The 57,671-nt window shown below is 73.8% G+C and carries 50 protein-coding genes (1 of these 50 running past the window's edge); 24 read left to right on the top strand and 26 right to left on the bottom strand.

Annotated elements, in window-relative coordinates; translation table 11 throughout:
• The first annotated feature begins 37 nt into the window (after positions 1-37).
• Together BCD49_RS40800 and BCD49_RS19250 are read left to right on the top strand one after the other, a co-directional pair.
• Positions 38-1,714, top strand: a complete 1,677-nt coding sequence (locus BCD49_RS40800; protein ID WP_007515684.1) for an amidase — start codon at positions 38-40, stop codon at positions 1,712-1,714.
• Positions 1,715-1,841: 127 nt separating this feature from the next.
• On the top strand, positions 1,842-2,483 hold the full coding sequence (locus BCD49_RS19250; protein ID WP_007515685.1) for a helix-turn-helix domain-containing protein: 642 nt from the start codon (positions 1,842-1,844) through the stop codon (positions 2,481-2,483).
• 63 nt (positions 2,484-2,546) lie between these two features.
• On the opposite strand, the gene BCD49_RS19245 is transcribed toward BCD49_RS19250, so the two are convergent.
• From BCD49_RS19245 to BCD49_RS19220, 6 genes are all read right to left on the bottom strand, one after another.
• The gene (locus tag BCD49_RS19245; RefSeq protein WP_083401557.1) at positions 2,547-4,472 is read right to left on the bottom strand and encodes an ABC transporter ATP-binding protein; all 1,926 of its coding nucleotides are present in this window, start codon (positions 4,470-4,472) and stop codon (positions 2,547-2,549) included.
• Complete coding sequence (locus tag BCD49_RS19240) at positions 4,469-6,517, bottom strand: ABC transporter ATP-binding protein (protein WP_083401556.1); 2,049 nt, start codon at positions 6,515-6,517, stop codon at positions 4,469-4,471. The genes BCD49_RS19245 and BCD49_RS19240 overlap by 4 nt, the downstream gene beginning before the upstream one ends.
• A 137-nt stretch (positions 6,518-6,654) precedes the next feature.
• Positions 6,655-7,419 (bottom strand): imidazole glycerol phosphate synthase subunit HisF, encoded by a 765-nt coding sequence (gene hisF / locus BCD49_RS19235; RefSeq protein WP_007519111.1) that lies wholly within the window; start codon positions 7,417-7,419, stop codon positions 6,655-6,657.
• Complete coding sequence (gene priA / locus BCD49_RS19230) at positions 7,416-8,156, bottom strand: bifunctional 1-(5-phosphoribosyl)-5-((5-phosphoribosylamino)methylideneamino)imidazole-4-carboxamide isomerase/phosphoribosylanthranilate isomerase PriA (protein ID WP_007519113.1); 741 nt, start codon at positions 8,154-8,156, stop codon at positions 7,416-7,418. The genes hisF and priA overlap by 4 nt, the downstream gene beginning before the upstream one ends.
• Before the next feature lie 182 nt (positions 8,157-8,338).
• Complete coding sequence (locus BCD49_RS19225) at positions 8,339-8,947, bottom strand: choice-of-anchor P family protein (protein ID WP_007519115.1); 609 nt, start codon at positions 8,945-8,947, stop codon at positions 8,339-8,341.
• Positions 8,948-9,310: 363 nt separating this feature from the next.
• The gene (locus BCD49_RS19220; protein WP_007519117.1) at positions 9,311-10,423 is read right to left on the bottom strand and encodes a nucleotidyltransferase family protein; all 1,113 of its coding nucleotides are present in this window, start codon (positions 10,421-10,423) and stop codon (positions 9,311-9,313) included.
• Between the two features lie 380 nt (positions 10,424-10,803).
• On the opposite strand from BCD49_RS19220, the gene BCD49_RS19215 reads away from it, so the two are divergent.
• The 6 genes from BCD49_RS19215 (at position 10,804) to BCD49_RS19195 (ending at position 17,123) form a co-directional block, all read left to right on the top strand.
• Positions 10,804-12,693: an ATP-binding cassette domain-containing protein gene (locus BCD49_RS19215; protein WP_007519119.1), complete on the top strand. Its 1,890-nt coding sequence runs from the start codon at positions 10,804-10,806 to the stop codon at positions 12,691-12,693.
• Between the two features lie 78 nt (positions 12,694-12,771).
• Complete coding sequence (locus BCD49_RS19210) at positions 12,772-13,185, top strand: PqqD family protein (RefSeq protein WP_007519121.1); 414 nt, start codon at positions 12,772-12,774, stop codon at positions 13,183-13,185.
• Positions 13,182-13,715: a lasso peptide biosynthesis B2 protein gene (locus BCD49_RS19205; RefSeq protein ID WP_007519123.1), complete on the top strand. Its 534-nt coding sequence runs from the start codon at positions 13,182-13,184 to the stop codon at positions 13,713-13,715. The genes BCD49_RS19210 and BCD49_RS19205 overlap by 4 nt, the downstream gene beginning before the upstream one ends.
• Entirely contained in the window at positions 13,712-15,592 is a 1,881-nt protein-coding gene (locus BCD49_RS19200) for an asparagine synthase-related protein (protein WP_007519125.1), read from the top strand. The genes BCD49_RS19205 and BCD49_RS19200 overlap by 4 nt, the downstream gene beginning before the upstream one ends.
• 85 nt (positions 15,593-15,677) lie before the next feature.
• A complete protein-coding gene (locus tag BCD49_RS43625; RefSeq protein ID WP_007519126.1) occupies positions 15,678-15,836 on the top strand; it encodes a hypothetical protein in 159 nt (52 codons plus the stop codon).
• 207 nt (positions 15,837-16,043) lie between these two features.
• Positions 16,044-17,123, top strand: coding sequence for a hypothetical protein (locus BCD49_RS19195; protein WP_131803509.1), 1,080 nt, complete (start codon positions 16,044-16,046; stop codon positions 17,121-17,123).
• A gap of 21 nt (positions 17,124-17,144) precedes the next feature.
• Here the strand turns inward: BCD49_RS19195 and hisH are convergent, their stop codons facing one another.
• The 4 genes from hisH to hisD form a co-directional block, all read right to left on the bottom strand.
• Entirely contained in the window at positions 17,145-17,765 is a 621-nt protein-coding gene (gene hisH, locus BCD49_RS19190) for an imidazole glycerol phosphate synthase subunit HisH (protein ID WP_007519129.1), read from the bottom strand.
• Complete coding sequence (gene hisB / locus BCD49_RS19185) at positions 17,766-18,359, bottom strand: imidazoleglycerol-phosphate dehydratase HisB (protein WP_007519131.1); 594 nt, start codon at positions 18,357-18,359, stop codon at positions 17,766-17,768.
• 58 nt (positions 18,360-18,417) lie between these two features.
• Positions 18,418-19,659, bottom strand: coding sequence for a histidinol-phosphate transaminase (locus BCD49_RS19180; RefSeq protein WP_007519133.1), 1,242 nt, complete (start codon positions 19,657-19,659; stop codon positions 18,418-18,420).
• Positions 19,660-19,738: 79 nt separating this feature from the next.
• Positions 19,739-21,073: a histidinol dehydrogenase gene (hisD, locus tag BCD49_RS19175; protein ID WP_007519135.1), complete on the bottom strand. Its 1,335-nt coding sequence runs from the start codon at positions 21,071-21,073 to the stop codon at positions 19,739-19,741.
• 204 nt (positions 21,074-21,277) lie between these two features.
• Here hisD and BCD49_RS19170 point away from each other — a divergent pair, with 204 nt between their 5' ends.
• Genes BCD49_RS19170 through BCD49_RS19160 form a run of 3 tightly spaced genes read left to right on the top strand, consistent with a single transcriptional unit; the run spans position 21,278 to position 26,111 of the window.
• Complete coding sequence (locus BCD49_RS19170) at positions 21,278-23,458, top strand: bis-aminopropyl spermidine synthase family protein (protein WP_007519136.1); 2,181 nt, start codon at positions 21,278-21,280, stop codon at positions 23,456-23,458.
• Positions 23,455-24,426: a response regulator transcription factor gene (locus BCD49_RS19165; RefSeq protein ID WP_083401555.1), complete on the top strand. Its 972-nt coding sequence runs from the start codon at positions 23,455-23,457 to the stop codon at positions 24,424-24,426. The genes BCD49_RS19170 and BCD49_RS19165 overlap by 4 nt, the downstream gene beginning before the upstream one ends.
• On the top strand, positions 24,423-26,111 hold the full coding sequence (locus BCD49_RS19160; RefSeq protein WP_071041743.1) for a sensor histidine kinase: 1,689 nt from the start codon (positions 24,423-24,425) through the stop codon (positions 26,109-26,111). Before BCD49_RS19165 ends, BCD49_RS19160 begins: the two co-directional genes overlap by 4 nt.
• Positions 26,112-26,224: 113 nt before the next feature.
• Here the strand turns inward: BCD49_RS19160 and BCD49_RS19155 are convergent, their stop codons facing one another.
• A complete protein-coding gene (locus BCD49_RS19155) occupies positions 26,225-27,106 on the bottom strand; it encodes a DUF5336 domain-containing protein (protein WP_158072952.1) in 882 nt (293 codons plus the stop codon).
• A 359-nt stretch (positions 27,107-27,465) separates the two neighbouring features.
• Here BCD49_RS19155 and BCD49_RS19150 point away from each other — a divergent pair, with 359 nt between their 5' ends.
• Positions 27,466-28,155 (top strand): O-methyltransferase, encoded by a 690-nt coding sequence (locus BCD49_RS19150; RefSeq protein WP_051467436.1) that lies wholly within the window; start codon positions 27,466-27,468, stop codon positions 28,153-28,155.
• Positions 28,156-28,165: 10 nt separating this feature from the next.
• On the opposite strand, the gene BCD49_RS40795 is transcribed toward BCD49_RS19150, so the two are convergent.
• Genes BCD49_RS40795 through BCD49_RS19135 form a run of 3 tightly spaced genes read right to left on the bottom strand, consistent with a single transcriptional unit; the run spans position 28,166 to position 30,403 of the window.
• Positions 28,166-29,590 (bottom strand): MFS transporter, encoded by a 1,425-nt coding sequence (locus tag BCD49_RS40795; RefSeq protein ID WP_007510677.1) that lies wholly within the window; start codon positions 29,588-29,590, stop codon positions 28,166-28,168.
• Positions 29,583-30,125, bottom strand: coding sequence for a GNAT family N-acetyltransferase (locus BCD49_RS19140; RefSeq protein WP_007510676.1), 543 nt, complete (start codon positions 30,123-30,125; stop codon positions 29,583-29,585). Before BCD49_RS19140 ends, BCD49_RS40795 begins: the two co-directional genes overlap by 8 nt.
• A complete protein-coding gene (locus BCD49_RS19135; RefSeq protein ID WP_035931155.1) occupies positions 30,122-30,403 on the bottom strand; it encodes a type II toxin-antitoxin system TacA family antitoxin in 282 nt (93 codons plus the stop codon). The genes BCD49_RS19140 and BCD49_RS19135 overlap by 4 nt, the downstream gene beginning before the upstream one ends.
• A 316-nt stretch (positions 30,404-30,719) precedes the next feature.
• Here BCD49_RS19135 and BCD49_RS19130 point away from each other — a divergent pair, with 316 nt between their 5' ends.
• On the top strand, positions 30,720-31,727 hold the full coding sequence (locus BCD49_RS19130; protein ID WP_051467438.1) for a DUF3710 domain-containing protein: 1,008 nt from the start codon (positions 30,720-30,722) through the stop codon (positions 31,725-31,727).
• Here the strand turns inward: BCD49_RS19130 and BCD49_RS19125 are convergent.
• Positions 31,724-33,232: an amidohydrolase family protein gene (locus tag BCD49_RS19125; RefSeq protein WP_007510673.1), complete on the bottom strand. Its 1,509-nt coding sequence runs from the start codon at positions 33,230-33,232 to the stop codon at positions 31,724-31,726. The genes BCD49_RS19130 and BCD49_RS19125 overlap by 4 nt on opposite strands.
• Before the next feature lie 176 nt (positions 33,233-33,408).
• On the opposite strand from BCD49_RS19125, the gene BCD49_RS42315 reads away from it, so the two are divergent.
• The 7 genes from BCD49_RS42315 to BCD49_RS19090 all read left to right on the top strand — a co-directional run bounded on the left by BCD49_RS42315 (position 33,409) and on the right by BCD49_RS19090 (position 40,104).
• On the top strand, positions 33,409-33,618 hold the full coding sequence (locus BCD49_RS42315) for a hypothetical protein (protein WP_071041741.1): 210 nt from the start codon (positions 33,409-33,411) through the stop codon (positions 33,616-33,618).
• A 322-nt stretch (positions 33,619-33,940) separates the two neighbouring features.
• Positions 33,941-36,025 carry a molybdopterin-containing oxidoreductase family protein gene (locus tag BCD49_RS19115; protein ID WP_007510669.1) on the top strand — a complete coding sequence of 695 codons (2,085 nt, stop codon included), beginning with the start codon at positions 33,941-33,943 and terminating at the stop codon, positions 36,023-36,025.
• Positions 36,026-36,166: 141 nt separating this feature from the next.
• Positions 36,167-36,784, top strand: a complete 618-nt coding sequence (locus BCD49_RS19110; protein WP_241832358.1) for a hypothetical protein — start codon at positions 36,167-36,169, stop codon at positions 36,782-36,784.
• 142 nt (positions 36,785-36,926) lie between these two features.
• Positions 36,927-37,361 carry a MarR family winged helix-turn-helix transcriptional regulator gene (locus tag BCD49_RS19105; protein ID WP_007510665.1) on the top strand — a complete coding sequence of 145 codons (435 nt, stop codon included), beginning with the start codon at positions 36,927-36,929 and terminating at the stop codon, positions 37,359-37,361.
• A 2-nt stretch (positions 37,362-37,363) separates the two neighbouring features.
• On the top strand, positions 37,364-37,792 hold the full coding sequence (locus tag BCD49_RS19100) for a hypothetical protein (protein WP_198536239.1): 429 nt from the start codon (positions 37,364-37,366) through the stop codon (positions 37,790-37,792).
• A gap of 76 nt (positions 37,793-37,868) precedes the next feature.
• Positions 37,869-38,639: a 3-keto-5-aminohexanoate cleavage protein gene (locus BCD49_RS19095; protein ID WP_071041740.1), complete on the top strand. Its 771-nt coding sequence runs from the start codon at positions 37,869-37,871 to the stop codon at positions 38,637-38,639.
• 775 nt (positions 38,640-39,414) lie between these two features.
• Positions 39,415-40,104, top strand: coding sequence for a hypothetical protein (locus tag BCD49_RS19090; protein ID WP_232794382.1), 690 nt, complete (start codon positions 39,415-39,417; stop codon positions 40,102-40,104).
• An 801-nt stretch (positions 40,105-40,905) separates the two neighbouring features.
• On the opposite strand, the gene BCD49_RS40785 is transcribed toward BCD49_RS19090, so the two are convergent.
• From BCD49_RS40785 to BCD49_RS19065, 5 genes are all read right to left on the bottom strand, one after another.
• On the bottom strand, positions 40,906-41,388 hold the full coding sequence (locus tag BCD49_RS40785) for an HIT family protein (protein ID WP_083401553.1): 483 nt from the start codon (positions 41,386-41,388) through the stop codon (positions 40,906-40,908).
• Between the two features lie 631 nt (positions 41,389-42,019).
• On the bottom strand, positions 42,020-42,475 hold the full coding sequence (locus BCD49_RS19080) for a nuclear transport factor 2 family protein (RefSeq protein ID WP_007510658.1): 456 nt from the start codon (positions 42,473-42,475) through the stop codon (positions 42,020-42,022).
• 235 nt (positions 42,476-42,710) lie between these two features.
• A complete protein-coding gene (locus tag BCD49_RS19075) occupies positions 42,711-43,715 on the bottom strand; it encodes an esterase/lipase family protein (protein WP_007510655.1) in 1,005 nt (334 codons plus the stop codon).
• 296 nt (positions 43,716-44,011) lie between these two features.
• A complete protein-coding gene (locus BCD49_RS19070; RefSeq protein WP_071041739.1) occupies positions 44,012-45,595 on the bottom strand; it encodes an ArnT family glycosyltransferase in 1,584 nt (527 codons plus the stop codon).
• A 209-nt stretch (positions 45,596-45,804) separates the two neighbouring features.
• Complete coding sequence (locus tag BCD49_RS19065; protein ID WP_027141295.1) at positions 45,805-47,148, bottom strand: MATE family efflux transporter; 1,344 nt, start codon at positions 47,146-47,148, stop codon at positions 45,805-45,807.
• Positions 47,149-47,446: 298 nt separating this feature from the next.
• Here BCD49_RS19065 and BCD49_RS19060 point away from each other — a divergent pair, with 298 nt between their 5' ends.
• On the top strand, positions 47,447-48,616 hold the full coding sequence (locus BCD49_RS19060) for an alpha/beta hydrolase (protein ID WP_007510650.1): 1,170 nt from the start codon (positions 47,447-47,449) through the stop codon (positions 48,614-48,616).
• A 55-nt stretch (positions 48,617-48,671) separates the two neighbouring features.
• Here BCD49_RS19060 and BCD49_RS19055 read toward each other — a convergent pair whose 3' ends face one another.
• Positions 48,672-50,291 (bottom strand): sensor domain-containing protein, encoded by a 1,620-nt coding sequence (locus BCD49_RS19055; RefSeq protein WP_007510648.1) that lies wholly within the window; start codon positions 50,289-50,291, stop codon positions 48,672-48,674.
• Positions 50,292-50,538: 247 nt separating this feature from the next.
• On the opposite strand from BCD49_RS19055, the gene BCD49_RS19050 reads away from it, so the two are divergent.
• The 3 genes from BCD49_RS19050 (at position 50,539) to BCD49_RS19040 (ending at position 53,638) form a co-directional block, all read left to right on the top strand.
• Complete coding sequence (locus tag BCD49_RS19050; RefSeq protein ID WP_007510646.1) at positions 50,539-51,441, top strand: SDR family oxidoreductase; 903 nt, start codon at positions 50,539-50,541, stop codon at positions 51,439-51,441.
• Positions 51,442-51,542: 101 nt separating this feature from the next.
• Complete coding sequence (locus BCD49_RS19045; RefSeq protein WP_007510644.1) at positions 51,543-52,859, top strand: aminoglycoside phosphotransferase family protein; 1,317 nt, start codon at positions 51,543-51,545, stop codon at positions 52,857-52,859.
• Positions 52,856-53,638, top strand: a complete 783-nt coding sequence (locus BCD49_RS19040; protein ID WP_007510643.1) for a class I SAM-dependent methyltransferase — start codon at positions 52,856-52,858, stop codon at positions 53,636-53,638. The genes BCD49_RS19045 and BCD49_RS19040 overlap by 4 nt, the downstream gene beginning before the upstream one ends.
• A gap of 103 nt (positions 53,639-53,741) precedes the next feature.
• On the opposite strand, the gene BCD49_RS19035 is transcribed toward BCD49_RS19040, so the two are convergent.
• The 5 genes from BCD49_RS19035 to BCD49_RS19015 form a co-directional block, all read right to left on the bottom strand.
• Positions 53,742-54,872 (bottom strand): hypothetical protein, encoded by a 1,131-nt coding sequence (locus BCD49_RS19035; protein ID WP_071041738.1) that lies wholly within the window; start codon positions 54,870-54,872, stop codon positions 53,742-53,744.
• Positions 54,873-54,896: 24 nt separating this feature from the next.
• Entirely contained in the window at positions 54,897-56,042 is a 1,146-nt protein-coding gene (locus BCD49_RS19030; RefSeq protein WP_027141297.1) for an SPFH domain-containing protein, read from the bottom strand.
• A 234-nt stretch (positions 56,043-56,276) separates the two neighbouring features.
• Positions 56,277-56,789 (bottom strand): NADPH-dependent FMN reductase, encoded by a 513-nt coding sequence (locus tag BCD49_RS19025; protein WP_007510637.1) that lies wholly within the window; start codon positions 56,787-56,789, stop codon positions 56,277-56,279.
• A gap of 171 nt (positions 56,790-56,960) precedes the next feature.
• Positions 56,961-57,482: a flavin reductase family protein gene (locus BCD49_RS19020; protein WP_007510635.1), complete on the bottom strand. Its 522-nt coding sequence runs from the start codon at positions 57,480-57,482 to the stop codon at positions 56,961-56,963.
• A gap of 143 nt (positions 57,483-57,625) precedes the next feature.
• Positions 57,626-57,671, bottom strand: the 3' end of a protein-coding gene (locus tag BCD49_RS19015; RefSeq protein WP_071041737.1) for an LLM class flavin-dependent oxidoreductase. The gene runs 1,046 nt beyond the window's last position; only the last 46 of its 1,092 coding nucleotides appear in the window; the start codon falls outside the window, past its right edge; its stop codon occupies positions 57,626-57,628.

Here is a 57,671-nt window from a genome sequence, read left to right as displayed (position 1 = left end):
CCGCCGCCGCCTGTCGCCGTGGCCGAAGGAGCTGCCCGTGTCCCGCGACGTCCGCTTCTACGCGGTCGGCCAGTCCCCCGCCGCCTCCCACGGCACCGGGGCGCCCGTCGACGACCCAGCCTGGCCGGCGGGGCTGCAGGAGGCGTTCTGGCGGTACGAGCGAGCGCTGCTCGGCAACGACCTGGACGCGCTGGACGAGCTGTTCCTCGACGAGCCGGCGACGCTGCGGGCCGACGCCAGCGGCGTGCTCGTCGGGCACGCCGAGATCAGCGAGTTCCGCCGCACCAGGGGCACCCGGGGCGGGCTGCCCGGGCCGCGTACGGTCGATCGGCTGCACGTCCAGGCGCACGGCCCGGCCTTCGCCGTCCTCGTCGCCGAGATCACCCGTGCCGATGGCGGCCGCGGCCTGCAGACCCAGGTCTGGGTGGCGGTGCCCGACGACTCCGGACCCGGCCCGGGCGGCCAGTCACGGTGGCGGGTCGCGGCGGCGCACGTCAGCGGTTCGCCCCCGCCGGCACCTGGCGTGGAGGTCAGCACGGCGGCGGTCTGGCGGATACGGGGCGAGCCGCTGGTCGCCGGCGCGGACCAGGGGCCGCTGCGAGGGCTGACGGTCGCCGTCAAGGACCTGTTCGCGGTCGCCGGGCACCGCGCCGGGGCGGGCAACCCGGCCTGGCTCGCCGAGGCGGCGCCCGCGGCCGAGCACGCGCCAGCGGTGGCCGCGCTGCTCGCTGCCGGCGCCGACGTCACCGGGCTCGCGCAGACCGACGAGCTCGCGTACAGCCTGTCCGGGACGAACGTCCACTACGGCACGCCGCCGAACCCGACCGCGCCGGGCGTCATCCCCGGCGGATCCAGCAGCGGCCCGGCGAGCGCCGTCGCGCTCGGCCTGGTCGACGTCGGCCTCGGCACCGACACCGGCGGCTCGGTGCGGGTGCCCGCGTCCTACTGCGGCCTGTTCGGCATCCGGCCGACGCACGGGGCGGTCTCGGCCGCCGGGGTGGTCCCGCTCGCGCCGAGCTTCGACACCGTCGGGTGGCTCACCCGCGACGCGGCCACGCTCGCACGGGTCGGCGCGGTGCTGCTGCCGCCCGCCGACCCCGCGCTGCCAGCGCCGGGCGCGCTGCTCGTCGCCGACGACCTCGTCGCCCTCGCGGAGCCCGACACCGCCGCCGCGCTCGCCGGCGCCGTCCCGTCGCTCGCCGCGGCCGTCGACCTGCCGGTCCGGCGGGTGCCGGCGATCGCGGCCGGCCGGCTGCGCGACTGGTTCCTCGCCTTCCGCCACGGCCAGGGTTTCGAGGCGAACCAGGCACACGGGGCGTGGGTGGCCGCCCACCCCGGCGTCCTCGGCCCCGGCATCGCCGGCCGGTTCGCCGGCGCGGCGGCCGTCACCGACGAGGAGCTGACGACGGCCCGTGCGGTCCGCGCCCAGGTCCGCGCGACGCTCGGCGCCGCGCTCGGCACCGGTGCCGTTCTGGTCGTTCCCGCGACCAGCGGCCCGGCACCCGCGATCGACCTCGCCGTCGAGGCCAAGGACCGCCTGCGTGCCGCCACCCTGACCCTGACCTGCGCCGCCGGTCTCGCCGGCCTGCCGGTCGTCGTCCTCCCGCTCCTGCTGGTGCGCGGCCGCCCGGTGGGCCTGGCCCTCATCGGCGCGCCCGGCACCGACCACGCCTTGCTCGCGCTCGCCACCCGCGTGACCGCTGCCCAGGCCTGACCGGCGGTACGCCGGCGAACACGCTCCGCCCAAAGGGGCCATGCCCGCATCCCTCACGGGACGGCGCACCGCCGCCCGACGGTTCGTCGCGGGCCGAAGTGCCGGCGCAAATGGGACGATGGCGCCCATGTGCACGGATGAGGTCGGCCAGCAGGCCCGGGCCGGGACGAGCGAGCGGGAGGTGCGCGAACGGATCGGGCGGTCGATCCGGACGCTGCGGCAGCGCAGAGGGCTCACGCTCGTGCGGCTCGCGGCCCTCGCGGAGCTGTCGCACCCCTTCCTCAGCCAGCTGGAACGAGGCCTCGCCTGGCCGAGCATGGTCTCGCTGCACAGGATCGCCGAGGCGCTCGGCACGACGCAGCTCGAGCTCATGTCGATGGGCACCGCCGACGAGGCCGCCGACGACGCCGACGCCGACGGCCCGTCCGCCGGGCGGCGGGTGAGCCTGGTGCGGGCCGGCGGCGGCGTCCTGGCGCAGAACCCGGTCGGCGTCGCGCGCTCGCTGGTGTCCGGCACGCGCGCGATGTACCCGGTGCTCTTCGAGGGCGCGCCGACCGAGTTCGGCGACGCGTTCACCCACCCCGGCGACGAGTTCGCCTTCGTGATGACCGGCCGGATCGAGGTGGAGGTCGCGGGCGAGGGCCTGTTCGCCCTCGGCCCGGGCGACACCCTCTACTACCCCGGCGTCGTCCCCCACCGCTGGCGCCAGCTCCCCGGCCCCACCAGCCGCGTCCTGCTCGTCCAGGAGAGCCGCGCCCCCACCCACTGAGCGGGGAGCGGGGACCTCGCCGAGCCTGGCTGGTAGGGCCGGTAGGGCTCTGTTAGGGCCGCGCTACAGGGCGGCGATGCCGGCGGACCAGGAGGCGTGCAGGCGCTGGTAGACGCCGGGCTGGGCGACCAGGTCGGCGTGGATGCCGCGCTGGACGACGCGGCCGGCGTCGACTACGAGCACCAGGTCCGCCGTCTCGGCGGTGGACAGGCGGTGGGCGATCGTCACGGACGTGCGGCCGTGGGTGAGCTCCAGCAGCGCCTGGCCGATGCGGACCTCGGTCGCCGGGTCGACGGCGGAGGTCGCCTCGTCGAGGACGAGCAGGTCGGGGTCGGCGAGCTCGGCGCGGGCGAGGGCGACGAGCTGGCGCTCGCCGGCCGACAGCAGCCCGCCGGACTCGCCCACCGGGGTGCGTACCCCGGCCGGCAGGGCCGCGAGCCAGTCGGCGAGGCCGAGCCGCGTGAAGGCCGCGCCGATCTGGGCGTCCGTGGCGCCGGGCCGGCCGTAGCGGACGTTGTCGGCGACCGTCGCGTCGAACAGGAAACCGTCCTGCGGCACCATGACCACCCGGCCGCGCAGCGACGAGAAGCGCACCTCGGTCAGCGGCACCCCGCCGATGCGCACCTCGCCCCCGGTGGGGTCCATCAGCCGGGTCAGCAACTTGGCGATCGTCGTCTTGCCCGACCCGGTCTCGCCGACGACGGCGACCCGGGCCAGGGCCGGGATCCGCAGGTCGACGCCGTGCAGGACCGGCGGGCCGGTCCGGTACCGGAAGGTGACCTCGTCGAAGGTCACGTCGAGCGAGCCGGCCGGCAGGTCCCGGCCGCCAGCGCCACGCGAGTCGCCAGCGGCGTCCGAGCCCTCGGAGACGCCAGCGACGTCGAGCTCGGCCGGGTCGCGGACGTCGCTCGGGGTGTCCAGGATGTCCAGGACGCGGCGCAGGCCGGCCAGCGCGTTCGCGCCGTCGTTGAGCACCTCGGTGAGCATCTGCACCGGCATGACGAACAGCGTCATCAGGAACAGGAACGCCACCAGCCGGCCGGTGGACAGCTGCCCGCCGACGCCGAGGCCGACGCCGAGCAGTACCACCCCGCCGAGCGCCACGGCGCTGACCAGCTCGCCCGCCGAGAACACCACCGCGACCAGCACCTGTGCCCGGCTCTGCGCCGAGCGATAGGCCTCGACCGTCTCGTCGACCCGGGTGGCGGTACGCCGCTGGGCACCGTAGGCACGCACCACGTGGGCACCCACCACGGACTCGGACACGGCGCCGAGCATGTCCCCGACCCGCCGGCGCACCAGGGCGTACCGGGTGGCCAGCCGGCGCTGGAAGCGGCGGGTCGCGAACACCATCGGGACGAAGCAGACGTAGACCAGCAGCGTCAGCGGCCAGGAGTAGACCAGCATCAGCACGGTCGCGACGACCATCTGGCCGACGGAGACGACCAGCATCACGCCGCCGAACTGCAGGAACTGCGACATCTGGTCCACGTCGGTGGTCACCCTGGCGGTCAGCCCGCCGCGGGCCTGGGTCGCCTGGGTGAGCATCGACAGGTCGTGGATGTGCCGGAACGCGCGCACCCGCAGCGTCGCCAGCGCCCCCTCGGAGACCTTGTAGAGCCGCACGTTCATCACGTACGTGGCGGTCGCCGTCACCACGATCGCGACCGCCGCGATCGTGACGGCGGTGCGCACCAGACCCAGGTCGACGCCGTCCGAGCCGGTGACGCCACGGTCGAGCGTCTGCTGCACGGTCAGCGGGATGACGATCTTGCCGACKGTGGCGATCAGGGCGAGCAGCAGCGTCACGCCGATCCCGTTCGTCGCCTGCGGAGCGAGCCGGCGCAGCCGCCGGGCGGTGCTCCACAGCCCCTCCCTCGTCGCCGGCGCGTCGGCACCGGGCGGCGCGGCGGCGGGCCGCCCGGCCGGCGGTGCGGCCGGCGGAGCGCCGCGCTGCGGCGGGACCGGGCCCGCCGTGGCGGTCGTCACGACATAACCTCCTCGTCGAGTCCGTCGCCGTGGCCAAGGTCGTCGGCGTCCAGGCCAACGGTCCTGGACGCGTCCAGCCCGGGCCGTGCGTCGAGGTCGGCGGCGGCGCGCTCGTAGGCCGTGAGCAGCTCGGCGTAGCCGGGTGAGCCGACGAGCAGCTCGTCATGCCGGCCGTGCGCCGCGACCCGGCCGGCCTCCAGGTAGACGACCTCGTCGGCGAGCGCGATCGTCGCCCGGCGGTGGGCGACGACGACCACGGTCGACGACCCCGCCGAGCCGAGCGCCCGCAGGCCGGCGAGGATCGACGCCTCGACCCGCGGGTCGACGCTGGAGGTCGCGTCGTCGAGGACGAGCAGCCGGGGGCGGCGGACCAGCGCGCGGGCGAGCGAGATCCGCTGGCGCTGGCCGCCGGACAGGGTGGTGCCGCKCTCCCCCACCTCGGTGTCCAGGCCGCCTGGCAGTGCCTCGACGAACCGGTCCGCCTGCGCGAGGCGCAGCGCGTCCCACACGGCGTCGTCGGGCAGGTCCAGGCCGAGGGTGATGTTCGCGCGGACGGTGTCGTCGAACAGGAACGCCTGCTGGGCGACGAGGGCGACCGCGGAGGTCACCTCATCGGCGGCGAGGTCACGCAGATCGGCGCCGTCGAGGCGGACGGTGCCCGTGTCCGGGTCGACGAGGCGGGCGAGCAGGCTCACCAGCGTCGACTTCCCGGCGCCCGTGCGCCCGGTGACCGCGAGCACCTTGCCCGGACGTGCCTCGAAGGTGACATCCGCGAGTGCCACGCCCGACACCGCCGCCTCGCCGCCGACGCTGTCGTTGGCGCGGCCGCCGTCGTCCTCGCTGTCGCCGTGGTCCTCGCTGTCGGCGTCGACGGGTGCGGGGTAGCGGTAGCCGACGCCGTCGAGGCGCAGCGTGGCCGGGCCGGTACCGGCCAGGCGCTCCGTGCCGAACTCCTGCTCGCCCTCGGCGGTCAGCACCGCGGACACCCGGCCCCAGCCGACCACCGAGCGGGGCATCTCGCTGATCACCCAGCCGATCGCCCGGATCGGGAAGGCGAGCAGCGTGAACAGGTAGGCCACCCGGACCAGGTCACCGACCGACAGGTCGCCGGAGCCGATCCGGTGCGCACCGACGACGAGCACGGCGAGCACACCGAAGTTGGGCAGCGCCTCCATCAGCGGGTCGAACACCCCGCGGACCCGGCCCGCGCGGATCATCGCGTCTCGCAGCTGTTCGGCGGACCGGCGGAAGCGGGCGGTCTCGTCGGCCTCCCTGCCAAGGGTCTTGATGACGAGCGCGCCGTCGAACGACTCGTGCGCGACGGTGCTCACCTCGGCGCGCAGCTCCTGCACCCGGGCGAACAGCGGCGAGACCAGCCGCGAGTAGGTGAGGTTCAGGACGCCGACGAGCGGGAAGACGACGAAACCGACGGCGGCGAGCAGCGGGTCGGTCGCGACCAGCAGCCCCACGGCGGCGGCGAGCATCACGACCACGCCGACCGCGAACGGGAACGGCGCGATCGGCGCCCACAGCGCCTCGACGTCGGCGTTCGCGTTCGACAGCAGCGCGCCGGTGGAGTGCCGCTGGTGCCAGGCCAGCGGCAGCCGCAGGTACTGGCGGGTGACGCGGCGCCGGTAGTGGGCCTGCATCCGGTACTGCAGCACACCGGCCGCGAACCGGCGGAAGAACATCCCCACGGCGCGGGTCGCGCCGACCGCGAACACCAGCAACGCGGCGGTCACGACGCTCCCCCAGGCCGCGTGCCCGTCGCGCAGCGACGGGACGATCACCCGCTGGGTCACCTCGCCGAGCACGTAGGAGCTGGCCACCGTCGCGAGGCCGAACAGCGCGCTGCCGAAGACCGACAGCGCGAACAGCCGGCGCTCCTCGCGCACGGCCAGCAGCAGGATCCGCAGCCCGCGCCGGATGAMCGAGCGGGTCTCGTCGATCGCGCGCGCCGACTGGGCGAAACCGGGAGGGTTGAGATGGTCGACGGGGCCACCGGGGCTCGGCGGCTCGTCCGGGGCGTCACCAGGTGCGGGCACCTCTCTCCTCTCGCCAACGCGCGTACGCCCGCCACCGACCGTGGTTTCGCTACAGCCCGGTGACAGGCGCGTGACATCCACCCTGCAACACCAGGAACGGGCCGCGTACTCCCGCGCGGCCACGAGGTGGCCCGGGCCTAACGAACGGGCACGGCGGCGTCGCGCAGGGCTTCCTTGACATCGGCGATGCGCAGATGGCCGAAGTGGAAGACGCTGGCCGCGAGCACGGCGTCGGCGCCGGCGGCGACGGCGGGGGCGAAGTCCGCGAGCTGGCCGGCGCCGCCGCTGGCGATCACCGGGACGCCCACCTCCGCGCGGACCGCGGCGATCATCTCCAGGTCGTAGCCGTCGCGGGTGCCGTCGGCGTCCATCGAGTTGAGCAGGATCTCGCCGGCGCCGAGCTCGACGGCGCGCGCCGCCCAGGCCACGGCGTCGAGGCCGGTGCCCTTCCTGCCGCCATGGGTGGTCACCTCGAAGCGCGGCCCGTCCTGGTCGGGCGAGCGCCGCGCGTCCACGGACAGCACGACGCACTGGCTGCCGAACCGCAGGGCGCACTCGCGCAGCAGCTCAGGACGGGCGACGGCGGCCGTGTTGATGCCGACCTTGTCCGCCCCGGCGCGCAGCAGCCGGTCCACGTCGTCGGCGGCGCGCACCCCGCCGCCCACCGTCAGCGGGATGAAGACCTGTTCGGCGGTGCGCCGGACGATGTCGTACGTCGTCTCCCGGTTGCCGCTGGAGGCGGTGATGTCGAGGAAGGTCAGCTCGTCCGCGCCCTCGGCGTCGTAGAGGCGGGCCATCTCGACCGGGTCGCCTGCGTCACGCAGGCCGGTGAAGTTGACGCCCTTGACCACCCGGCCGGCGTCGACGTCCAGGCAGGGGATGACGCGGACCGCGACGCTCATCGCCGGGCGCCCGCCGCGGTCTCGCCGCCGGCGACGGTGAGCGCCTCCGGGAGGGTGAACGCGCCGGCGTAGAGCGCCTTGCCGATGATCGCGCCCTCGACGCCGGGGACGGTGGCGATCGCGCTCAGGTCGGCGAGCGACGACACTCCGCCGCTGGCGACGACCGGCCGGTCGGTGGCGGCGGTGACCGCGGCGAGCAGCTCCAGGTTCGGGCCGGTGAGCGTGCCGTCGCGGCGGACGTCGGTGACGACATAGCGGGCGCAGCCGTCGGCGTCGAGCCGGGCGAGGACGTCGAACAGCTCGCCGCCGTCACGTGTCCAGCCGCGGGCGGACAGCGTCGTGCCGCGGACGTCCAGCCCGACGGCGATCCGGTCGCCGACCCGGTCGATGGCCCGGCGCACCCAGTCCGGGTTCTCCAGGGCGGCGGTGCCGACGTTCACCCGGGCCGCGCCGGTGGCGAGCGCCGCGTCCAGCGAGTCGTCGTCGCGGATCCCGCCGGACAGCTCCACGGCGACGTCGAGGGAGCGGACCACCTCGGCGATCAGCTCCCGGTTGGAGCCACGCCCGAAGGCGGCGTCCAGGTCGACGAGATGGATCCACTCGGCGCCGTCGCGCTGCCAGGCGAGCGCGGCGTCGCGCGGGTCGCCGTACGAGGTCTCCGATCCGGCCTCGCCCTGGACCAGCCGAACGGCCAGGCCGTCGGCGACGTCCACGGCGGGCAGCAGGGTGAGCGTCACGCGACCACCCTACGGGTCCGCGGTTCGAGCCCGGCCCGGCAAGGAGGGCCGGCGGCGCGGCGACGCCGTGCCGGGACCGCCGGCGGCCACGTCGTTCCTCGACGAAGCCTCGGAGGCGCCGAAGCACCGCCGAGGTCCGTCGGAGTGTCCCCGGGGATTTCCAGGGCCGTTCCTCAGATTCGTCAGGTCAGTGTGTCCGCGTTGCAGACCGACGTCGCGATGGTGACGGTCTCCAGGCCGCCGAACAGACTGGCCGCCACCGCGTCGATCGTCAGCGTGCCGTCCGGCGCCTCCCGCTGCCGGTTGAGGGTCAGGGTGCCCACAGCCGGGATGGAGATGACGGTGTTCGGGGCCGGGTTCGTCGCGAGAGCGATCGGCGCCCCGGGGGTCGTGATCTGTCCGCTCCCGATCTGAGCGGTCCCACTCACCACACCGCTGCCCACGTCGTAGGCACAGCCCGAATAGAGCGAGTCGGCGTTCAGGGCGGCCGCCGTCGTCAGGGCGAGAGAGAGGCCGCTGACCGTCGCGCTCGCGGCCGTCGAGATGGCCACGGTGGCGACGGGGCCGGCGGTGAGCAGCGACGGCACGCTGATACTCGTGGCATCGTTCCACGAGTCACCCGGGTAGGTGCTTTCCACGACCGGACCGTGGTCGACGATCCCGCTCAGGCGAACGGCGTCTGCCCTGTTCGGAGAGGCGGCGGAGGCGGGCGAGGCCGCCGCGAACGCCACGCCGGCGGCGATGGCGAGAATGCCGGCGCACCGCCCCGCGCGTCGAGGCATGAGTTTCATGAGGTTCCCTTCGTCGGGTTTCAGCACGGCCGGTACGGCATCGCGGCACCTAGGCCCTGAATAGCTGGGAGCCCTGGCTTGGCGCCGTCATGGCTTTGTTTCTGGGCTGAAGGTAACGCGCGCCACATCCCGGACGGCGTTCACCAGCAAAGAAGGAGGTTCATCGCCACCGGCGCGATGATCTTTTTATCGACGCATACCGGCCACGATTCCGGCGGAACTCCATCGACACCAGAATTATTCGCTCCGCCTTCATGGCGCCCTGGGAGAGCGGGATGAAAAGCGCTCGCGGATCAGCGGAACCCGGAGGGGACGGGACCCGTCGCGATGCCGCCAGCCTCCGCCGGGCGCACCGGGTCCACGTCAGGCGACGGTCAGGTCGGCGGGCGGGCGCGCGTCGGACGGCATCGGCACAGGCGCCGCCGGTTCGTCGAGACGCCGGGTACCGGCGGGCGTGCGGGCCGCGCGGTGGACCGCGGCAGCGAACAGCACGATCTGACGTGCGCGGTACCACAGCATCCGTCCCAGCGGAGGCAGCGCCGCCGGCGTCACGGCCCGGACCTCCGGGCGCCGACCGCGGCTCGCGATCTCGGCCATCGTGGGGAGCAGCCAGCGCCGGAGCATCGCCCGGCGGTGCTCCGGCGGCGCGGCGCGCAGTATCTGCCGCGCGCTGAGCAGCAGGCTGGTGTCCGCCAGCCACAGCCGCTGCGCGAACGGCACTTGCACAGGCAGCCCCAACGCGTCCGCCAAGGCCCGGCAGGCCGGCGAGCCGGTCCGCAGCGCCGCGGCGACCGCCGGCCGCGCGCCGAGCTCGTCGGCGACCCCCATCGCCTCCCGCCAGATCGCGAGCGGGATCCGCGCCGCCGCCCGATCCAGGTCGCGACGCGCCGCCTGCGACCGCGCGGGCACGGACACCGCGTGGATGGCGAGGTGGCAGGCGTGCGCGGGCAGGTCGAGCGCGTCGACGACGGTCCCACCGAGCTGGAACTCGGCGATGTGCCGGGACAGCACTGCCCACAGCCGTTCGGCGCGCACGGTCGCCACCGGCAGCGTCCAGTGCAGGTCGACCGCCTGCCCGCTCGGGTGCCCGAACATCTGGGCGTACGGGCAGGGGTCGTAGGGACGCAGCCCCGCGGCGACGAGGACAGCCCGCGCCCTGGCGAACTGGGCCGGGGGGACGAGAAGGTCGCAGTCCACCCTGGGACGGTGCTCGCCGGGATACAGCCGGCGCGCCGTCACCGGCCCCTTGAGCAGCACGGGCCGGATGCCGGCCTGGTGCAGCCGTTCGATCAGCAGGGCATCCGCCGCGTCCCTGGCGAGGGCCAGCGCGGCGCGCGCGACGCGGTCCACGGCGTCCGGGCCGGCGGGGACCGACGGTCCGGCAGGGACCAACGGGTATGCCGATCGCACGTCGTTCGAGCCACCATCCGGTGGGGTCGCGCCGACCGGCACCGACCGTCGTATGGGCACGGACATCCCCGCTTCCTCGCGCTCGCGCTTCTGGACACTTCCCGGCGCGGTCCGCCGCGACTCGCGGCCTGGCGGAGCATCGGGCGGGCCGGTGAGGGCTCTGCCGGACGCCACCGGGCGGTCACCCTCCCGGACGACACCATCCACTACCTACCGTAGCTGATTGATGACTGCTGGCTATCTTCACGGCCATGGTGACATCCAGCCGGCCCTCGGACGGCCAAGTCCCCACCACCCCATCCGCGCCGAGCCCCGACGCCCCGGGACGGCCCACCGCCCGCCGCGGATCCCCAGCCGACCGGGCTCGGCGGGCCGGAGCCCGCCTCGCCCAGGGCTGGACGCGGGCCACGACGGGGGTCGATCGCCCGGCCCGGCGGGTGGCGGTCATGGCGGCGCTGGGCCTGCTCTCCGGCGTCCTGGAGTTCCTGGCGATGGTGTTCCTGATCACGCTCGCGGCCGGGCACACCCGGGTCGGCTGGGCACTACCCGGCAGGCTCGCGGACGGACGCGGCGGGCTCGCGGTGGCGGCCCTGCTGGTCACCGCCGCGTCGGCCGTGGTCTCCGTCGTCGCGGCGCGGCACACCACCCGGATCGGCGCGACGACGGTGACGACGCTGCGTGGCCGACTGGCGCATGGCTACCTGGCCGCGGACTGGCCGGCGCAGCGCGCCGAGCCGGTCGGGCGGCTGCAGGAACTGGCGTTCACCGACGCGGGGCAGGTGTCGCTGGGTGCCCAACACGCGGCCGACGCCGTGGCGGGTGGCCTGCGGCTGGCGACGTTCACGGTCGCCGCCTTCGCCGTGAGCCCGCTACCGGCCGGCGCCCTGTTCGCCGGCGTCGGCGCGGTCGCGGTCGTCACTGCCCGGCTCGGCGGCCGGCGCGCCCACTCGGCGAACCGTCAGGCGGTTGAGGCCGCAAGCGGGCTCGCGGCCGCACTGACCGAGACCACGACCGTGGCCGGCGAGTTGCGGATCTTCAACGCACGCGGCGCGGCGGGGGAGGCTCTGGCGCGGCGGGCGGAGCTCGCCGGGCTGCTCCAGGGAAAGATCATGTTCCACACGACGGTGGCGCCGCGACTGGCCCGTGACCTGGCTGTGCTCGCGCTGACCGCGGTGCTGCTCGCCGTGCTGTGGCTGGACGACCTCGCGCTGCCCACTCTGGGGCTGGTCATCCTGCTGACCATGCGCGCGCTGGGGCAGGCCGCGGCGCTCGTCGGGACCACGCACCAGGTCCGCGAGCGGCTCACCCACCTGAGCCGGATCGACGAGCACCTGGCCCGCTGGGCGCCGGCCCGGCCGGCCGGACGGCGCCCGTGCCCGCCCGCGGCCGGGCGGCTGCGGCTCCAGGGGGTCGACGTGGTCCATCCCGGGGCGGACCGGCCGGCGCTGACGGGGCTGGACCTGGCGTTGCGACCGGGCGAACGGCTCGGCGTGGTCGGGCGCAGCGGCGCGGGCAAGAGCACGCTCGCCGCCGTCCTGCTCGGTCTGCTGGAGCCGAGCCGGGGGCGGGTCCTGGTTGACGGCGTGGACCGCGCCGAGATCGACCCGGCGCAGTGGTTTGGCCGGGTGGCGGCCGTCGGCCAGCAGCCCGCGCTGGTCAGCGGCACGGTCGCGGACAACATACGTTTCCTGCGGACCGGAATCGACGACGCCGCGGTGCGCACCGCGGCGGGCGCGGCGGGACTCGGCCCGGAGCTCGCGGCCTGGCCCGCCGGCGTCGACCATCCCGCCGGGCCACACGGCGGGGCGCTGTCTGGCGGCCAGCGCCAGCGGGTCACGCTCGCACGGGCGCTCGCACGTCCGGCGGATTTGCTGGTGCTGGACGAGCCGAGCAGCGCGCTCGACGCCGATGCCGAGCTCGCGTTGCGCGCCGCGCTGGCGGCGGTCGACCGGTCGACGACCGTGGTCGTCATCGCGCACCGGCTGTCGACCGTGCTTGCCTGCGACCGGATCGCCGTCCTGGAGGACGGCCGGCTCGAGGCACTCGGGAGCCCGACCGAGCTCGCGGCGACGAACCGTTATTTTCGCGACGCGCTGCGGCTGGCCCTCGCGGACCTGCCGGAGGTCGAACGCGGCCCGGGCGACGAAGGGGCCGCTCCCGGGGCGCTGCCCAGGCAGCGGGACCTGACGGATCCCGGAAGACCCGTGGCGGGGGCGCCGAGCCGGCCTCCATCGAGCAGGCCTTCACCAGGAAACAGCGGCAAGCCCGACGTGCCCATCGGCCTGCCACCCGCCCGAGTGCCGAGTGTCGACGCACCCAACCTCTACGCAGAGTGATTTGATTGGCACGTTACGCAGCCACTTCGTGATCTGGCCACGAGACGGTCCTCGACGGTCACCACGCCGGAGGTTTCCATGGCCGACAGCAGCCACCAGCCCACCACGTCCGCCGACCGCCTGGGTCCGCTCCGGATCGGAGAGGCCGAAACGGCCCGCGCCGACGCCGCGCCCAGGGCCGGTTCGGATCCCACCGACCACGATGAGATCCGGGTCGCGCCCGGCGTTCAGGTCGCCGACCTCCAGGGCGAGATCGTCCTGCTGCACCCGGACGACGGCACGTACTTCGCGTTGAACGAGACGGGAGCGCACCTGTGGCGGCAGCTGGGCGCGTCTGCCGTCCCACGCGGCGCCGCGGTCCGCCGGGCCGCCCTGTCGATCGCGGCCGAGTGGCGGGTCGACCCACCGCGGGCCGAGGCCGACCTGCGCGAGCTACTCGACGAGTTGCTGAGCCGCCGACTCGCCACCACGACGCCATGCCAGTCGCCATGACGCCCGGGGCAGCCACCCGGCCCGCGCGGGAGGAGCGCCCTGGCGCGCGCTCGCGCTGGTGCCAGCCCGCCGCGGAACTCGCCGTCAGCGCGCAGCTGTGGCTGGCAGCCGGCGCGGTCGAGGTGGTGTTGCGCCGCCGCGGGCTGCCCGCGCTGGTCGCCGCGGCCGGCCGGGCGGCCCGCTCGCCGGCTGCCCGCTGGTTCCCGGCCGGGCGTCGGACCCTCACCGACCCCTGGCTCGACCAGCTCGTGACCAGGGCCGGCGCGGCGTGGCGCGGTACGGAGGGATGCCTGCCGCGCTCCGTCCTGCGGTGCTGGCTCGCGGCCAGCGACGGGCAGGCGGCCTCCGTGGTGGTCGGCGTGCGCAGGGCGACCGGGACGCCGTTCGCGGCCCATGCCTGGGCACAGGTGGACGGTCACGCCCACGCCGCGGACGCCGGGCCGGCTGGGTCGTTCCAGCCCATCGCCACCTATCCACTCACGCCACCGGCGCCGACTACCGGTACCGCTCCCCGCTGCGAGGAACGATGACCTTCTGCGGTGAGCTGCGGCTGGACCGTCGGCCCGCCACGATCGCGACGGCCGAGAGGATGCTGGCCGCCGCGATCACCCCGCCGAGTGGCCCTACACGCACCTGGGCGGCCGGCCCACTCGCGCTCGCCGCGACACCCGGCCCGGCACTTGGGCCCGACGCGGACCTCGCCCACACCGCGGGCCCCGGCGGGCTGCTGGCCGTGGTCGACGGCTGGTCGCCTGGCACCAGAAGCACCCGGCCCGAGCAGGGCGACATCGCGGGAAGCGGACGGGACCACGTGGCCGGCCACGTCGTGAGCTCCTGGCGGCGCTACGGCCCCTCCTGCCTCGACCGGCTGCTCGGCGACTGGGCGCTCGCCGTCTTCGATGCGGCGACCGGTCGGCTGACGCTCGCCCGCTCGCCGCGCAGCATGCGCCGGCTTTTCCTGCACAGCACCGCCGAGCGGGTGGTGTTCGGCACTGACTACGCCCAGCTCCGGGCCGCGGGCATCCCRCTCGAGGCGGACCACGCGGTGCTCGCCGAGACGCTGACCCGCGACCTGACGACCCTGAACGAGACCCTGCTGCGCGGCGTCGAGCGGGTGCCAGCTGGCCACCTGGTCGAGATCGGGCCGGCTGGGACGCGGACGCGCCGCCCGTTCAGCTCGCTGTTCTCCATCGTCCCACCCCTGCGCCCCAGCACCACGGCGGCCGCGGCAAGCCGGCTGCGTGCCGCTCTGGATGCGGCCGTCGGCGACGCGGCGCTGCAGACAGCGGCCCCCGGCAGCCCGGTCGCGGTCGGCGTGTCCGGTGGGCTGGACTCAAGCTCCGTGGCCGGTGTCGCGCACGCGCTGGCCCGGCGCGGCGCCGCGATCCGCATCGTGCCGATCAGCATGGTCTTCCCCGGACAACCGCACGACGAGTCGCGCTGGATCGACTCGGTCGAGGAACGTCTCAGGCTGCCGATCCTGCGGGTGAAGCCGGACCTGTACGACTGGGACCGCTGGCGGGCCTGGACGGCGACCACTCTCGACCTCCCGCCGCGCCCCAACCTCGCGTTGTCCGACGCCGTCCGCGACGCGGCGCGCGCCGAGGGACTGTCCGTGCTGCTGTCCGGCGAGGGCGGAGACGAGTGGTGGACCGGCTACCGCCACCACTTCCCAGACCTGCTTCGGGCTGGCCGGCTCGCCACCCTGTGGCGCCAGACCGGGCGCGGGATCAATCCACGGTCGCTGCCCAGGCGGCTGGGCGTCGCACGCGCGTTCGCCACGGCGCCGTACCCACGCGGGAACAGCGGGGAGCGCCTGGTGCTGCCGTGGCTACGCCCCGAGCGCCTGCGTGGCCTGGATCTCGAGGAGCGCTTCGCCGCGGCGGACGCGGCCGAGCGCGCCGCGTACCCGTCGAACGAACAGCGTCACCGCTGGATCGAGGCGGCGATCCGGGCCGAGCTGTCGACGCTGGACACGCTGCGGGCGTTCTACACGTCGGCCGGCCTGGACTGGCGCCATCCGTTCCATGACCGCCGGACGATCGAGGCGGCGCTGTCGACGCCGGGCGCCACGCTCTACCAGCCTGGGCTGACCAAGCCGGTGCTGCGTGCGGCGGCCGGCGACACGCTCCCCGAACTGGTGCGCACCCGGCCCGGCAAGATCTTCTTCAACCTGCCCGTCGTCGACGCCCTGGAAGTCGCGGGCGGGATCGGCAAGGTGCTCGCGGGCGGCCCGCTCGTCTCCGGCGGCTGGGTCGACCTCGACGCTGCGACGCGGGCATGGGAGGCCGCCGCGGCCGCGGCCCGGCAGGGCCGCCACCCGCCGAACCCACTGCACGGGCTGGCGTCGTTGTGGCAGTTGGTCGGCGTCGACACGTGGCTCACTGGCAACGGGGTGCGTCTTTGAGTCACCTAGTTCTGCTACTCTCGGTAATCGAACTGCCGCAGTATGCAACTCATCGTGACGACAGTCGACCATCTTGGAGAGTGCCATGACTACCGTTGAGCACGTGCCCGCTGTGGCGCCAGCTGAGCACCGGCCCTACGAGAAGCCCGCGCTGGTCTGCCACGGCAGCCTGGCGATGCGGACCGCCGGTGGGCTTGGCCTCAACTTTGACGGGGCGCTGCCCCTCGATTTCACCAGCGGCTGACCCAGCGGAAATGCCTTTGACACTGGATCCTGGTCTCCCGAACAGCAGGAGGTAGCGCCGATGGAGGTGCCGCGGGCGGCTCGGATCACGACCGCCCACGCCCGCGTGGCGCCTGTGTCCAGGTCGGAGTTCCCGACGGCCGGTGTCCCGGGGCTTGCGCCTCGGGACACCGGCTGCTCGTCCCCACCTGTCGGAGCCCCTTCGCCGGTGCGGCTGGCGCACTACCGTTTCGGGGCCGTCGAGGTCCGAGCCGACGTCAGGCTGCCCGGCTACGACCGGTACCTGGCGCTCGTTCCAGCGCAGCGCGTCGCCGGCGACGGAATGCCAGGCGCGGCGCCTGAGAAGGCGGCCCAGGCCCAGGATCTCCAGCAGTCGCCCGCCCCGTACGTCATCACAGTGCGCCGCGGGCCGGCCGAGGTGCCGGCCGGGCAACGCCTGGCGCGGATCAGGGTGCGCCGCGGCGACGTGGAGATCCGCGCCGTGGACGGCGGCGGCCTGGCGCTTCTCACGGAGGGCCTCGCCCCGTACTCGCTGCCCGCCGGCGGCGGCGAGGAGATCTCCTGGCATCTGCGCGGCGCGCCGAGCCCAGCGGAAGCGGACCACCTCATCGGGTCCGCCGTGCCGTGGGCACTGGCGGCCCGGCGGGACACCGAGGTGCTGCACTCGGCCACGCTCGTCAGCCCCGCCGGCGCCGTGCTCCTCACCGGGCGCTCGGGGCGCGGAAAGTCGACACTCTCCATGGCGTTGCACCAGCGACTCGGGTGGCCGCTGCTCGGCGACGACGCCGCGGTGCTCCACCTCACGGGCAACGAGCCGCGGGTGCTGTCCTGTAGCCGGGAGGTCCGGCTCTGGCACGACTCCGGCCAGCTGCTGGGCCTGGGCGAGGGCACCGTGCTCACCCGCTACGCCACCAAGAGCCGCCACGCCGTGGCAGGCGACGCGCATAAGCCGGTCACCGTGACGGCCGTGATCAGTCTGGACCCACCCGCTGGTGATCCAGACCGTGCCGTCCCGAAGGGCAATCTCTCGGGCACGCAGACGGCCCACGCTCCCGACCTCGCGGAGCGGCCGGAGTTGACGCGGACGCGGTCGGTCGACGGCGTGCTGATGTTGCGCGCCGGCCTGATGCGCACGGCCCTGCTCGACGTCGACCTCGCCGCCGAGGAGTTCCGGTTCCTCACACGCTGGGCCCGTGGCGTCACCTTCGCCCGGTTGCGGTATCCGCACTCCCCCGCCGCGCTGGACACCGCCGTCGGCCTGCTCGCGGACTTCGCCGCCGGGCGCTGACCAGTCGCCCGAGGAGGCAGGTCAGCGCAGCGTGCCCAGCCAGTTGGCCAGGACGTGGGCGCCGGCGTCACCGGACTTCTCCGGGTGGAACTGGGTCGCGCACAGAGGACCCCGTTCGACGGCGGCCGCGAACGGCTCGCCGTGCTCGGTGACCGTGTCGCCGGCACCAGGGTCGGCCTTGGCGGCGTAGGAGTGGACGAAGTAGAACCGCGTCCCCGCCGGCAGGCCGGCGAACAGCGTCGAGCCGGCCGGCGGGGCGACGGTGTTCCAGCCCATGTGCGGCAGGATCGGCGCGGCGAGACGGCGGACCTCGCCGGGCAGCAGCCCGAGGCCCTGGGTGCGCACGCCGTGCTCGTCGCCGAGCTCGTAGAGGATCTGCATGCCGACGCAGATTCCCAGCACCGGCCGCCCGGCGGCGACCCGGTCCCGGACCGTCGGCCCGGCGCCGATCCGCTCGACCCCGGCCATGCAGGCGGCGTACGCGCCGACACCGGGCACGACCAGCCCGTCCGCCTCCGCGGCGGCGGCCAGGTCCGCGGTCACGGTGACGTCCGCGCCGACTCGCTCGACCGCCCGTTGCGCCGAGCGCAGGTTGCCCGACCCGTAGTCGAGCACGACCACCTTCGGCCGGCTCCCGGCCATCTAGAGGACGCCCTTGGTCGACGGGACGCCGGACACCCGGGCGTCGAACGCGACCGCGTCCCGCATCGCCCGCGCGACCGACTTGAACTGCGCCTCGACGACGTGGTGGGCGTTGCGACCGGACAGGACCCGTACGTGCAGCGCGATCCGAGCCGCCGAGGTGATCGACTCGAAGATGTGCCGGGTGAGYGTCGTGTCGTAGGTCCCGATCATCGGGGCCAGGTCCGGCTCGACGTGCACGCAGTACGGGCGGCCGGACAGGTCGACGGCGGACTGCACCAGCGCCTCGTCGAGTGGCACCATCGCGTCGCCGAACCGGCGGATGCCGACCTTGTCACCGAGCGCCGCCCGCAGCGCCTCACCGAACGCGATCGAGGTGTCCTCGACAGTGTGATGCGCGTCGATGTGCAGGTCACCCTTGGTGCGCACGGTGAGGTCGAAGCCGCCGTGCTTACCCAGCTGGGCAAGCATGTGGTCGAAGAACCCAACCCCGGTCTCCACGGTGGCGACACCAGTGCCGTCGAGGTCGAGCTCGACGAACACGTCCGACTCCAGCGTCTTGCGCTCGATCCGGGCGGACCGCGTCCCTGCCATGTCTCGTTCGCCTTCTACTTGGTGCCCGTTGGTGCCCGCCAGCTACGTGTACCGACAGCTACTTCGTACCCACCAGCGCCGACGGGCTGTCGGCCAGAATGGAGCGCAGCGCGCCGAGGAACGCGTCGATCTCACTCGGCAGGCCGGCGGTGACCCGCAACCAGCCGGGCAGGCTCAGGTCGCGGACCAGCACGCCGTGGTCGAGCAGGCACTGCCAGACCGCGCGCTGGTCGCGGAACAGGCCGAACAGCACGAAGTTCGCGTCCGACGGCACCACCCGCACGCCAAGCGCCGGCAGCTCGTCGACGATCCGGTCGCGCTGCGCCTTGACCGCGTCGACGGTGCCGAGCAGCTCGTCGGCGTGGGCGAGCGCGGTGCGCGCCACCGCCTGGGTGAACGACGACAGGTGGTAGGGCAGCCGGACCAGCTGCAGCGCGTCGACCACCGCCGGGTGGCCGGCCAGGTAGCCGACCCGGGCGCCGGCAAGCGCGAACGCCTTGCTCATCGTCCGGGTGACGACCAGCTTCGGCTGCTCCGGCAGCAGGGTGAGCGCGCTCGGCACCCCGGCGCGGCGGAACTCGCCGTACGCCTCGTCGACCACGACCATGCAGCCGCCGATCTCCTCGGCCGCCACGCACACCGCCTTGACCACGTCGAGCGGCAGCGCGGTCCCGCTCGGGTTGTTCGGCGAGCACAGGAACACCACCGACGGCTGGTGGCGGCGCACCGCGTCGGCCGCGGCGACCGGGTCGAGGGTGTAGTCGTCGCACCGGTCCTCAGCCACCCACTCGGTCGCGGTGGCGAGCGAGATCAGCCGGTGCATCGAGTACGACGGCTCGAAGCCCAGCGCGCGGCGGCCCGGGCCGCCGAACGCCTGCAGGAGCTGCTGGAGCACCTCGTTGGAGCCGTTGGCCGCCCAGACCTGGCTGGTGTGCAGGCCGAACCCGGCGTCCGGGGTGAGGTAGTAGGCCAGGTCGGCGCGCAGCGCCTCGGCCTCGCGCTCCGGGTAGCGGTTGGCCTCGGTGGCGGCGAGGGTGGCCGCCTTGCCGAGCGCGTCCACCAGCTCGGCGGACGGCCGGTGCGGGTTCTCGTTGGTGTTCAGCCGGACGGCCACGTCCAGCTGGGGCGCGCCGTACGGCGAGCGGCCGCGCAGGTCCTGGCGCAGCGGCAGATCGTCGAGCGTCACCGGCCGCCACGGCCGGACGGACCCCGTCGCCTCGTCACGGGGCCGCGCGCTCACCCGCACCACCGGCCGGACCGAGTCGCCCTGCCCGAAGGAGCCCGCGCGCTGCTCGGTCATCGGGCCACCGCCACGGCCGGCCGAGAACCGGCCGCGGCTCTCGGGTCGGCAGCGACCCTGGAACTCACTGAGCGCCTCCTCATCGAGAGCGCACCTCCACCGCGTCGACGTGGGCAAGCAGGTCCTCGGCCGCGCCGAGCGCGGCGATGTGCGGCGCGACGTCCGCGAGCGCTTCCTTCGTGCACGTCACGACGTGCACCTCGCGCTGGAACGCGGCCACGGACAGGCCGCCCGAGTGCCGGGCGGTGCCGCCGGTGGGCAGCACGTGGTTGGAGCCGGCCAGGTAGTCGCCGAGCGGGACGGGCGCGTACGGGCCGACGAAGACCGCACCGGCATGACGGACCCGGGCCGCGACGGCGGCCGGGTCGGCGGTCTGGATCTGCAGGTGCTCGGCGGCCCAGGCGTCCACCACCCGCAGCCCCGCCTCGACGTCGTCGACGAGCGCGACGGCGCCCTGGCCCGACAGCGACTCCTCGACCCGCTCCCGGTGGCGGGTGGCCGGCACCTGCTTGCCGAGCTCCACCTCGACGGCGTCGGCGAGCTCGACCGACGGGGTGACCAGCAGGCAGGCCGCCATCGGGTCGTGCTCGGCCTGGGCGATCAGGTCGGCGGCGACGAACGCCGGGTCCGCGGTGTGGTCGGCGAGGACGGCGATCTCGGTCGGGCCGGCCTCGGCGTCGATGCCGACGATCCCGCGCAGCAGGCGCTTGGCCGCGGCGACGTACACGTTGCCCGGGCCGGTGACGACGTCGACGGCGGGGCAGCTCTCGGTGCCGTGCGCGAGCATCGCGACCGCCTGCGCGCCGCCGGCGGCGTACACCTCGTCGACGCCGAGCAGCCGGCAGGCGGCGAGCACCACCGGATGCGGCAGGCCGTCCCATGGCCCTGGGGTGCCGCCGGGGCCGGAGAGGTCACGCTGGGGCGGGGAGACGACGGCGAGCGAGCCGACGCCAGCCTCCTGGGCCGGCACGACGTTCATCACGACGCTGCTCGGGTAGGCGACCCGCCCGCCCGGCACGTACAGCCCGACCCGGTCGACCGGCACCCACCGCTCGGTGACCGTCGAGCCGGGCGCGACCTCGATCGTCACCGGCTCACGCAGCTGCGCCCGGTGGACCAGGCGGGTGCGCCGGATCGCCTCGATGAGCGCCGCGCGCACCGCCGGGTCGAGCTCGTCCGCCGCCCGGTCGAGCGCGCCGGCGGGTACCCGCGGCGTGGCCGGGCGGACCCCGTCGAAGCGCTCGGTGGCGTCCAGCACGGCGGCGTCGCCGCGGTCGCGCACGTCGTCACAGATCGGCCGGACCGTCTCGAGCGCCACGTCGACATCGATCGCGGCGCGCGGCAGCCGCCGACGGATGTCGGCCGAGGACAGCGTTGTCAGTGCCTCACCGCGGAGGTCCAGCCTTCTCCACACGCCATGAGAGTATCGGCCGTCGCGCGCGAATCGTCCTCTCCGCGCGCCGCAATATCACACAGTTGCCCCGTTCACGGGCGTCCCGCTGGTGACGGATCCGGCGATATCGGTCGGACCAGTCACCGGGTCCTGTCCGGTAGCCGACCCTCACCCGGATGGCCACGCGACCATCAGGCCGACAGCGGAAGGTGGCACGCTGGGAGGGTGACTTCCGGCGACGGCCCACGGTTGACCGACGAGTCGGCGAGCCCGCACGCCGCCGGCGCGACCGGCCACGACGGGCAGGCACGCCGGGCAGGGACGGATGGCCAGGCGCGGCTGGCGGTACTGCTTGACGCGTACGGGGTGTCTGGGCGGCCCGTACGGGCGCTGATCGCCCGGCTGGCGGCCGACGACCCGGCGCCACGCGGCGCCGGCCGGGCCAGTGCCGGCCGGGCCAGTGCCGGCCGGGCCAGTGGCGGCCCGAAGGGCGGCGACGCTGCCGGGCGGCTGGTCCGGACGGCCGGGCTGCCGCGGCGCACCGTCGAGGAGGTGCTCGCGGCCCTCGGCGACGACCTCGACGACGGCCAGGGGGCCGGGCCTCGGGTACGCCCCGAGCTGGCCGCCGGCTACCGCGAGCTGGTCGACGCGGCGGGCCTCGCCGCCACGACGCCGACCGACCCGCTGGCCGGTCCGCTCGACGCGCACGCGGACCTGGTGGCCACGATCCGTGAGCTGATCGCCGAGGCGCCCAGGCCCCGGGCCGACCTGGACCACGTCGCGGCGACGGCCGAGACGGTGGTCCGCCGAGCACTGTGGCTCGCGGCCACCTACGACCTCGCCGGCCGGCGCCTGCTCTGCGTCGGCGACCACGACCTGACCTCGCTCGCGGCGGCCGCCGTCATCCCCGGCCTGCGCGTCACCGTCGTCGACGTCGATGACGAGCTGCTCTCCTTCCTCCACCGCCAGGGTCGTTCGCGCGGCCTCGACGTGCGGCCCTACTTCGCCGACCTGCGATTCGGCCTGCCACCGTCGGTGGCCGGGTCCGCCGACCTGGCCTTCACCGACCCGCCCTACACCCCCGAGGGGGTGGCGCTCTTCTGCGCCCGCGGCGCCGAGGGCCTGCGCGACCGTGACCACGGCCGGGTGCTGCTCGCCTACGGGTTCTCCGACCGGGCGCCGACGCTGGGCTGGAAGACCCAGCGAGCCCTCTCCGACGCCGGCTTCGCCCTCGAGGCCATGCTGCCCGCCTTCCACGCCTACGACGGCGCCGAGGCGGTCGGCGCCCGTGCCGACCTCTACGTGTGCCGCCCCACCAGCCACACCTGGCGTCACGTCGACCGCGCCACCGGCCCCCTGGCCACGGACACCGCCATCTACACCCGCGGCCGGGCATCCCTGGAGAGCGCCCCGCGGGACCTGCTCCCCGAGCCCGCGGCGCGCGCCCTGGTCACCGCGGCTGTGGAGGCGATCGGGCCTCAGCACCCTCAGCACCCTCGGCACTCCCAGGTCGAGGGCATGGACGCGGCGGAGACCTCCGGCCAGCTCGTGTTCGTCGGGGAGGCGCCGCTGCCGGCGGGGACGGGCGGGGACCGACCGGTGGCGCATGTCCGCCTCCCGACGGTGCTCGCGCAGGGCCTGCCACCGGCGGCCAGGGCCCGCCGGCCGGTCGCCGTCGCCGCCGACCTCACCGACGACCCCGGTGGCTGGCTGCCCMGGCTGCTGCTGGCCGTCAACGCGGACGCGGTGGCCATGGTCGTGCGCTCCGACCACCCGGCCGTCGCCGCCGCCGTCCGGGCCACCACGCCGCTGCCCGACGGCCGTGCGCCCCGAACCTCCCAGATCGCCGACCTCCCAGATCACGACCTCCCAGATCGGCTTCGCCAATCCGGCAGGGACCCCGTCCGCCGATCCGGCAGGAACCCTGTCGCCGATCCGGCAGGAACCCCGGCGGCGCCGCTGGGACCGCTGGGTTACCTCGTGCTCGGGGAGCGCGCCCCCAAGTGGCGCCTCCTGCCGCCGACACGCGTCAGCGGCGCCCCGGAGGTCCACGGGCTCTGGGTGCTCTCCTTCGCGGCGGTCGCCTCGGCCGAGCTCGACGGGCCCAGGGACACCTGGCTGCGCTTCCTGCTCGATCGAGCGCATGGCCGGATCGGCAACGTCTGGCGGGAGGCCCTGGTCGGCTACGCCCGCGACGCTCACGCGACGACGCTGACGAAACGGGACGCCCGGACCGTCGTCGAGTCCAACCTGCCCGCGGACCTTCTCCAGGCCCGGCTGCTCGACCTGCCCCTCGTGACAGTCGCTGACGTCCTCGACGAGGTGGAATGGTCATGGCGCCCGGAAGTCCTAGCCAAACCGGAAGTCCTGGCCAAGAACGATCTCGCCGCGGGGCGGCGGGCATGACGACGCGCGGCGTGCCGCGTCAGGAAGGTCCCGGAGGCGCGCCGGCCGCGCCGGCCGCCGCGGTGGAGTCCGACGAGGCCGTGGTGCTGGTCGTCGAGGACGACGAGGCGGTCGGGACACAGCTGGTACGCGGACTGGTGCGAGCCGGGTACGCGACGCGACGGGTGACGACGGCGACGGCGGCGCTCTCGGCCGTCGGCGGCGACGAGCCGCCGGACGTCGTGCTGCTCGACCTCGGCCTGCCGGACCTGGACGGCACCGAGGTCTGCCGGCGGATCCGGGAGCTCGGCGACATTCCGGTGATCGTGGTGACCGCGCGCGCCGACGAGTCGGACCGGGTCGAGGCGCTCGACCTGGGCGGCGACGACTACCTCGTCAAGCCGTTCGGTTTCGAGGAGCTGCTGGCGCGGATCCGCGCTGTGCGCCGCCGCTTCGCCCGGGTCGCCGCGCTGGCCGACGCGGCCCGCGCCGCCGACGCCGCGAACGGCCGCCCGGGCGGCGTGCCCGTGGCGCGGACCCGTGCCGTCGCGGGCGCGCCGGCCGCCGCCGCGCGGCCGGCCGCCGGCGCGCGGCCGGCGGCCGGCGCGGGTGCCGGCACCGCCCCGGAGGCCGAGGCCGGCGGAGTGGGTGATCTGGTCCGGCACGGTGGCCTGGTGGTGGACCGGCGGACGCGACGGATCGAGCTGGACGGGCAACGCCTCGCCATCACCGCGCGCGAGTTCGACCTGCTCGCCTTCCTCGCGGCGGATCCGGGCCGGGTACGCACCCGCCGGGAGATCTTCCAGGCCGTGTGGGGGCCGTGGTTCGGTTCGACGAAGGTGCTCGACGTCCACGTGGGGTCGCTGCGGCGCAAGCTCGGCCGGCCGGAGCTGATCGAGACCGTCTACGGCGTCGGCTTCCGGCTCGCCGACCCGGTCGCCGAGCCGGGACTGGCGCGCGGTCAGGGGCGGGCGGGCGGCCTGCGGTGAGCAAGCGGATCCTGGCCATCCAGCTGCTGCTGACGGCGCTCCTGATGATCTGCGTGTGCATCCCGCTGGGAATGGACGCCGCCCGGCACGACCGGACGCTGCTCGCCCTGCGGACCGCGTCCAGCGCCGACGCCTACGCGGCCGAGGTCAAGTGGCGCCGGCTGGGCACGGGCGCAGCCCAGCTGCCCGACCAGTCCGAGGCCGACGACGCCGACCCCGCGGACGCCGACGACGAGCCCGGGTACGGCCATTCCGACTACAGCCAGTCCGAGGTCGTCCGGCCGGACGACGACCTCGCCCTGTACAGCCCCGACGGCCACCTCACCGCGTCCTCGGGCCAGCCGATCCCGCTGACGGCCGCCCAGCTCGCCGACGCCCGGGAGAAGCGGGTCGAGCTCACGCCGTCGGGCGCCAACGGGCACCGTCAGGTCGTCGTGACGCCGGTGAACAACTCGGACGGCCTGCTCACGATCCTCGTGGTGGCCAGGTCCGACAGCGCCACCAGGGCGGAGATCCAGCACCGCTGGGTCCGGTTGATCATCGGCTTCGGCGTGGCGCACCTGGTGGCGCTCGCGCTGTCGGTGCTGCTCGCCCGCTGGGTGAGCCGGCCGCTGCGCCGGCTGGAGCKGGCGGCGGCGCGGCTCGGCGACGGCGAGCTGTCGGCCCGTGCCCGGCGGGTCGGCGGGCCCGCCGAGGTGCGCCAGCTCGCCGCCAGCTTCGACGCCATGGCCGGGCAGATCGAGGAGCTGGTCGACGGGCAGCGCGCCTTCCTCGCCGACGTCTCCCACCAGATCCGCACCCCGCTGACCGCGATGCGGCTGCGCCTGGAGCTGCTCGGTCAGGACCTCGCCGACGACCCGTCGGCCGCCGTCGAGGTGGGCGGCACGATCACCGAGGTACACCGGCTGTCCCGGATGGTCGACGGGCTGCTCGCGATGGCCCGCACCCAGGCCCTGCGCGGGCCGTCGGCGCGCGTGCCGGTGCACGTCGACCGGGTGGTCGCCGACCGCGTCGCCGCCTGGCGCGCGGTCGCCGCGGCCGCGCACGTCCAGCTGCTCGACGAGTCGCCGGTCGGTACCCGCGCGCTGCTCACCCCGGGCCACCTGGAGCAGATCCTGGACAACCTGCTCTCCAACGCGCTGGAGGCGGCCGGTTCGGGCGGGCGCGTGGTCGTCCGCGCGGCGCTCGCCAGCCCGAACGACGCCACCCTCGCCGCGGCCCGCGCCGCCGGGACAGGCGAGGACGCGGTCAAGCGCCCGCCCGCCCGCGAGCCTGGCCGAGCCCTGGCGGCGGACGGCGCGACGCCGCTGAGCGACACCGGGACGATCCGGCTGACGGTCGCCGACGACGGCCCGGGGATGACCGCCGCCGCCCGCGCGGTCGCGTTCGAGCGGTTCCGCGTGGACCGTCCGGTGAACCGCATCGTGCGCGCGGACCGGCGCGGGCATGGGCTCGGCCTCGCCGTCGTTCACGCCCTGGTCACGGCCGACGGCGGCCAGGTCAGGCTCGACGAGGCGCGGTGGGGCGGCCTGCTGGTCGTACTGGATCTGCCGGCCGCGCCCGCCGGCCCGCCACGAGCCCTCGCCGGCGAGGGTGACCGGGCCGGGGTCGCCGCCTCCGCCTCCGCCGCCTCCGCCTCCGCCGCCGCCGGCGGCGGCGGCGGCGAGGCCGCCAGGGCGGGGTAGGCGCCCGGCACAGCGTCAAAGGCTTCCGCGGAGCCTCCGGACACGCGACAGCCTTCGGGCACGCCGCCGTGGCTAGGCCACCCGCGCGCCCGAAGGCCGTTCACCGCGCCAGGTCAGCGGTCCCAGTGCTCATCGGTGAACCGTTCGCCCTGGTCGCGACCGCCACCGCGGCCGGGGTCGGCGCCCCGGCCCGGGTCGGCGCCGCGCTCCGGGTAGGGCTGGTTCCCGCCGCGCTCGGCATAGCCGCCCTCCTGGTAGCCCCCGGGCTCTCTCTCGGCCCGGCGGGCCCGGTCCGAGGCGTCCGCGCCCGGCTGGGYCGGGTCCTGGCCGCTGACCCGCCTGCCACCGGGATACTCGACGCCCGAGTACTCGCGCTCGCGGTCGATGGTGCGGCCGCGCTCGGCGCCGCGGCCCGTGAAACCGCCCATGGCCGGGCCCCGCTCGCCACCGGCCAGTCGCGCTCCACCGGCATCCTTGCTCGCCTTGACGACGCGCATGGCGAGCAGCGTCATCAGGATCGACGTGATCAGGCCGAGAATCAGGCCGTAGCGCGCGCCCGACGAGATGCCGGGGTAGCCGAGGTAGCTGCCGTACACGCGGGGCAGGGTGATCCAGCGAACGGCGATCAGCACCAGCGCCACGATGCTGGCGGTCGCGATCGCGGTCGGCAGCGGGACCGAGCCGACCCCCGACATCCTGCCGCGGGTTGCCAGGTGCGCCGCGGCGAGCGCCGCGGCGATGACCATCAGCACGACCGGCACCCACGCGAGGGCGCCCGAGTGCCACGCGTTCAGGTTGGAGTGCCAGGTCTGCGGCTGGCCGTACGTGTTGTATCCGCTGTACCGGACGCCGAACCACGGCAAAAAACTGAAGATGAAGCCGAGAATCCCCAGCCCGATGATGCCGAGGTCGAAGTTCTTCAGGCCGCGGCCCTCGCGGGCCGCGAGACCTCGGCTGTCCTGGGCCGCGCGACCGCGGCCGGCCATATTCGCCATTGGCGACACCCTCATTTCTCCCGAGCGACGGACCGGCTGCGGCCAGCTGGCCGCGTGCCGGACGAACCCGTGCGCAGAGAATCCGACTCGCGTGGCCGCCACACCTTGACACGGTGGCCGACGGCCCCGCCAGTCAGGTTTCCGCCAGGTGTCATGGCCCGGTCCGGGCACTCACGGCGGCCCACAGTCCCGATTTAATGATCTTTACCAGTTCTTGCCGGGATGGCCGACACTGTGCGGGGTTCGCCCGGTGGCACCGGGTCTAGGGTCGGCCAGGTAAGCCGACGACCCCTGGAGACATCGTGAACGTACGTCAGGCACAGAGACTTCGTGACGTCACGACGAAACGGGTAGCAGTCGTGAGACAGAACCTCCCCGGGTTCCTCCGGTCGGAAACCAAGTCCGCCTTTGTGGACGCCGGTGTCCTGCGGTATCTGCGGGCGCACAGCTCCACGCCGGACAAGGTCCGCGCCGATCTCGCCGAGACGACGGCGGCACTGGGCTCGGCCGCCGAGATGCAGGTCCCCGCCGAGCAGGGCACATTCCTGTCGATCCTCGCGGCGGCGGTGGCACCCCGTTTCGCCATCGAAATCGGCACATTTACCGGTTACTCGTCGCTGTGCATCGCCCGGGGACTGCCCCCCGAGGGGCGGCTGCTCTGCCTGGACATCAACGACGAATGGACCTCGGTCGCCCGGGAGCATTGGAAGAGGGCAGGCGTGGAGGACCGGATCGAGCTGCGGCTCGGCCCGGCGACCGAGACGCTCGCCGCCCTGCCGGCCGAGCCGACGTTCGGCCTCGCGTTCATCGACGCGGACAAGACGTCATATATCACCTACTACGAGCAGCTGATGCCGAGAATGCTGCCCGGCGGGCTGATTCTCGTGGACAACGTCCTGCAGTACGGCGAGGTCGTCCATGAGGACAACACCTACCCAAGCGTCGTGGCGATGCGTCACTTCAACGAGCACGTGGTCGTCGACCCACGCGTCGAGACGGTCATGCTCCCGCTCGCCGACGGCCTGACAATCGCCCGCAAGCTCCCCTGAGCGAACACGTCTACCGGGCGATGTCCGTCCCGGGCCGGTCGGCGACGGACGGTCCGGGTATGGATTGTTCGGCGGCGGGCTCCAGCTCGGCGGCCGACTCCAGCTCGGCGGCCAGCTCCTCCGCCCGGGCCAGGCCGTCGTAACGCAGGAACGAGGGCACCGCGGCCACCAGCGCGGCGAGGCCCGCGAGGCACGCCAACCCGCCGACGAACGTGGCGAGCCCCGGCGAGGTGAAGCCGGCGAACGTGCCGTGCCCGAGGTCACCAAGGCTGGGTCCGGCGGCCACGGACACCATGAAGAGCCCCGCCATCCGGCCGCGCACCGAGTCGGGCGCGGCCACCTGCTGGATCGTGATCCGCAGCACCGCGGACACCGTGTCGGCGGCGCCGGCGATGACCAGCAGGCCGATCGCCAGCGGCAGCGAGCCGGCCAGCCCGAACAGCGCGACCGCGCCGCCCCACACCGCGATGGCCACCGCGACCACCAGGCCCTGGCGGCGCACCCGGGACAGCCAGCCACCGGTCGCCGCGACCAGCGTGCCGCCGACGGACATCGCCGCGTAGAGCACGCCGGTGGTGCGCGGGCCGCCGTGGAACTGGGTGACGGCCATCGAGGCGAACAGCACCCGCGGCATGCCGAAGATCATCGCGTCCAGGTCGACGAGGAACGTCATCAGCAGCACCGGCCGCTGCCACAGCAGCCGGAACCCGTCGACGACGCTCGCCAGCCCCGCCCGGGTGCCGCCGCCCTCCGGGCGCATCGACGGCAGCCGCCAGGTCGCCCAGAGCAGGCCCGCGTAGGAGACGACGTCGACGGCGTAGGCGGCCTTGAAACCGACCGTCGAGACCAGCAGGCCGGCGAGCAGTGGGCCGCCGGTGAGCGCGACCGTCATCGAGAAGCCCTCGAGCGCGCCGACCGCCGGCATCATCTCGGCGGTCAGCAGCCGGGCGGCGAAGGTCCGCCGGATCGGCGAGTCCAGCGCCGACAGCGACGCCTGCAGGCCGATCAGGATGAAAAGCAGCCACACCGGGGCGCCGAACAGCGCCTGCAGGGTGAGCGCCACCGAGGCGAGCATCATCCCGCTGGAGGTCAGCAGCGCCAGCACCCGCCGGTCGGCGGCGTCCGCGATCGTGCCGCCGGCCAGCCCGAAGATCACCAGCGAGACGAAGGTGACGGCACCGACCGCGCCGACGGCGAAGTTCGACCCGGTGTCGGCGTAGATCTGCAGGAGCACGGTGGTGACGACGACCTGGGTGCCGGTCGCGCTGACCACCTCGCCGAGCCAGAACCGGCGAAACGCCGGTGATTCCCGCAGCGGGCGCAGGTCGGCGGTGAACAAACGGCCAAGCCGGCGCGCCCGGGAGCTGGTCTGGTCCTCGGAGCTGGCCTGATCGGCTGAGCCGGCCGCGGCGGCCGCCGCGGCCGGCTCAGCCACGAAGCTGCCTGCCCGGTCCTCGCCCTGGCCCCGCGGTGGCGTGCCGCAGCGCCAGCGCGACGACGTAGGGATCGAGGCGCAGTGCGGTGAAGCCGAAGTGCCGGTAGAAGGCTCTCGCCGGCGCCGTGACGGCGTACGCGAGCAGCAGCGGCGTCCCGGCCGTCCGGTAGACGGTCGCCGCCCGCATGACCGCGTCGCGCAGCAGCCCCGCGCCGACGCCGCGGCCCTGAGCCGTCTCGTCGACCGCGAGCCGACTGATCAGGAGCGCGGGCACCGGGTCCGCCGGCCCGGCGGCCCGGCGCCCCCACCTGCGGGGCGCGGCGGCACGGGCGTGCTCGACCGCGCCGCGGGTGAGGCAGTAGTAGCCGACGGCCCGGCCGCCGTCGGTCACGACGAACGTCGTCACGCCGTCCTCGTGCTGTTCCAGCGCATGGTGGCGCAGCCAGCTGTCGAGGACGTCGTGCCCGCTGCTGAAGCCCCGGACGTCGTGCCCCGCGGTGAGCCTGATCGGCGGGCTCGCCGAGCGAGGGCTCACCGGCCCTCCTCGTCCGGGCCGTCCGCGAGCAGGTCGCGCAACCGCGGCGCCTCGTCCGGCGCCGGCCCGCCGAGCAGCGCGGTCAGTTCCTCCCACGCGGCATCGGTGGCGCCGAACAGCCGGCGGTCGGCCATCGTGTCGGCGGCATAGCGCCGCATCGCCTCGACGGCGAAGTCCTCCAGCGTCGCTCCGAGACTCTCGGTGGCCGAGCGGACCAGCTCCGCCGTCTCGCCCGTCAGCCGCACCACGACCTGCTCGTCCTTGTCGGTTCCACCCACACCCGTCAGTCTGCCTGCTCCTCGTCCCAGACCCACACCCACCCGACACCTCCGCCCCGACCCGCCGGCGTAGGCAGCCGGCGGGCCCACGCCCGGCAGACCACGAGGATCCGACCGGACACAGGCATAACGCGGTTGTCCGGCGAGGTAAGGGCACGTAGCGTCAGTGGAGACGCCGCGGCGGCGGGCACGGTCACGGTTGGTGGGTGACCAGACGGCCGCCCCGCGACGCCGTGACCGGTTGGCTGCCAGGGCAGGGGGCGGTCGGGTGTTCAGGTGGGTGCGGTCCCGGTGGTCCCGGCATGCCGGGTTGGGTATGGGCGCCTTCGGAGCCGGCCTCGGCCCGGACGACGGCGGACTGGTCGAGCTCGACGCCGGCCAGCTCGCGCCTGGCGGGCCCTACGACCTCGGCTTGGCACCGAGCGACGGCGTCCGCCGCCTCGACCTGGGCTCGGTGCTGGTGCCGCTGCTCGACGGGGTCGACTACCGGCTGCGCGTCGACGGCGGGCGGGTGACCGCGGTGGTCGCCCTCGCGGGCCGGTCGGCGATGGAGCTCACGGCGTTGGCGGCACCGAAGAGCCGCGGGGTCTGGGCCGAGATCCGCGCCGAGATCTGCCTCGCCGCGGCGCTGACCAGCCCGGCGGGCGGTCCCGTCGAGGTCGCCGCCGGTCACGGCCGGTTCGGCCCCGAGCTGCGGCTCGTGCCGACGAACCCGGCCACCGCGCCGGACGCGTGGCCGACGCGGACCCCGGGCGACCTCGACGCGGCGCTCACCGGCCGTGATTCGCTCACCGGCCCCGGCCCCGGCCCGCTCTCGGGCTCCGGCCCGTTCCCCGCTCTCGGCGCCGCCCTCGGGCCGGCGGCCCTCTCCGGCCTGGCGGGTCCCGTCCGGTTGGTCGGCATCGACGGGCCGCGGTGGTTCCTGCAGGCGGCGGTCACCGGCCCGGCCGCCGCCCCGCGCGCGGAGTCGCTCATGGACGACGTGCTGCGCGGCACGATCGTGATCCGCGGTGACCGCGCGATGCCGGTGCGGGCGCCGCTCCCCCTGCGGCTGCCGACCGACACCGAGGACCCGGTCGGCCCCGACGACCTCGTCGACCCGATGGCCGTCGCGGACCCGGACGGCCCGCCGCCGCAGGGACGCCACGCGGGCCAGCCGGCGGCGTGGCGAGCCGCCGCGCGCGGCCCGGCGTCGCCGACCGACCTGGAGTCGCTGCGCCCAAGGCCCACCGGCGCGATCAGCGCCGACCCGCGCCGGGTCAGCTACGGGCTCGTCCCGCCGCCGACCGGCGGGCTGAGCCGCAACCTCATGACCTGGGGCTAGCCGGCCTGGGCCTCTCCAGTCGGGTCTGGCTCGGTCTCGTCCTCCCACGGATGCCGCCGGTCCGGCGTGCGCGGCGCCCAGTCCGGCGGGCCCGCGAGCCGGGAGACGCCGGCGGCGGCGAGACCGGAGGCGATCGCGAGGCGGCGCGCGAGCGGGCGGGCCCGCTCGATCTGGTCGCGCTCGTCGACGACCACGCAGGCATGGTCGTCGACCAGCCTGCGCCCGTCGACCCAGACGTCGCGCACCGCCCGCGGTGACGCGCCGTAGACGAGCTGGCCGCACGGGTCGTGCAGCATGGAGACGCAGACCGAGTCCTGCAGCAGCACCAGGTCGGCCCGTTTCCCCGGCTCGAGGCTGCCGACCAGGTCGTCGAGACCCAGCGCCCTGGCGCCGTCGAGGGTCGCCATCCGCAGCACGGTCGGCGCGTCGATCACCGCCGGGTCGACGGCGTGGACCTTCGCCAGCAGCGCCGCCATCTTGACCGCCTGCAGCATGTCCTGGCTGTCGTTGGAGGCCGCGCCGTCGGTGCCGATCCCGACGGCGACGCCGGCGGCTCGCAGCCGGGCCACCGGGCACACCCCGGAACCGAGAATCATGTTCGCGACCGGGTTGTGGGCGATCGCGACCCCGTGGCCGGCGAGGATCTCGACGTCCGCCTCGGTGACCCACACCCCGTGGCCGGCGATGAGCGGCCGCTCGAACATGCCGAGGCGCAGCGCGTGCGGGATCGTCCGCCGGCCCCAGCGGGAGCTGGCGGCGACCAGCTCCTCGCGTACCTCGGCGAGATGGGTGTGCACCGCCCAGTTCCTGGCGCGGCAGGCGTCGACGCCCGCCTCCAGCAGCTCGTCGCTCTGCCCGAGCAGGGTGCCGACGCCGTAGCGGAAGCCGACCGGCGCGCCGCGGGCCGCCGCCAGGGCGACGGCCGCCGCCAGGTCGTCCTGCTCGTCCATGATCCGCTTGACGTCCGCCCAGGGTGACCCAGGCTCAAAGGCGTCCTCGGCGCCGAACGAGACGACGCCGCGCAGGCCGGCGCCAACCAGTCCGTCGACGACGCCGAGGCTCGCGAAATCGTCGCGGTTGCTGTGCACGAACATGTCGTTGACGGTGGTGACGCCGGTCAGCAGCAGCTCGACGGCGCGCAGCAGCGTGCCCTCCCGGGCGTCCTCCTGTGTGAGGACCGAGCCGAGCGGCCCGACGATCCGCTCCCCCCATTCGAACAGCGTCAGCTCCGAGCCCATCCCGGTCGTCAGCGCCTCGGACAGGTGGGTGTGCGCGTTGACGAGACCCGGGATCAGCAGCCCCGTCCCGTCGCCGACGACCGGCACGTCAGGCAGGCCGGCTCGCAGCTCGTCGTAGGCACCGACCGCGACGATCTCGCCGCCGCGGATGTGAACGGCGCCGTCGGCGAGGTCGCCCTCGGGGCCGACGGTGAGCACCCACGCGGCCCGCACCAGCGTCTCCACGCGCTCCGGCAGGCCGTCCGGACGCGGCACCGTGTCGGCCACAGCGCGATTCTCCCATCCGGCGCGGCTTCCCATGCGGCCCGGCCGTGCCACGACCACCCCACAACCAGCCCACATCCCCATGCCCAAACCACACCCCCATCAACGCTCATCAACGTCGACACTCGCGAGCKGGCGGGTCCGCGGCGTGCCGTGGACCATGTGGTCAGCTGTGGAGCGTGGAGGCGCGGCYCGACCGGCAGGAGATCGTCCGGTACTGCCTGGAGTGCGCCCGGCACAGCGTCCTGCTCGCTACCGGCCATGGCTCGCTGTGGGAGTGCGCCGGCTGCGGCACCTGGCTCAGGTGGCCGGCCCAGCCCGCCGTCCCCGACCTGGCAGGCGTCGTGCTCCTCGACCACCGGCGGCCCGGACGGCGCAAGGCGTCCTGAGCGGACTCGCCCGGCTGGCCGCGCTGCGCCTCGACACCGGCGACCTCGCCTCGTTCGACGCCTTCGTCGGTGCGGTTCGGGCGACCCTCACACCGTGGGGCCGCTCGACGCTCGACTACCTGGCCAACAGGTTGAACGCCCTCGTCAGGGCACAGGATGGATTGTGCGTCTCGTTTCACGAGAGTACGGTTCCCGGCACGAGGCAAGGCCGTTTCGACACCGAGTCGGCGGGCCGCGCGGAGTGCGGGGCCGCTGCACGCCTCGGCCGGCGACGGCCCAGCCATGAACGGGGCGTGAGCCCCTGACGCCGGTGGGAGTCCGCATGGCCGTGGCAGGTACAGACGTGGCGAGCGCGGGCATGGGCGCGGCGGTCACGGACGCGGCAGGCACTCACCGCGCGGGCGCCGGCGAGGCGGCCACCAGGACGGTTCGCAGCTTCTGCCGGGTGTGCACCTCGGTCTGTGGAATCCTCGTCGAGACCGCCGGAGACCAGGTCTTACGGGTGCGCGGCGACCGGGACCACCCGATGTCCGCCGGCTACACCTGCCCGAAGGGGCGGGCACTCCCCGACGTGCACCACCACCCCGACCGGTTGGAACGCCCGCTCCTGCGCGACGGCGACGGCTTCCGCCCCACCACCTGGGACGAGTGCCTCGACGACCTTGGCACCCGGGTCCGGGCGATCATCGACGAGCACGGGCCGTCGGCCGTCGGGATCTTCTTCGGCAGCGGCGTCGGGATGGACGCGGCCGGCTACAAGCTGGCGCAGTCCCTGCACCGGGCCATCGGGACGCCGGCGAAGTTCAGCCCGCTGACCATCGACGGCACGGCGAAGGTGCTCATCTCCGACCTCGTCGGCGGGACGCCGGCGCTCGCCGGCCGCCCCGACTACGACACGGCGACGTTCGTCCTGTTCGTCGGCAGCAACCCGGTCGTCTCCCACGGGCACACCGTCGCGATGCCCAACCCGATCGGGACGCTGAAGGCGCTGCGCGACCGCGGTGAGATCTGGGTCGTCGACCCCCGCCACACCGAGACCGCGAAGCTGGCCACCGGCCACCTCGCCCCGCGCCCGGGCACGGACCACGCCGTGCTCGCCTACCTGGTCCGCGAGGTGCTGCGCGACGGCGCGCGCCGCGACGTCCTGGAGAGCCGCTGCGTCGACGCCGACGTGCTCGCCACCGCCGTCGAGCCCTTCACGCTGGCGCACACGGCCGCGGTGTGCGACGTGCCGGCGGACGAGCTGACCGCGCTGCTCGCCGCGGTCCGCCGGGCCGAACGGGTCGCCGTCGAGACGGGCACCGGCGTCACCATGTCGGCGAGCGCGAACGTCACCCAGTGGCTCGGGTGGGCCCTGATGATCATCACCGGATCGATGAACCAGCCGGGCGGCGCCTGGTTCCACCCGGGGTTCGCCAGCCGGCTCGAGAACGTCCAGCTCCCGGTCTCGCCAGCCGACGGCTCGTTCGGCCCCGGGCCGCGCAGCCGTCCCGAGACGCATTCCTTCCTCGGCGAGTGGCCGTGCGCGGTGCTGGCCGATGAGATCGAGGCCGGCAACATCCGCGCCGTGCTGAACCTCGGCGGCCACCTCGTCACCGCCTTCCCGGACACCGAGACGCTGGTGCCGGCGCTGCGCAAGCTCGACGTGTTCGCGACGATCGAGATCATCGCGAACGAGACGACCGCGCTGTCGACGCACGTCCTGCCGACGAAGGACCAGCTCGAGCGGGCCGACATCACCCTCTGGGACAACCTGATGCCGCGGGTGGCCACCCAGTACACGCCGGCGGTCGTCGAACCGGTCGGCGACCGGCGCTCCACCTGGTGGGTGCTCGCCGAGCTGGGCCGCCGCCTCGGCCACGACCTCGCGGCCACCTCCGGCGAGGCGGCCACGGACGGGGCCAGACTGGCGAAGGTCGTCCCCCGTGGCACGTTCGGCGAGGACCTGACGACCCGGCAGTGGGCCGAGACGGACCGGCAGCTACCCGCGCTGTGGGTCGAGCGGCACCTCGACCGGCTCGGCGGCTGGCGCCTCGCGCCCCGGCTGCTCGTCGACCAGCTGGCCGGGCTGACCGAGCCCGCGCCGCTCGTCTTCGTACCGCGGCGGCAGAAGCGGCACCTGAACTCCCAGTTCGACTTCCTTGGCGCCGAGGTCGAGATCCTCGTCCACCCCGACGACGCGGCCACCGCCGGCGTGCGCGACGGCGAGCCGCTGGTCGTCCGCACCGCGCACGGCGAGATCACCGGCATCGCCCGCGTCGACCCGGCGATCCGGCGCGGCGCTGTCTCCATCCCGCACGGCCACCAGTCCGCCAACGTCAACCGCCTCACCGACAGGCTCGACCTCGACCCCGTCACCGGCATGGCCCACTACTCCGGCGTCCCCGTGACCATCAGCCCGGCGTAAGGCCGCGCCAGCCCAGGTCGCCGCCCAGGCCGTGCCGGCGGTCGTCGTGAATCCGACGGGATGTCCGGCTTCGGGCTGGCGGTGTGGCACCGTGACCAGGTGATCTTTGGACGGGCCGCGCGGTCACGGGGGTCCGTGTCCGTGCCAGGGGCGCGGGCCGTCGCCATGGCCGTCACACTCGCGCTCGCCGGCGCCTGCTCGCTGCTCAGGGCCGACGGCCCACCGCCGGAGCTCGTGATCGACGCCGCCTACGCCAGAGTGCTTTCCGGCAGCACGCTCGACGACTTCGACCGGCTGGCCGGAGGGCGGTCGACTCCGCTTGACCCGGCGTCGGCCCGCCTGGTCGGGCCGACGTTCGGCGTGCACCTCGACGCCACGGCGGTCACGACCTCGGTGGACGACGGCCTGCTCTTCGAAAGCCTCGCGCGCCACCTCCACCCGGACGACGTGTCGGCACGGCTGCGCGGCACGCACCGGACCAGCCCCGGCCACGAGCTGGTGCTCGCCCACGTGCCCGTCGGCCAGCACCTGCCGGAGCCGGACCTCGGCTATCCCAGCGACGGGCTCTTCACCGGCTGGCAGGTCATGGTCGACGGCCGGCCCCTCGCCCTCACCGACAACGGCGACCCGCCCTCGCTCGGCACGGGGTCGGTCCTCGCGGTCAGCGTGCCCGTCGGCTCGGACCCCTACCTGTACGCCACCGCCGACGGCCGAACCCAGATGATCAGCATGCGTACCGGCCGGCCACCGGCGGCCTAGCGGCCTGGCGCCAGTCGCGATCTTTACGTTCCGCGGTGCGCGCCGCGTCGGCGCCCAGCCCTAGCAGGCGGCAGCTCTGACGACCTGGGCAGCGACGGTCCTCGCTTGCGACAGATACAACGAAATCGTATAGTCCGAAATCGTGGAGTTCGAATCCGAGCCCTCTGGGTGGTCGGCGCTGCTGGCCTTGCAGCGGGCCACTCATGCCACTCTGCAGGCGCTCTCCGCGCAGCTCGTGGACCTGGACCTGACCGCCTCCGAGATCAACGTGCTGGCGAACCTGGCCGACGGCCGAGGCCGGACCGTGTCCGAGCTCGGCGCGGACGTGGGCACCCGCCCCACCACGCTGACCAGCGTGCTGGACCGCCTGGAACGACGCGGCCACATCACCCGCGGTACCCGCCCCGGAGACCGCCGGGCGGTACTCGTCGAACTCACCTCGTCCGGACGACTGGCCGCCACCGCGATCCGACGGGCCATCGCCGACCTGGAGCACCGAGCGCTCCACAGCCTGCCAGCCGACGCGATCGCCCACCTGCGTGCCGCTCTGCAAGCCCTGGCGGAGGTGCCCCAGTGACCATGCATCCCCCCGACGAGCACGGCGTCACCGCCCCCGACTTCGATGCGTTGATGGCGGAGGCGACGGCGACCACTGAGCAGTTCGGCCACCGGGAACATGTCCATCTGACGTGGCTGGCCGTGCGACGGGTCGGCGTGTCCGCGGCGGTCGGCCTGGTCAGCGATGGTCTCCGGCGCACCGCCCGCCAGGCGGGGGTGCCGCAGAAGTACCACGCGACCATCAGCCGGGCCTGGGTGGAGCTGGTTGGCCACCACGCGGCCGAAGACGGCGAGGGCGACTTCAACGCGTTCGCGAACCACCACCGCGCCCTGCTCGACAAACGCCTCCTGGCCCGTTTCTACCGTCCGGCGACGCTGGCCTCTTCCCAGGCCAGGACCAGCTGGGTCGAACCCGACCTCGCTCCATTCCCGTGGGCTCACCAGGGCTGAGCCGGGCGGTCGGAGCGGACGCCGGGCGGTCGGAGCGGACGCCGGGCAGCGCCGCGGTGTCGCGGCGCGGTCGACAATGGCGTGTGTGCGAATCCGGCGGATCAAGGCGTGTCTGAACGGCGGCCGCGGGCGCTCCGAGCATGCGGCGGTGCCGGTGACCCCGACGGAGCTGGCCGTCGCCGCGGCCGGAGCGGCCGCGGCCGGAGCGGAGGCGGTGCATCTGCACCCGCGCGACGAAGCCGGTGCCGAGTCGCTCGCCGCGGTGGACATCGGGGCGGCGGTGCGTGCCGTGCGCCAGCGCTGCCCGGGGACACAGGTCGGCGTAAGCACCGGCCTGTGGATCGCCGGTGGTGACCCGAAGGTTCGGCTGGCGGCCGTCGGGACGTGGGCGAGGCTGCCGGTCCCCGAGCGGCCGGGGKTCGCGTCCGTGAACGTGAGCGAACCCGGTTTCGAGGCGGTCGTCGAGTCGTTGCTGGCGTCCGGGATCGAGGTCGAGGCGGGCGTCTGGTCGGTCGCCGACGCGGACGCGCTGGCCGCGTCGGGGCTCGCCGGCCGGTGCGTCCGACTGCTGGTGGAGATCATCGATGTTCCGGCGGCCGACGCCGAGAACGCCGCGACGGCCGTCCTTGCCCGGCTCGACGCCCTGGGCGTACCCGGGCCCCGGCTGTTGCACGGTGAGGGCGAGGCCACCTGGCCGCTGGTCGCCCTGGCGGGGCGGCTCGGCCTTGCGACCCGCATCGGGCTGGAGGACACCGTCACAGACCCCGCCGGGCGCCCCGCCGCCGACAACGCCAGTCTTGTTCGCGCCGCCCTGGCGCTCTGGACGTCGCCAGACCCACGTGCATGAACGGAACCTCGTGACCGTCGTTCGCAACGCCGCCGACGATCCCGCCGGATCATGGATCAGCTCATGATCTGGTGGGATCCTCGGCGTCAGAGCGAGGAAATGAAATTACTCAACTGATCGGCGTGATGTGGGTGCCGCCTGAGGCGAGGTCCGCCCGGTCGACGGGCAGAGCGGAACGGCGGCCCGGTTGCTTCTCTCCCGCGTCGTGGCAGGTGCCCGGGAGATCCCGGGCGTCGCGTCAGACGCCAGGGGCACGAAACAGCGCTGGTCTTGACTCTGACGTCTGACACGATTCCCCGTGACGTCGGACAGGATGAGCACGGGCTGCCCGGGCGCCCGGGCGGCGCCCGGCCCGGGCTCCAGACGGGGTTGACTCCGTGATCGCCAAGACGTTCCCAGCATGATTGCGTTCTTGCGTGCCAGGGCAAGGAACCGAAACTATTCAGGTCTCGACGCCGGCGAAGCCGACGCGCGAAGCGTTCCCTTGATCCTGTCGCCAGGCCGTTAGAATATTCGGCACCACGGGAACGCTGCTACCGCCACCGTCCAGCGTCCACCTTCACTGGGCCGTGATCGGTACCGTAGTTGCCCGGTCGCCTTCCACGGAGGCGCCTCGCGCTGCGCGTTGATGCCTTCGTCGTCTCGTAAGACCATCGGCGCTACGGTATGGGGACTGCGTAATCGGTCACGGCGAATGCGCTGTGCGCCGCTGGCCAATGGCTGCTGGAGGCGGGCGATGCGACACGGTGCACCGGGACCGGATGAGTCCACGGAGTTGAAGGCGTACTGGTTCGTGATCCGCAAACCCCGGGTGGTGTGCGACGGCGGCGCCATGCAGATGATCTTGCCAGGCTACTTCGGTGGTCGATCGTGGGCGATACCTGCGCGCCACGTTGCTGTACAGGATCTGTCCGCTACGCCGCCGATGGCAGGGGCTCAGGAGCCGGAGCCGGTGCTTGCCCATGAGTTGATCGTCCCCTACCTGTTCACCACGGGGCCGATGACCAGACCGAACCTGCTGTTGATGTTCACCGAGCCGCAGCGCGTCCCGCCGCTGCGACTCGTGACCGCGCTCGCACCGAACACGGACCTGCCATTCGGTTACCGCTCGACGCGATCGGAGAAGGGAGCGCATGTCGACGGAATTCTTTTGCGGGCCGACAACCCCGCGGCACTGCGTGAGTCCGTTCTCACCGCAGGGGGCAGCGCCCTCGACGATCCGGTCGGCTGGCTATACGAGCACCGTGACACCGTCACGGATGTCGTCGAACAGGCAAGCCTCGCAAGACGGCGGCGCGCGGGACGGCGCATCCAGCTCGCAGCGCTGCTGCTGTTCGTGGCAACATCCATCGGCGGGCCACGGCTCGTCGCTGACGACGGCCCATGGTGGCCCCTGTTCCTCTTCCTGGCCGTGCTGGCTGCATTGTTCGGGTTGGGCGCCTTCGGCCGTCGTCTGGCTCGCTGACCGATGGCGTCCCGCCCGTCGCGGCGATACCTCGACAGCCGCAGATACCGCCAGATCGGTCGCGTGCCCGGCCGGACTGCTGTCCCGGCCAGCGATCGGCGTTGGAGATCGCGGACGGTTGTGGCCATGATCTGGTGGAGTCGTCCGTGCCAGAGCCAGGAAACGAAATTACTCAAAAATCTGCGCGGGGAGCAGGTGACGCCGGCCACTTGAAACCTGCCAGTCAAGACATCCCCATCAGCCGATCATCGCGGCTGCAAGCCAGGCGCTGACGGCTGCGGCGGTCCAGGGCACTGGCCGAATCGCGTGCGACTGGAGCGCCATCGCCTACGCAGCTAGAACGTCATAGCGACGTCTGACCCATGCCTTCTGCATGCTGCTACAAGCAGGCTTTGCGTGGTTGGGAACTTGAGTTGGTTATGTCGGGTCAGCGCATCCGCTAGTGCTGTCAGCGCTGCAGGTGGCGAGGGGTACGCCCGTCCGCCGTGAACTGCGGGACGGGCATGGGGGAACCCACGGGGCGGCGGAACCGCGGGCCGCCCGGGCGCGTCGATTCTGGGAGGCTGACGGTCGGTGGGACGGGAGACCGCATGATCCGGCTACGAAGCCCGCGTGTATGGCCTCTCGGGTATCCCCGAGCCCACCCTGGTCACCGTCCGTCTCGTGGCCCGTTGATCCTCGCGGACCAAACGGTCGGCCAGCGGCGTGTCGGGGGCCAGCGACGCGCGCAGCGCGCCCCTGATGCTGGCGTCGATCCGAGCATGCTTCGCACAGCCCTGCTGGCGGATCCGCGGCGGCCAGTCAGTGCCCGAGTCGCTGCCGGATGGCATTGCGGAGCGCATCAAGGTCAGCGGCCGATCGGCTGACTGAGGCACCACGTGGATCGATGGGACCTCCGACGAACGGGTCGTCGGCGTGCCGTGGGTAGAGATGCAGATGGAGATGGGGCAGGGTGTTGCCGTGAACCTCGTAGTTCATCTTGATCGGCGTGGCGACGGAGGCGACCGCTTCGGCAACGAGCATTGAATCGAGCCAGAACTGGGCCTGTTCGTCGCGGCTGAGTTCGTACGGCTCGTTCACATGCCGGCGAGCAACGACGCAGACATAACCCCGCAGGGGAGCCTGCGGCGGCGCCGTGACCCACACCCCCGTCAACTCGGCAATGACGTGAAGCGGGCCCGACGCACAGATGACGCATCCATGTGGGGTACGCCGCCGTGCCCACTCGTCGGGCCGCGTCCAGAGCATCCCGCCGGTTGGCCCCAGGCCAGAGGGATCAGTCATGCCCCCATCTTCGCCGCGGTAGCAGAGCGACGGGCCGGGCTCCCGACACACGCGGCCGGTCGGCCGCGCGGGGCGAGGACAACCGCCAGTAGCGGTCCGACCAACGCCTTCCCGCGACCCAGCGAGATCATCGAGACCAGAGCGGCGAAACGCAATTACTCACCAGATCAGCGCCAGGCGAGTGTGGCACCGATCACCCAAGCAGGGCCTGGCCACCATCATGAGGGTGATCGCGCGGGCCCCTCTACCGGCTGGCGCCCTTCCCGACAATGTTCGCCCACCCCACCCCCGAAGATCGCCAGTACCGTACCGAAATCCGAACTCCGCATCCCCGTCAGTTCGGATCCGGGCACAGTCCTGACGATCAAGCTCGCGACATGGCGATGCACCGTACCGACCTTGCCTAAGCGGCAGGCCGGCCCGGGCTCCGAACGGGCGACGCTGGGATCGCCAGGCGTTCGCAGAGCAATTKGGTTCTTGCGTGTCAGGACTCCGAAAATCCCACCGGATCACCGCGGCCTCTCCGCGCTGCCGACGCCGGCGACAATCCGTCGCCGCCTGTGGCCGCGGCCCGGCCAGCCCTGATCACCAACGAGCAGTGGACGGCTGGTGGCCGCTGGCCCTGCCGGCGTCAGGACCGGTCGGCCGACCTGAGTGGTGCCGTCCAGTCGATGTCAGCGCCCGTGGTCAGCATGCGGACGAGGTGGAAGGAGCGGCTGCTGATGCGCCAGCCGTCGGCGGTGCGGACGAGGACGTCGTCGTAGCTGCCGATGACGTCGATGAAGGCGTTCGGGTCATCGGGGCGGATCATGAGGACGGCGTGTACGTAGGAGCGGGCGGTCGCCCGGTCGCCGGTCACGTCGATGACCAGGTTCGACAGTTGGTGACGGGTGTCGCCCATGTCCCGGTGCGCCGTGGTCATGTAGTCCGTGATCGCCTCGGCGCCGGACAGGCGCAGCCCGTAGTCCGCCTCCACGTCGTCGGTCCAGCAGGTCCGGAACAGCTTCCAGTCCCGCTGGTCGATTCCGGTCGCGTACCGGATCAGCACCTCGCTGATCTGCGCCTGGTCCTCGCGTAACCCGTCCACTGCCGGCTCTCCTTCGGTTCGTGGGCCCGCTCGCCCGGCCCGTTCGTCCATCGCGTCGGCCCATCACGTTCCGCGAGTCACCGCGCCGGTCGCAACCGATAGCGGGACCGGGGCCAAGGTCGGCGACCCACGTGCGCGAGTGGTGGCGGTCCGCGGTCCGCGGGCCACGGGCCGTCCCGGCCACCCGTCTGGCAACGGCGTGGCCGGGACGACGCGGCGCCGGGTCAKGGCGTGGTCAGCCGCCGACGGCGGGGAGGACCGGGACGCAGATCAGTGGCCTCGGATGCTGGGGGTCCAGCGCGTTCTGGACGTAGCGCAGCGCCACCCGGTCGTAGGCGACCGAGATGTGGTCCGAGCCGTCCAGGAGGCAGCTGTCCTGGAGGGTGATGTTCCGGACGTTCGCGCCGGGCAGGAACGCCGAGGTGTACGGGGTGACGATCTCGTCGTAACGGGTCTCGATCACGGTGTAGCGCACGCCGGGCCGGGTGCCGCCGCCGGCGTTGAGGGCGGTGAGGAACGGCGAGCCGGCGATCTGCTGGGCACATGACTGGCAGATCGACTCGATCGGCCCGGTGAGGCCGAAGACTCCGGCGAGGGTCGCCAGGCCCAGGAGGGTCGTGCCGTGGTTGGAAGGCGCGAGCCCGACCAGGGCGTTGACCTTCGCGTCCCCGCCCAGGTTGTTGATGTAGTAGCGGGGCAGCATCCCGCCCTGGGAGTGGCCGACGATGTCGACCTTCGACGCGCCCGTGGCGGCGAGCACCTGGTCGACGAAGGTGGCGAGCTGCGCGGAGCTCTCCTCGATGGGCCTCGTCCCCTGGAGGTAGTCGGTCGGCGATGCGCCGCCGATGTTCGGGGCGAAGACRCAGTAGCCGTCGTTCTTCAGCAGCGGCGCCAGCGCCTGCCACTCATTGGTCTTGTCCGCCAGCGTTCCGTGGACGAGTACCACAGGTCGTGGGTGCGCGGCGCTGGGCCGGCAGGAGAAGTCGTTCGCGCCGGGAGGGTCGGCGTTCGGGTGCGCCAGCGAGATGGCGACCGCCGCGGGGAAGTTGTAGAGGACCGGGAGGGGCGCCGCGGCCGAGGCGGGGGCGGCCGTCGAGAGAGCGCCGGCCAGCAGGCCGCCCGCCAGCAGGACCGGCAGCGCGGCGAGCGCGATGCCGCGAGTCGGGGCGGTGGGGCGCGCGGTGGGGCGGGTCAACGCGGTGGGGCGGGTTAATCGGTGGCGGAGACGGGTGAGCCGCATGGGACTACCTCCTTGGTGCCGCCGCCGGGTCTGCTCCGTGGACCTGCCGGGCCTGGGTCCGGCGGAGATCGGAGAGGGCGGTGGAGATAGTTACCTACTGGTAGGTAGGAAATGCGACAGAAACCTCGCCGTTACGACTCAGCTCTTGATCGTGGTGACACCACGCGCTAGCAAGGTCCGCGACCAGGTAGACAGCCACGCGACGCGACCACGCCTCGCGTCTCGTGACAAGCCATCGACGGGTTGATGGCACCTCGGTGTCGGCACCAAGGTGCCAAACGGGCCGCGGCTACCCGCTATCCGCCGTCCGGTGGCGGCCACCGCGCCGGGGCTCGGTGGAACGGCACGGACGCGGTTTCCCCACCGCCGACGCCGGCCGCCCAGGGGCTGGTGAGGCGGTGCGGTCCGGTCGACGGGAACGGCGGCCGCTCGTCGTCGACGGGGAGGACCCGCTCGGCGGCGCTGGCCCCGTCGCGGCCGTCGCGGTCGCCATGAACGTCAGGGACGTCAGGGACGCGGCGCGCCCGGCGGCCGACCAGAGCGCCGACGGCCACGGCCGCGAGCAGGACGACGCTGGGCTCGCCCACGGCGCGGAACCTCGTGGTGCCGTAGATCATCGCCGAGGCGACCGACAGCGCCAGCGGCGCCGCCACCAGCGGCAGCACCGGCACCCGGCGTCGGCGCAGCACCACCAGCCCGCCGACCCCGGTGGCGGTCAGGCACCACAGCGACACCGTGGCGATCTCGCTGAGGACGAGCGGGCGCTCCTCGATGACGTCGAGCCTGGCCTGCTGCCACGGCCGGTACACCGCCCAGGTGCGGCCCAGCCGGGCCGCGGCGACGACGGGCAGCCGTTTCTCGTGGCTCCCGATGTAGGCGAACGCGATGTCCTGGTAGAACAGGTCGCTCTCGGACGCCTCCTTCGGCGGGGGCCCGAACGGGTCCGTGCAGGAGAGCATCCACCAGCCGAGCAGGTCGCCGTAGTACGTATCGTCACACTGAGTGACAGCCAGGGTCACGCCGAGGCCGTTCTCGATGTACACCGGATGCTCGAACCGCGACAGGTTGTAGCCCACCCACGGGCCGATCGCCACCGCGCTGGTCGCGGCGGCCAGGCCCAGGTACCCGAAGCGGCGGCGCCAGGACAGCGCAGGTAACCGCAGCAGGAACGGTGTGACCAGGATGAGGGCGAGCAGCGCCAGCTCCGCGCGCGTCAGCATCGTCGCGGCGAGCGCCAGCCCCACCCAGACGACGTCGAGCGGGCGGCGCCGGTCGTAGAGCCGGTAGGTGGCCAGGACGAGCAGGGCGCACGTCAGGATGCCGGGAGTCTCGGACATCACCAGCGGGTCGGGCAGCCACATGCCCGGGTACACGGCGGCGATGGCGGCGGCGACCAGGCCGGTCACCGGGCCCGCGATCCGCCTGCCCGCCAGCCCGACGACCAGCACCGACAKGGCACCGATCCCACACAGGAAGACCTGGTGGTCGGCGAAGCCGCCGCGCCCGAGCACCGACGGGATCGCGAGCAGCATGCTGGTCATCGGCGGATGCTGCGCGTACGGCACGTACTCGCCGTCGTTCAGCAGCGCGCTCGGCAGCGGCCAGCCGCGGCCGTCGGCGAACATGTTCGCCGCGTGGTGGTAGTAGTACGCGTCCCCGGCGATCTTCATCGGGTACAGCCAGTGGAACAGGTACCACAGTCGCACCCCGAGCGCCGCCAGGACGATCAGCGCCAGCACGACCCACCACAGCCGCCGGTTCCCGGTCCGCAGGGGGTCGGTACCCGCGCCGGCCGCGCGCGGATGGGGGCGGGGCGCGTGCCGGCCACGTGGGCGGGCCATGATCACCCGGCGCCGCTGGTCGTCTCCCCCGGCCGGCATCCGTCCCTCCTGAGGACGAATCGGTGGGCACTCGCGCAACGCCATGGCCGCGTATTGGCACGACCAGACCGGACGAATACCCCAGGACGCCGTAATAGTAGGCGATTGGGTACGACCGGCTACACCCGGCCCAACCGGCGGCCGGCCGCGGCCCTCCGGCGGGATCGACCGGCGCGAAGGCTGACCGGGAGCCGGGCCGGGATGGGCCGTCAGCGGGTGGCGCCGACGACGAGCCAGGCGCTGCCGCGAACGCGCAGGCCGAGCGTCGCGGCGCGGGCGGCGAGGAAGCCGCCGGCGAACGCGCCCATGAGCCAGCCGACACCGGTCGCCCCGCTCGGCCGCCACAGCAGGATTGCCTCCGCCAGCCCCGCGAACACGGCCAGGTTGAGCAGACCGGTCCAGGCCAGGTAGCGGTTGTCGCCCGCGCCGATGAGCACGCCGTCGAGCACGAAGACCAGCCCGCCCAGCGGCACGGTGGCGGCGAGCACGAGGACCGCGGGCACGACCAGCTCGGCGACGTCGGCCGCGTTGGTGAAGACCGGGCCGATCACCCAGGCCAGCGCCGCGAGCACGACTCCCAGCACGCCGCCGCCGCCGACGCCCCAGGCGACGCAGCGGCGCAGCACGACGCGCGCGGCGGCCGGGTCGCCGGCACCAAGCCGGTCGCCGACGAGCACCTGGGCGGCGACGGCGAGGGCGTCGAGGGCGAAGCCCGCGGTGAAGAACAGCGTCATCGCGATCTGGAACGCGGCGAGCTCGTTCGAGCCGAGCGCGGTCGCGACATAGGTGACGAGCAACAGGGCCGCGCGCAGGCTCGCCGTGCGCAGCAGCAGCCAGAATCCGGTGTGCGCGCCGCGCAGCACGCCGACCGGCCGGGGCGCCCCGCTCGCCCCGACGCGCCGGGCGTGGCGGGCGACCATCCCCAGGTAGGCGGCGGCCATGCCCCACTGGGCGAGGACCGTGCCCGCGGCGGAGCCCGCTATGCCCCAGCCCGCACCGTAGATGAGGCCGCCGTTGAGCGCGGCGTTGGCCGCGAAGCCCACCCCCGCGACGACGAGCGGGGTGCGGGTGTCGTGCAGGCCGCGCAGCAGCCCGGCCGAGGCGTAGACCAGCAGCATCGCCGGCAGGCCGGCCATCGAGATCCGCAGATAGACGGCCGCCTCGTGCGCCACGAGCGCGTCCGCCCCGAAGGCGCGCGGCAGCGCCGGTGTCAACCACCAGCCGAGCGCGGCGAGGGCCACCCCCAGCGCCGCGGCGAGCCACAACCCGTCGATGCCCGCGGACACGGCGCCGCGCAGGTCGCCCGCACCGCGCAGCCGGGCGACGGTCGGCGTGGTCGCGTAGGCAAGGAAGATCATGAGGCCGACGGCGGTCTGCAGCACCGACGCCGCGAGGCTCAGGCCACCCAGGGCGGAGGCGCCGAGATGGCCGACCATCGCGGTGTCGGCGAGCAGGAACAGTGGCTCGGCCACCAGCGCGCCGAGCGCCGGGGCGGCGAGCACGAGGATCGCTCGGTCGAGGCTCCGGTCCCCTCGCCCCTCGAGGACGCTCACGGAGCCCTCCGACGTCACCACCGCACCTCCGCCCGGCGTCGCCGCCGTTGCCGACGAGGTCCGGGGATCGGGACCCCGGGCCCGCGCACGTCCCGTCGGAGCGGTCTCGGCCGCCGCGGCGGTCCGGCACGCCGCCCGCGAATGTAGCTCCGCTCGCCGGGACGATGCCCGTAATGTCCGTCACCCGGCCAGCGCCGGAGAACGAGATCGCCACCGGCGACAAAAAGTGATATCACTTTAGTGCGGTGGTACGGGCAGCCAGTCCGGCCGGCCGGCCGCCTGACGAAGGGACCACGCGATGCCGGTCGGGTACGTGATTGCCGTGGTCGCGGTCGGGTGCGCGGCGCTGGTCGCGCTCGCTCCGCCGCGACGGCCGCGGAGCCTGGCCATGGTGAGCTACCTGTGGGGCATCGCCTTCACCGAGCTGCCAGGGCTGGCGATCCTCTACCTGCTCGTCACGACACTGGTCGCCTTCGACGCGGGCGACGTCGACTCGGTCGGCGGCTGGGTGACGTTCGCGGCCGCGGTGATGATCGCCTGCGGGCTGGCCGTCGTCGCCTGGCGCGGCACCCGGGCGAGGCCGGCGGTCCAGCGGGCGCTCGACCAGGGCCTGGGCGCGGGCTGGCGCGCCCGGCTCGACGCCGACACCGCGGCCAGGCACCGGCGCCGCCGGTACGCCCGGATCCTGCTCGGCCCGTTCCCCATTCCCGGGCCTGGCATCAGGCGGGTCAAGAACATCCGTTACGGCGATGCGGGCCGGCGCAACCAGCTCGACGTGTATCACGGCCGTTCTCGGCCGGCCGGCGGGCCGGTGCTGATCCACCTTCACGGCGGGCGGTACTCCGGCGGACGCAAGAGCACCCAGTCGCTGCCCCTGCTGCACCGGCTGGCGGGCCAGGGCTGGGTGTGCGTCAGCGCGAACTACCGGCTTCGCCCGGCCGCGGGGCTGCGCGACCACCTGGTCGACGCGAAGAAGCTGATCGCCTGGGCGCGGGAGCACGGCGCCGAGTACGGCGCCAACCCGTCGACGGTCTTCGTGGCCGGCAGCTCCGCCGGGGCGCACCTGATGTCCCTGGCCGCGCTGACCGCCGACGACCCCGCGCACCAGCCCGGCTTCGAGACGGCGGACACCTCGGTCACCGCCGTCGTCTGCCTGGGCGGGTACTACGGCGACTACGGCGCCGACCCGGGCTGGCCGGCGGCCTCCTCGCCCCGGGCCTATGCCCGGCCCGACGCACCGCCGTTCTTCGTGGCGCACGGCGACCGGGACAACATCGTCCCCGTCGCGGCTGCCCGGGAGTTCGTCGCGGAGCTACGCGCCGTGTCGTCGGACCCGGTCGTCTATGCCGAGCTGCCGGGCGGCCAGCACGCGTTCGACCTGTTCCACTCGCCGCGTTTCGAGGCCGTCGTCGACGGGATCGAGGCGTTCGCCGCCTGGGTGCGCTCGCGGGAGAGCACGCCCGCCTAGACCGCCTGGACGGCGGCTCGACCCGCATCCCGTCGGCTGGGAGACCTCCGCGGGCCTACCGCCGCGTGGGGGCCACGGTGATGGTGCCGTCGCCGGAGTGGGCGCGGACGGTGCGTGGGGCGGAGGGGGCCGTGGGGACCGTGACCCGGGTGCGGCCATCGCCGGTGGTCGCGTCGACGCGGTAGGGGCCGTCCCCGGGCAGGGTGATCGTGATGCCGCCGTCGCCGGTGGTGGCGGACACGTCCGACGGGGCGGTGTCGAAGGCGAGCGCGATCCCGCCGTCGCCCGTGCGCACGGTGGCCGACGGCGAGGTCAGGCCGTCGCCGGCAATGCGCCCGTCGCCGGTGCGCAGGTCCAGCGAGCCGCTGGCCCCGGAGACCGCGATCCCGCCGTCGCCGGTCCGCGCCGTGACGGGACCGGCGGTGTCGATGACGCGGACGGAGCCGTCGCCGGTCCGGATGGAGACGGGACCTGCCTGGCCGGAGACGCCGACGGAACCGTCGCCGGTGCGCAGCGTCAGTCGGGCCCCGCGCGGGACCGTCAGCACGTAGTTGACCGCGCACTGGTCGAAGATTCCACCTCGGCAACGGGCGGTGAGCGCCACGCCGCCGTCCGCGGTGGCCTCGCCGGCGACAGCCGGGGTGCGCAGCGCGTAGTGCTCGGTGTATTCGACGCCCACGTGCGTGTCGTCGCCGGTCACGACGTGGATGTCACCGGCACTCGTGGTCAGCGTGATCGGCCCGTCGTTCCAGGAGTAGCGCGCCGTGTGGTGCTCGCTGGTCCGGGCCATCAGCCCGACGGCGTCGGCCGCGTTGAAGGACGCCGCCGCGAGCACGACCGGAAGGCCGACGGCGAGTACCGCCACTCGACCGGCGGTCAGCCGCATCGGCACGCCGCCCGGGCGGCCGGCGCCGACGGGCGTCTCGCCGCGGCCGTCCCACCCGTCCTGGCCGCCGGCCGGCCGGGGCAGGAGGCCTCGGCCCATCGCGGCGGCCACGGCGCCGAAGCCGTACGCCAGCGCCAGGCCGACGACGCCCACGACGACGCCGGCGGCGCACAGAAGCCAGGCCGTCGGCATGTCGGTGACGTGCAGCAGGAGGAGGTCCGCCCGCTCGCCGGGGACGCGGTGCAGCCAGGCGGGCATCGACAGCAGCGCGAGCGACACCCCCCACGCGGCCGTCGTCAGCGCGAACGACAGCGTCCCGACCACCCACCGGACCAGCAGGTAGCCGACCGCCCGCCAGGTGGCGGCGTCCCGCAGCCGGGCCCTGAACCCGCGTGGCGCCGACGGCGGCGGCCCGAGCTCGACCCCGAGGAAGAGCCCCAGCCGGTGCCGCTCGAACCCGGCCAGGCCACGAGCGACGACACCGAGCAGCAGCAGGAACGGCAACGCGAGCCAGATGAGCGGCACCAGGCCGACCGACAACGCCAGCAACGGCACCGTCACGACGAACCCGACGAGGCCCATCACGAGGTCGACCGGAGGCAGAACGATCCGCAGCGCCAGCCGCAGCAGGCCGCTTCCCCACGGCCGGTCATGGTTCTCCCGCGGCCAGTCGTCGTTGTCCGGCGGCCAGTCGTCGCTTCCCAGCGGTCGGTGGTCCCATTCCGTCGTCTCCGCGAGGCCAGCGGGACCAGCGAGGCCGGCGGGACCAGCGAGGCCAGTTGGTGCCACGTGATCGTCCACAACGATCACGCTAGGCGGGAGGCGACCGCCATCCCATCCAGCCGCCCCCCGAACCGGAACGGGGTCTAGGCCCACCTTCGCCAGCCGGCTCCGACCGCCCACCAGTGGCGGGGCTGGCGGTCCCGCCGCCCCGACGACAGACCCCCTTCCGAAATCTACCCTTACGTAAGGGTAGATTTGCCGGCACCAGGCTCGACGAGAGTCCGTGGAGCGCGAGCGGGAGGTTGCGACCAGGATGGTTGGAGATCGGCGCGGCGCCGGCGCCGGCACTGGCAGGGCAGCCAGGCCGGCGACGGCGGGCAGGCGGGCTCCGACGGGCACGCGGGAGGCCGCGAACGCGGCCAAGACGGCGACCACGACGTCCGGCGGCCATCCACCGCTCGGGCCCGGCCTCGCCGGACCCGGCCTCGCCGGACCCGGCCTCGCCGGGCGCGGGGCGCTGGTGACCGGAGCCTCCAGCGGGATCGGGCGGGCGATCTCGCTGCGGCTCGCGCGGGACGGCGCCCGGGTACTGGCGACCGGCCGCAACGAGCAGGCGCTGGAGAGCCTGGTGAAGGAGGCGGACAGCGTCGGCCTCACGCTGGACCACTTTCCCGCCGACCTGACCGACCCGGACGAGCGGGCCGGCCTGCTCGACGCGGCCCACGGCAGCCTCGGCGCGGTGTCGGTGCTCGTGCACTCGGCGGGCGCCTACCGGCGCGGCCAGCTGGCCCAGGCACGGATCACCGACCTGGACCTGCAGTTCGCCGTGAACGTCCACGCTCCCTACACGCTCACCCAGGGACTGATCCCCGACCTGGTCCGCACCAACGGCGACGTCGTCTTCGTCAACTCGACCCAGGGCCTCGCCGCGAGCGCCGGCGTCGGCCAGTACGCCGCCACCAAACACGCCCTGCGCGCCGTGGCGGACAGCCTGCGGGCCGAGATGTCCAACGCCGGGGTACGGGTATGCAGCATCTTCCCCGGCCGCACCGCGACCCCGATGCAGGAGAGGATCTTCCAGGCCGAGGACAGGGCCTGGCGGCCGGACTGCCTCCTGTGGCCCGACGACCTCGCCGACGTCGTCGCCCACGCCCTCGCGCTGCCCGCCCGTGCCCAGGTCACCGAGCTCACCGTCTGGCCGACCCACCGCCCCTGAACCACGCCGCAAGGCCCACGGTTGGTCCGGAACCGGATATCCACCCGCGCCGCCGCGGAGGACGCCCGAAGGTCGGACGGCGCCGAAAATGCCTTGCCCGGATGATCGGGGGCTTCAACACTGACCCGGTGACGCGAGGCCGGACGTTCAGCGCGGTGGTGACCGCGGGCGACGACTGCCTCGGGTGGTGCGGTCCCTTTCAGGCACGGACCCCATGGTGGGCCGACGTCGAACCGGTCGTCGCCCAGCTGCGCCAGGAGCTCGGCACGCCGGTGATGGTGCTGCGCCTGCTGGGCGTGGACGGCGGTGACGGCGCCCGCGACGGGCATGTCCGCTACCACGTCGAAGCCCTCGGCCGGCCGAGGGCCCGGCGGCTCGCGCCCTGGCCGGGCGACCAGGACGACCTCGCCGGGCCCGTCGCGCTGCGGGCGAGCTGGGCGACGCCCGACGGCCTCGCCGAGATCCTGGGCTGGGCGCGGGCGGCGCTGGGCGCCGCGGGCCGGCCGGCGACCGGGCCGGCGGAGCAGGTCAAGACCTGGAACCTGGCGGGGCTGTTCCGGTTCCCGACCGCGCGAGGGCCGGTCTGGCTGAAGACCACTCCCCCGTTCGCCGCTCCCGAGGCCGCCGTGATCGGCGCCTTCGGGAAGGTGGACCCCCAGCTGGTACCGCGCGTGATCGCGGCGGACCCCGCGGCCGGCCGCATGCTGCTGGAACACGTGCCCGGCACCGACGAGTGGGAGGCGTCGCCGGCCGCCATCCACGCGGCCGTCGGCCAGCTGGTGGCTGCCCAGGCCGCGCTGGCCCGCGACCCCGCGGCGATGCCCCGCGGCCTGCCGGACCGGACCATGCCCGCGCTGGTCGACCAGGTCGCGGAGCTGCTCGACGGCGAGGCGGCTGCCGAGCTCGACCCGGCCGATCTCACCGCCGCCCGCGGCCTCGCCGGGCGCCTGCCCGACCTGGTGGCGCAGCTGGCCGCCTGCGGACTGCCGGACACCCTCGTCCACGGCGACCTGCACCCTGGGAACTGGAGATCGGACGGGCGGCGCACGACGATCCTTGACTTCGCCGACAGCCACCTGGGCAACCCGGTCCTGGACGGCCTGCGCGTCCGCGGCTTCCTGACCGACCACGAGTCGCGGGCGTACGCCACCGACACGTGGGTGACGGCGTGGGAGAGCGCCCTGCCCGGCAGCGACCCGGCCCGCGCGCTGGCCGTCGCCGCGCCCCTCGGCCAGCTGTCCTACGCGGTCAGGTACCAGGAGTTCCTGGACAACATCGAGCCCAGTGAGCGCGTCTACCACGCCGGCGACCCGGCCGCCACCGTCCGCGCCGCGCTGCGCGAGGCCTCCGCCGTCGCCTCCGCCGCCAGCACCAGCACCAGCACCAGCACCAGCACCAGCACCGCGACCGAAGCATGACCGGCGAGCGGAAAGGGGCGGACGGCCCACCCGGGGCGTCCTCGGACTACGGTCCGCTCTGTTCACTGGTATATGAGCTCGACAAGCCGGTCGGGACGTCCTTCGGCGATGTCGAGTTCTACCGGGACCTGCTGGCCGGAACTTCGGGCGAAATCCTGGAACCGGCGGTCGGAACGGGCCGGATACTCATTCCGCTGCTTCAGGCGGGCCTGCGGGTACGCGGGTTCGACTCGTCACCGGCCATGCTGACGATCTGTCGCGACAACTGCGCCGAGCACGGACTGCGGCCCGTGTTGTTCGAAGCGGACATGGCGACTTTCAAGGAACCGGCCGCCTTCGCCGCGGTCGTGGTCCCGACCGGGTCGTTCGCGCTGGTGACCGGCCGTGAACGTGCCGTTCAGACGCTGCGTAACTTCCGGGAAAGCCTGCTGCCGGGCGGGCGGCTGCTCGTCGACGTCGAGCCGCTCGAACAGTCCACCAGCCCGGGGCCGTTGCGGCACTGGTGGTTCGGCGGCGACCTGCTGACGCTCAGCTCCCTTCCCCCGGCACAGCCGGAGGAGGATGCCGTGGCCACCTGGCTGCGCTACGAGCGCTGGCGCGACGGCCGCCTGGTCGAGACCGAGCTGCAGCACTTCAGGCTCCAGCGGCACGACCTGGACGGGTTCGCCGCCCTGCTCCGGGAGGTCGGCTTCACCGCGGTCGCCGTGCACGCCGACTACCAGGCAGGACTACCGCCCACACCGGACTCCCAGGTCTGGACGTTCGTCGCGACCGCCTGATCACCCGGGCACCCTGATCACCCACGCACCGAGCGTGGCTCGACGCCGCACGCCGCACGCCGCGCACGAGTGAGCGGGCGGCGTCGAGCCCGTTCGAATGCCGCTAACCGGAGCTCGCCCCGGCGCCGCCGGAGCTGCCTCCGTGACGGGTGAAGAAGAAGACGACGACCGCGATGACGATCAGCGCGGCGATCACCGCGAGAGCGATCTTCAGCCTGCTCCACGGGCGTTCGCCGTGGACCTCGCCGGTGAGGCCGTTGACGAGGATCTGCCAGTTCTTGCCCGCGTAGATGAAGGTGGCGATCCACACCGGCAGCAGCATCAGCTTGAAGGTGACGTCGTTGTGCCGGGTGTTGACTGAGGAGACCCGCTGCTCGTCACCGCCGATGTCGTGGCGRCAGTCCTGCTCGATGACGGGCGCCATCCGGCCGCGCGCCTCGGTGAAACCGTTCTCCGGCTCGACGTCGTAACGCAGCGCGTAGTGGCCGGAGAGGAACTCCGGCTGATAGGGCTGTGCCTGCTGGAGTGGCCACGGTGCCAGGTCGTCGACCTTCTTGACCGGCAGTACGCCGCTCGCTGGCACCAGCACGTCGTCGAACGCGCGATGGACCGTGCCACCGGCCGGGTACCAGCGGGTCTTCTGCACACGGCGCGTCTGGGACTTTCCTTCGCTGTCCGTGTACGTCTCGGTTACCCAGTAGTGCTCGCCGCGCTGACCCCTGTAGTCGGAGACCGTCTGCGAGTCGAACGTCCAGTGCGGGACGTACGTGCTCTTCATCGACTCGGTCTCGCTGACCTTCTTCAGGCCCGACGGCGCGAACCACCGCGACTTCACCCAGGTACGCATCGCGTCCCGGACCTTGGCCCGGTCGAGGGCGAACGGCAGGACGCCCTCGGGCACGATCTGCCCGGACGCCGCCGCGTCGATCACCAGCGGCGCCCCGCAGAACTGGYAGACGCTGGCGGTCTCGTTCGTCTCGGTGCGCGCGGCGCAGCGCTGGCAGACGAAGACGTAGGCCCCGATGCTGCCGACCGGCTTGCGGGGCAGCGTCGCCAGGTCCCCGTAGGCGATCTCGCGGATCTCCCGGTCACCCGCGGTGATCTCCTGGCGGAACCCGCAGTACGGGCACTGCATGCTGGTCGAGCCGGGCGCGAACTCCAGGCGCGCCCCGCAGCCCCCGCACGGGTAGGTCGTCGCGGAGACCGGAGCCCGCTGGTACGTCGGTTCAGTCATGATGTCGTCCCCACGCCGCCCCGGTCAGGACTGCGGCGGCAGCGGCGGCGGGACACTGGCGAGCAGCGGCGCGACCTCGGGCACCTGGCCGGCCGCCGTCCAGGCCGCCATGCCGGTCTTCCAGATCAGCGTGTCGTGGCGCAGCTCGCCGGCCGCGACCCGCTGCCGCAGCGCGGCCTCGTCGAACGGGCCCTGCTGCTGGCCGCCCACGCCGACGAACCACTGCGCGGCCTGCGGCAGCGGCGGCGGCGTGCCAGGGCCACCCGGCCCGCCGGGCGGCTGCCCGTAGCCGGGCTGCCCCTGGGGCTGGTAGCCGGGCTGGGGCATGCCGCCGGCGGCGCGCTGGCCCAGCGCCATGCCGAGGCCGATGCCCAGGCCCTCGCCCGCGCCGCCCTGGTTGTTGGCGGCCGCCTCGATGGCCTGCGCGGTCTGGAACTGGGTGTACTGGTTGAGGTTCCCGAGAATGCCCATCTGGCTGCGCTTGTCGATGGCCTCCTCGACCTCGGGCGGCAGCGAGATGTTCTCGATGACGAACTTCGGGATGGCGATGCCGACCGCGGCGAGCTCCTTGGTCAGCGCCTGGCCGAGCGTCTCGCCGATCACGTCCTGGCGGGTGGCGATGTCGAGGACCGGCACCCCGGAGGTCGCCAGCGCGTTGCCGAGCCGGCCGACGATGAGCTGGCGCAGGAACTCGGAGACCTCCTCGGTGCGGAACTGCGGGTCGGTGCCCGCGAGCTCGCGCAGCAGTGCCGGCGGGTCGACCACCCGGATCGAGTAGGCGCCGAACGCCCGCAGCCGGACCATGCCGAACTCGGCGTCCCGGACGATCACCGGGTTCTGCGTGCCCCACTTGAGGTCGGTGAACTGCCGGGTGTTGACGAAGTACACCTCGGCCTTGAACGGCGAGTGGAAGCCGTACTTCCAGCCCTTGATGGTGGACAGGATGGGCATGTTCTGCGTCTCGAGGGTGTACATGCCCGGCCCGAAGGCGTCGGCGACCTGCCCCTCGTTGACGAACACCGCCGCCTGCGACTCGCGGACGGTGAGCTTGGCGCCCATCTTGATCTCGTTCTCGTAGCGCGGGAAGCGCCACACGATCGTGTCCCGGCTGTCATCGGTCCATTCGATGATGTCGATGAACTCGCCGCGGACCCGGTCCATCAGCCCCACGTCTGCCGCCACCCTCTAGCTCCGGCCAGCCGGCGGCGCTGTCCCACCGGCGGCGCTGTCGCACCAGTCGCCACGCCTGATGCGTGCACGTTCGTGGCGAAACCCTAGCCGCCCCGCGCCGGGCCGGTCGCGACGTGTCCTGCTCCGGACAGCGCGCCCGGCCACGGCTGGTCCGCGCGGGGCCGCCCGCGCCATCGTGCCTGGCCAGCGGCCATGACGCGCGGGTCGCCCCCGTCAGCGGCTGACTGAGCCGACCGTGGGCAGCGCGTGCTGGTTGCGCTCGAGCCACTGGTCGAGGATCTCGTCGAGCCGGGGCAGCTCGTCCGTCAGGAAGCTCAGCCCCTGGGTGGGGACGCTCGCGCCGAGCTCGACCAGCAACGGCCGCAGGGTGAACTCGACCGCGAGCGTGTGCGCCGGCGAGCCGATGGTGAACACGGGGAACGCGGTCACCCCCCGCAGCCCGGCGGTGGGGTAGCGGTCCAGGAACGCCTTGAGCAGCCCCGTGTAGGCCGCCTTGTAGGTGGGGCTCGCGACGACGAGGTAGTCGCTGGCGGCCACCTGCTCGGTCAGGGCGTCGAGCTCGGCGTGCGGCCAGGTGAAGACGTCGCCCGCGTGCTCGGCGAGGTCGAGGCGTAGCCCCTTCTCGGCGCCGAGCAGCGGGCGGAGCCGGTCGGCGAGCGCCTCGGCGATCGCCAGCGTCCGCGACTCGGCCTTCGGGTTGCCCACCACGACACTCAGCGTCGTCATCTCGGTAGTCCTCTCTGGTCGTCAGCTCTGTGGTCGTCAGCTCTGGTCATCAGATCTGGTCGTCAGGTCTGGTCGTCAGGTCTGGTCGTCAGGTCTGGTCGTCCGCTGGCCGGCGGAACCATCCTGATACCTCGTGCCGTGGGCCGGCCACGGTTGCGGGAGTCGGCGGGCTCAGGTGTCCGGGTGCTCGGCCAGCCCGTGGTAGCGGGACCGGTAGTAGAGCAGCGGGCGCGCCGTCTCGTGGGTGGCGTGCCCGAGCCCGACCACGTGCGCCGTGACGATCACGTGGTCGCCGCCGTCGTACTCGGCCGCGAGCTCGCACTCCAGGTGCGCCAGGCTGCCGGCGATCACGGGGTGGCCGGTCCTGGCCGCGCCTTCCCAGCAGACGCCGGCCCACTTGTCGGCGCCCCTGCGGCCCATGGCCGCGCTGACGTCTCGCTGGTCGGCGCTGAGCACGTTGACCACGAAGCTGCCGGCCCGCCTGATCGCCGGATAGGACGTCGAGGTCCGCGCGGCCGAGAACGCGATCATCGGCGGGTCGACGGACAGGCTGAAGAACGACTGGCAGGTCAGGCCTACGGGCCGCCCGTCGGCGGTGGAGCTGATGATGGTGATGCCGGAGGCGAACCGGCCCAGAACGGCGGTGAACGAGGGGACGTCGGTGACCGATCCGGTCGCGTCGCGGACAGCCATGGTCTCTCCTGTCGAGAAGGCGCGAGCACACAGAGGGAGTCGAGGAACGCGCTCCCGCGCGGGACCGGACGCGGAAGGCCAGCGATACGGAAGGTCAGTGGCGCAGAAGGTCAGCGGTACGGAAGGCCAGCGGTACGGGGTGCTCACCCGGCGGGTGTCCACCCCAGCGCCGGCGCGACCGTGCGCGCC

This window comes from Pseudofrankia sp. EUN1h (assembly GCF_001854645.1).
In the GTDB taxonomy this organism is placed as follows: domain Bacteria; phylum Actinomycetota; class Actinomycetes; order Frankiales; family Frankiaceae; genus Pseudofrankia; species Pseudofrankia saprophytica.
This window is presented reverse-complemented; position numbering and strand designations above follow the sequence as displayed.

Bases quoted from the DNA above. Each gene is read 5' to 3' on its own strand.
- BCD49_RS19250 (WP_007515685.1), top strand. From the start codon at position 1,842: ATGTGCACGGATGAGGTCGGCCAGCAGGCCCGGGCCGGGACGAGCGAG.
- hisF (WP_007519111.1), bottom strand. From the start codon at position 7,419: ATGAGCGTCGCGGTCCGCGTCATCCCCTGCCTGGACGTCGACGCCGGC.
- BCD49_RS19225 (WP_007519115.1), bottom strand. From the start codon at position 8,947: ATGAAACTCATGCCTCGACGCGCGGGGCGGTGCGCCGGCATTCTCGCC.
- BCD49_RS19220 (WP_007519117.1), bottom strand. From the start codon at position 10,423: ATGTCCGTGCCCATACGACGGTCGGTGCCGGTCGGCGCGACCCCACCG.
- BCD49_RS19215 (WP_007519119.1), top strand. From the start codon at position 10,804: ATGGCGGCGCTGGGCCTGCTCTCCGGCGTCCTGGAGTTCCTGGCGATG.
- BCD49_RS19210 (WP_007519121.1), top strand. From the start codon at position 12,772: ATGGCCGACAGCAGCCACCAGCCCACCACGTCCGCCGACCGCCTGGGT.
- BCD49_RS19205 (WP_007519123.1), top strand. From the start codon at position 13,182: ATGACGCCCGGGGCAGCCACCCGGCCCGCGCGGGAGGAGCGCCCTGGC.
- BCD49_RS43625 (WP_007519126.1), top strand. From the start codon at position 15,678: ATGACTACCGTTGAGCACGTGCCCGCTGTGGCGCCAGCTGAGCACCGG.
- hisH (WP_007519129.1), bottom strand. From the start codon at position 17,765: ATGGCCGGGAGCCGGCCGAAGGTGGTCGTGCTCGACTACGGGTCGGGC.
- BCD49_RS19180 (WP_007519133.1), bottom strand. From the start codon at position 19,659: ATGACCGAGCAGCGCGCGGGCTCCTTCGGGCAGGGCGACTCGGTCCGG.
- BCD49_RS19165 (WP_083401555.1), top strand. From the start codon at position 23,455: ATGACGACGCGCGGCGTGCCGCGTCAGGAAGGTCCCGGAGGCGCGCCG.
- BCD49_RS19130 (WP_051467438.1), top strand. From the start codon at position 30,720: ATGGGCGCCTTCGGAGCCGGCCTCGGCCCGGACGACGGCGGACTGGTC.
- BCD49_RS19115 (WP_007510669.1), top strand. From the start codon at position 33,941: ATGGCCGTGGCAGGTACAGACGTGGCGAGCGCGGGCATGGGCGCGGCG.
- BCD49_RS19100 (WP_198536239.1), top strand. From the start codon at position 37,364: ATGCATCCCCCCGACGAGCACGGCGTCACCGCCCCCGACTTCGATGCG.
- BCD49_RS40785 (WP_083401553.1), bottom strand. From the start codon at position 41,388: ATGACTGATCCCTCTGGCCTGGGGCCAACCGGCGGGATGCTCTGGACG.
- BCD49_RS19060 (WP_007510650.1), top strand. From the start codon at position 47,447: ATGCCGGTCGGGTACGTGATTGCCGTGGTCGCGGTCGGGTGCGCGGCG.
- BCD49_RS19050 (WP_007510646.1), top strand. From the start codon at position 50,539: ATGGTTGGAGATCGGCGCGGCGCCGGCGCCGGCACTGGCAGGGCAGCC.
- BCD49_RS19045 (WP_007510644.1), top strand. From the start codon at position 51,543: ATGATCGGGGGCTTCAACACTGACCCGGTGACGCGAGGCCGGACGTTC.
- BCD49_RS19040 (WP_007510643.1), top strand. From the start codon at position 52,856: ATGACCGGCGAGCGGAAAGGGGCGGACGGCCCACCCGGGGCGTCCTCG.
- BCD49_RS19025 (WP_007510637.1), bottom strand. From the start codon at position 56,789: ATGACGACGCTGAGTGTCGTGGTGGGCAACCCGAAGGCCGAGTCGCGG.
- BCD49_RS19020 (WP_007510635.1), bottom strand. From the start codon at position 57,482: ATGGCTGTCCGCGACGCGACCGGATCGGTCACCGACGTCCCCTCGTTC.